The following is a 56,353-nucleotide window of genomic DNA, read 5'->3' on the forward strand; positions in this document are numbered from 1 at the left end:
CGTTCAAGGCCACCACCAACTCCCGCCACTCCCTGCCGGTGGCGGAGAACTTGCTCAAGCAGGATTTCACGGCATCGACCCCAAATCAGAAATGGGTGGGCGACATCACCTACCTGCACACCGAGGAAGGATGGTTGTACCTGGCGGTGGTCATCGACCTCTACTCGCGGATGGTCATTGGCTGGTCCCTGAGCGAGCGCATGACCGCCGATCTAACCTGCGATGCCTTGCGCATGGCCTTATGGCGACGTAAGTACCCCAAGAGCGTGATAGTGCACAGCGATAGAGGCAGCCAGTACTGCTCAGCGGCTTACCAAGAGCTGATCCGCGCCCATTACCTGCGATGCAGCATGAGCGCGAAGGGCAACTGCTACGACAACGCCTGTGCGGAGAGCTTCTTCCACAGTTTGAAGGTCGAATGCATCCACGGTGAGCGCTTCATGAACCGCGCCCAGATGCGAGAAACCGTATTTGAATACATCGAAATCGACTACAACCGCCAGCGGCGTCACAGCACACTGGGGCACATCAGCCCAGAGGGCTTCGAGGCCAGGATGAGGGCTTAAACACGTGTCCACGATTGCTGGGCAAGATCACTTCAACCAGCTGCTGGCCCTGCTGCTGTTCGCCTCGACCTGGCTGGCGGTGTTGCTCTAGGGGACAACCGGTGGAAAGCGCCTCGCCAGGCGCGGCACAATCCCACGCCTCGCCACGCCGCTGCTTGGACTCCCCGCCGCATGAAACCCCTACTGTTCGATGCCGTTCACGAAATCGTCCTGGCCATGGTCAACGCGTCTGCCATGGACGACAAGAAAGCCCAATGGGCTGCCTACCAGGAACTGGTCAACCTGTGCGAAAGCAGCGAAAGCGCCGGCAACCAGCATCCGTTTCAATGGGAAACGCTTGGGGATTTCACTGCCGACAAGGCGATTGCGATGCGCTTCTACGAAAAAGCGCTCGGCTATGCGGAGGCCGCCGGGCTGGATGAGTACATCGCCTCCATCAGCCTGGCGATGGCAGAGGCGTTTCTTGACCTGGGCGATACGGCAAGAGCCAACATCCTGGCCATTCAAGCCAACGAGGCCGCCATGCGGACGGATGATCTGGAGCTCAGAGAAAACGTCAGCGCACTCATCAAAAACCTGCCTGGGCCCTGGCCCGACTGATAGCGAACTGACTGCACGCCATGCGGGTCCAACTTCTTGAAGGGATGGCCGAAACGCGTTGTTTCGGCGAAGTTTCCCGCCCAAAGGAGACCGGAACGATGGTTACTCACTTCAGGGTCGACGGGCACCTTGCCTGCGGCCGGCACGGCGACAACCTCACATCCAGCCCCGAACTCGCCAAGGTGAAATGCCGCAACTGCCGCAATACCGAGGCGTTCAAACAAGCCCGCCAAACCGCGCGCAACGCCGCGCGCAGAGGTAACCGCACCAACCGTCAGCAAGTGGCGAGCGACTGGCGCAGCGCCTGGCGGGAAAAGCTCACCGCCCTGCCCGGTCGGCAGCGCTTGCCGCGCGGTTTTGCCGACCAGGCGTTTGTTTGAAGCGACTGGCACAGTCGGCCAGGGCAGCGTCTGAAGAGCATTGCAGCATGGGAGCGCTATGCGCTCCTTGTTGGGCTTCGCTTCGCTCAACCGCAACCTACGGGTGCAGGCTTCAGCTCGCGCCGTGGCTGCAAGCCTTTGTAGGAGCGGGCCATGCCCGCGAACTGTCGGTGAGGATCGCTCTATCGCGGGCATGGCCCGCTCCTACGGAAAAATGAAGTAGCCGGAAAAGACAAAGGCCGCATCGGCGGCCTTTGTCTTTGCGGCAACGGGTCAGTCCGCCAGGCGCCAGGTGGTGCCGCCCTTGCCATCCTCCAGCACCACGCCCATGGCGGTGAGCTGGTCGCGAATGCGGTCGGATTCGGCCCAGTTCTTCTCGGCTCGAGCCTGCAGGCGGGCGGCGATCAAGGCGTCCACTTCGGCCGCATCGACCTTGCCTTCGGCGCCGGCCTTGAGGAAATCGTCCGGCTCCAGTTGCAGCACGCCGAGCAGCCCGGCCAGTTCCTTCAGGCGCGCGGCCAGGCCGGCAGCGGCTTGCAGGTCGGACTCGCGCAGGCGATTGACTTCGCGGACCAGCTCGAACAGCACGGCGCAGGCTTCCGGGGTGTTGAAGTCGTCGTCCATGGCCGCCTTGAAGCGCTCGACGAAGGCCTCGCCACCGGCAGGCTGAGCCTCCGGCAGGCCCTTGAGGGCGTGGTAGAAGCGCTCCAGGGCGCCCTTGGCTTCCTTGAGGCTGTCTTCGGAGTAGTTGATCGGGCTGCGGTAGTGGCTGGACACCAGCAGGTAACGCACCACTTCCGGGTGGTACTTCTCCAGCACTTCGCGAATGGTGAAGAAGTTGCCCAGGGATTTGGACATCTTCTCGCCATCCACGCGCACCGCGCCGGCGTGCATCCAGGTGTTGGCGTAGTGCTTGCCGGTGGCCGCCTCGCTCTGTGCGATCTCGTTCTCGTGGTGCGGGAATACCAGGTCCGGGCCGCCGCCGTGGATGTCGAAGGTCTCGCCCAGGCAGCAAGTGGACATCACCGAGCATTCGATGTGCCAGCCCGGACGCCCCTTGCCCCAGGGCGAATCCCAGCTCGGCTCGCCCGGCTTGGCGCCTTTCCACAGCACGAAGTCCAGCGGGTCTTCCTTGATCTCGTCGACCTCGATGCGCGCACCGATCTTCAGGTCTTCGATCTTCTTGCGCGAGAGCTTGCCGTAGCCTTCGAACTTGCCGACGCGGTAGTAGACGTCGCCGTTGCCGGGCGCGTAGGCGTAGCCCTTGTCGATCAGCGTCTGGATCATCTGGTGCATGCCGGCGATATGGCCGGTGGCGCGCGGCTCGATATCCGGGCGCTGCACGGCCAAGCGTGTCTCGTCCTCGTGCATGGCGGCGATCATGCGATCCACCAGCGCTTCGAACGGCTCGCCGTTGTCATTGGCGCGCTTGATGATCTTGTCGTCGATGTCGGTGATGTTGCGCACGTAGGTCAGCGCATAGCCGGACTGACGCAGCCAGCGGGCGATCACGTCGAAGGCGACCATCACGCGGGCGTGGCCGATGTGGCAGAAGTCGTAGACGGTCATGCCGCAGACGTACATGCGCACCTGGTTGCCCTCAAGCGGCTGGAACGGCTCTTTGACCTTGCTCAGGGTGTTGTAGATGCTCAGCGCCATCACTGACCCCAGGAGTCACGCAGGGTGACGGTGCGGTTGAATACGGGGGCGCCGGGCTTGCTGTCCTTCAGATCAGCGACGAAGTAGCCCTCGCGCTCGAACTGGAAGCGCTCTTCCGGCGCGGCGTTGGCCAGAGACGGTTCGGCGCGGCAGCCCTTGAGCACCACCAGCGACTCCGGATTGATGTTGTCGAGGAAGCTGCCGCCCTCCTCGCTCTTCTCCGGGTTGGCGGAGCGGAACAGGCGGTCGTACAGGCGTACTTCGCACTCGACGCTCTCGGCGGCCGGCACCCAGTGGATCACGCCCTTGACCTTGCGGCCTTCAGGGTTCTTGCCCAGGGTGTTCTCGTCGTAGGAGCAGCGCAGCTCGACGATATTGCCGTCGGCGTCCTTGATCGCCTCGTCGGCGCGGATCACGTAGCTGCCGCGCAGGCGCACTTCGCCGCCGGGGATCAGGCGCTTGTAGCCGGCCGGCGGGACTTCTTCGAAGTCGCTGGCGTCGATGTAGATCTCGCGGGAGAACGGCAGCACACGCACGCCCATGTCCTGCTTGGGATGGCGCGGCAGTTCGAGGTTCTCGACCTTGCCTTCCGGGTAGTTGGTGATCACTACCTTCAGCGGCTTGAGCACACACATGGCACGGGCGGCGTTGGCGTCCAGGTCTTCGCGGATGGCGAATTCCAGCATGCCGATGTCCACCACGCCGCCGGCGCGGTTGACGCCGATCATCTCGCAGAAGGTGCGGATGGAGGCCGGGGTGTAGCCGCGGCGGCGATAGCCGGAAAGCGTGGACATGCGCGGGTCGTCCCAGCCGCTCACATGCCCCTCGTCCACCAGTTGCTTGAGCTTGCGCTTGCTGGTGATGGTGTAGTTCAGGTTGAGACGGGCGAATTCGTACTGGCGCGGCTGGGCCGGCACCGGCAGGTTGGCCAGGAACCACTCGTACAGCGGGCGATGGTCCTCGAACTCCAGGGTGCAGATGGAGTGGGTGATGCCCTCGAGGGCGTCGGACTGGCCGTGGGTGAAGTCATAGCTCGGGTAGATGCACCACTTGTCGCCGGTCTGGTGGTGATGGGCGTGGCGAATGCGGTAGAGGATCGGGTCGCGCAGGTTGATGTTCGGCGAGGCCATGTCGATCTTGGCGCGCAGCGAGCGGGTGCCATCCGGGAATTCGCCAGCCTTCATGCGGGCGAACAGGTCGAGGTTCTCTTCCACGCTGCGCTCGCGGAACGGGCTGTTCTTGCCCGGCTCGTGCAGGCTGCCGCGATACGCGCGCATTTCCTCGGCATTCAGGTCGCAGACGAAGGCCTTGCCGGCCTTGATCAGGTGGATGGCCCACTCATGCAGCTGATCGAAGTAATCGGAGGCGTAGTGTTCCTCGCCGGCCCACTTGAAGCCCAGCCATTCGACGTCGCTCTTGATCGCGTCGATGTATTCCTGGTCTTCCTTGGCCGGGTTGGTGTCGTCGAAACGCAGGTTGCACTCGCCGCCGAACTCCTCGGCCAGGCCGAAGTTCAGGCAGATCGACTTGGCATGGCCGATGTGCAGGTAGCCGTTGGGCTCCGGGGGGAAGCGGGTGACGATCTTGCTATGCTTGCCGGCATCCAGGTCGGCTTGGACGATCGGCCGGAGGAAGTTGGCGGCGGGCGTGGCGGCGTTTTCGGGCTTGCTCATGGGGTCCTTGGCTATCCGGGTGACCAGCCAGGGTAGGCCGGTCAAATCAAAGCCCGTATCATAGCCGAAGCTGTCAAGCCCCTGACAGGCCTTCTATTTTCCCGAGAGAGCGGAATTCCCATGATCAAGTTGCATACCAACCACGGCGTCATCACCCTCAACCTGTTCGCCGACAAGGCGCCGGAAACCGTGGCCAACTTCGAAGAGTATGTGAAGGCCGGCCACTACGACGGCACCATCTTCCATCGCGTGATCGGCAACTTCATGATCCAGGGCGGCGGTTTCGAACCGGGCATGAAGCAGAAAGCCACCCGTACCCCAATCAAGAACGAAGCCAACAATGGCGTCTCCAACAAGGTCGGCACCGTGGCCATGGCCCGCACCATGGAACCGCACTCGGCTTCCGCGCAGTTCTTCATCAACGTCGCCGACAACACCTTCCTCGACCACAGCGCACCCACCGTGCAGGGCTGGGGTTATGCGGTGTTCGGTGAAGTGGTCGAAGGCATGGAGGTGGTCAACAAGATCAAGGGCGTGGCCACCACCATGAAAGGCGGCCACCAGGACGTTCCGGTGGACGACGTGATCATCGAGAAGGCCGAGATCGTCGAGTAATCACGTGATCCTGCTGATCTCCGATCTGCACCTTGACGAGCAACGCCCGGACCTCAGCCGGGCGTTTCTGCATTTCCTCAAGACTCGCGCGCCCCAGGCCGAGGCGCTGTACATCCTCGGCGACTTCTTCGAAGCCTGGATCGGCGACGACGCCATGAGCCCGTTCCAACGCTCCATCGCCGAGGCCCTGCGCGAGCTGAGCGACAGCGGCACGCGCATCTACCTGATGCACGGCAACCGCGACTTCCTGCTCGGCGAGGGTTTCTGCCGCGCCGCCGGCTGCACGCTGCTGGCCGATCCGTCGCTGGTGCGATTGAACGGCGAGCAGGTGCTGCTGATGCACGGCGACAGCCTGTGCACCCGCGACCTGGCCTACATGCGCCTGCGCCGCATCCTGCGCAATCCGCTGACGTTATGGGTGCTGCGCCACCTGCCACTGGCCACCCGCCACAAACTGGCACGCAAGCTGCGCAAGGAAAGCCGCATGCAGACGCGGCAGAAGGCCATGGAGATCGTCGACGTCACGCCCGAAGAGGTCGTGCGCCTGATGGAGGCCAAAGGCGTTCGCACGCTGATCCATGGACACACCCATCGGCCGGCGGTGCACGACCTGACCGTCGGCGGCCAGCCTGCGCGACGCATCGTGCTTGGCGATTGGGATCGCCAGGGCTGGGCCTTGCAGGTCGATACCGAGGGTTTCCGGCTGGAGGCTTTCGCCATCGAGTGATGGCACGCGAACGCCTTCACGGGATGGCACACTGCCACTTGACGGACACCCTGGCCATCAGCAGCATCGCCGCTCCCCATCAGCCCCCTCAGGAGCGACCATGCCAAGCACGGCCCAGGTGTTCAAGTTTCTCGTAGCGCCGATCCTTTTCCTCGTCATTGCCTTCGGCGTCTTCAATGGCGTGTTCTTCTATAACGAAGCCGGCTTCGCCACCCATGTGCGCACCATCTTCGGCGAGGAAAAAGTGGTCGATGACGTCGGCTACGCCACCAAGTGGTTCGGTCGCGCCACCGCATGGAAAAAGGCCCTGAGCGTGCAATCGGTCCTCACCGAGGCGCTGGCCATCGACGAGAGCAGCGACAACGACTCACTGGGCGCCACCATCGAGGCCTTCCCCATCGTCTTCCTCGGTAACGTCGACGCCAAGGTCGAGTCCTCGGCGCGCTTCCGCCTGCCGGCCGGCGAGCAGTTCCTGCGCATCGCCCAGGAGTACCGCAACCCGGAAAACTTCATCAAGACCGCGCTGGTGCCGGCGATCAAGGAAACCTTGCAGGCCACCGCTTCGCTGATGAGCGCCGATGACTTCTATGCCGGCGCCCGCAGCGAATTCGCCGCCGAGTTCGAGAACCAGCTGAACGACGGCCTCTATCTGATCAAGCGCAAGGAAATCCGCGCGCCACGCGGCCACCAGCCGAGCCAGACCGCCATTCTGCAGGCCGGCAACGAGCAAGGCGTATTCGGCGACAACAACGTCAGCCAGTTCGTCACCGAGAAGGTCACCGACAGCAAGGGCATCCCTGTCCGCAAGCAGCAACAGTTCCGCAAGTACGGCGTGGAAGTGGTGGAGGCGCGCATCACCAACGTCGACCCCAACCCGCAGTACAAGCAGCGCATGATCAAGGTGCAGCAGGCCCTCGCCGAGCTGGCCGTGGCCCGGCAGAACCGCCTGAAGGAAGAGGAAGAGAAGCTGCTGGTCACCGCCCGCGGCGAGAAGGAAGTGGAAGCCCGCCGCCAGGAAACCCTGCGCGACCAGATCGAACGCACCACCCAGGCCGAGACCGAGAAACAACTGGCGGTGATCAACGCCGAGCGCGAGCGGCAACGCGCCGAGATCGAAAAGCAGACCGCCGAACTGCTGCGCGACAAGGCGGGTATCAACGCCGAAGCCACCAAGATCACCGCCGACGCCGAAGCCCATGCCCGCGAGGCCACCATCAAGGCGGACGGTGCCCTACAGGCCAAGCTCGACACACTGGTCGCGATCAACAAGGTGTGGGCCCAGGCGGCCGCTCAGGCGCCGGTCCCCAGCGTGATGATGGGCGCTGGCCAGGGCGGTGCCAGCAGCCGCCAGGACGAAATCGGCCAATTGATGAGCGTGCTCGCCACCAAGGCAGCCCGCGACCTGGCGCTAGACCTAAAGATCCAGGAGTAAGCCTGCAACCAGAGCAAGCGCCCTACGGGGCGCTTTTTCTTTTGCGCCGCTACTCGCCTGGAAGACCACCAGACACATGCGGTGCGCCTGCCGGGCCGACGTCGGCCAGCCGGCAGCGGCACCGGGCAGGCGGGCCACGCCGGCGAAGGCCGGTCTCCGGGGGAAGCAGAAGGGGTTCGCGGGTCAGCCGAGGCCAGGCTCAGGCCGCCGCACCGCTATGGAAGCGGAACTCCTTGTCGGGCGTCAGGATGGCGTCCTGCTCGACCTCGGCAAAATACGCCACGCGCTCGTCGATCGAGCTACCGGCATAGGCTTCGGCCATCTTCAGGTAGTCCTGGTAATGCCGCGCCTCTGACTTGAGCAGCGAGCGGTAGAACTTGCCCAGTTCCTCGTCCAGATACGGCGCCAGGCGAAAGAATCGCTCACAGGAGCGCGCTTCGATGAACGCGCCGACGATAAGCGTGTCCACCAGCTTGTGCGGTTCGTTGGTGCGGATGTGCTTGTGCATGCGCTGGGCATACAGCGATGCGCTGACCGGCCGGTACGCGATTCCGCGCTTTTTCATCAGCGCCGCCACTTGTTCGAAATGACGCAGTTCCTCGCGGGCCAAACGCGACAACTTGTACTGCAGATCGGCCTTCTCGACGTAGCGAAACAACAGGTTGAGCGCGGTGGACGCCGCTTTCTTCTCGCAGTTGGCATGATCGATCAGTAGCAGGTCCTGATGCTGCAGCGCCTGGTCGATCCAGGCCTGGGGGGTCGGGCAACGCAGAAAGGCTTCTATCTCGGGTAACAATTGCATCGGGCTCTACGCTGGCAGACGGGTCAGGGGCGGGCCATTATACGAATGACGACGAGCACGGCCAGTTGTGCGCTTGATATATGTCAAAACCGCCGACTTCTGCCGGCATCTATAGTGATGTCAGGCATAAACAGCTCCAAGGAGACGATGATCATGCAAGCCATTCGCAGCATTCTGGTGGTAATGGACCCCGAGCAGCCGGAAGCTCTCGCGCTGAAAAGGGCCAAACTGATCGCCGGAGTGACTCAGTCCCACCTGCATCTGCTGGTCTGCGACAAGAAGCACGACCATTCCGCCTACCTCAACGACCTGCGTACCAGCCTTGCCCAGGAAGGCTTCAACGTCAGCGGCCAGCAGGCCTGGCACGAGAATCTCTACCAGACCATCATCGTGGTGCAGCAGGCCGAGGGCTGCGGACTGGTGATCAAGCAACACCTGCCGGACAACCCGCTCAAGCGCGCCCTGCTCACGCCTGACGACTGGAAGCTGCTGCGCTACTGCCCCGGCCCGGTGCTGATGGTGAAGACCGACAAGCCTTGGACCGGCGGCACCATTCTTGCCGCAGTGGACGTCGGCAACGCCGACAGCGATCACCGCGTGCTGCACGCCAGCATCGTCAGCCATGGCTACGACATCGCCAATCTGGCCAAGGGCGAGCTGCACGTGATCAGCGCCCACCCGACGCCAATGCTCTCCGCCGCCGACCCGACCTTCCAGCTCAAGGAGACCATCGAGGCGCGCTATCGCGAACAATGCCGTTCGTTCCAGGCCGAGTACGAGATCGCCGATTCGCGGCTGCATATCGCCGAAGGTCCTGCCGACGTGCTGATCCCGCAGATGGCCCATCAACTGCAGGCAGCGGTCACCGTGATCGGCACCGTGGCGCGCACCGGGTTATCCGGAGCATTGATCGGCAATACGGCGGAAGTGGTGCTGGATTCCCTGGAAAGCGACGTATTGGTGCTCAAGCCCGACGAGATCATCGCCCACCTGGAGGAGCTGGTTTCCCAACAACATCAGTGAGAGACACCTCAGCAAACAGAAGCCGCCCTCGGGCGGCTTCTCTTTGTCTGCTGGCAGCGGGCATGTCCAGGCCGGCCAGGCGCCTAGACGCGAATCTCCACGCCCTCGACGAGAAATCGCGGTGCGATATAGCGCTCGTAATGCGCTTCGGAAAGCAGGAAGAATTCGCGATCGATGGCATCGCGCAGCACCGGCAGCTCCCAGTCACGGAACTCGGGCAGCAGCACCACGCCGTAGGCCTCGAGCTGATTGATCAGCCGCGCGCCGCGGGCGATCAACTGATAGGCCCAGCAATACGGCGACTGCTCCGGCACGAAGCGCACCGCCCGCTGCTCCAGCTGGCCGCGCAGCAGGACGGCATCGAACACCTCCACCTTGGCCTGCATCACCTGCGCCAGGAGGATCTCCAGGCGCCGCCAGACGGCACGCTTTTCCTCCTCGCCATAGAGGTTCCAGTTCACCACCTCATGGTGAAAGCGCTTGCAGCCACGGCACACCAGGTCGCCATAGACGGTGGAGCAAAGGCCGACGCAGGGCGTTTTGATACGCTGATTGGACATGGCGGTAGGAGGACAAGCGACGTAAAACAGGCCGGCAAGCTTAGCCTTTTGTCTAGCCAGGGTCATCAGGGCATGTCGCCGCCGGCTTCCCCGGCCACCATGAAATCGTATCGGAATCCATATAAAACAAAGAGATAAAAACCAAACCGAGAACTACCCGCAGCACCGGCCGGCAATTGTCCGGGCGCAGGCGACGCTGGCATTTGGCTTAACTTTGGCGACGCATTCCAGTAGAATCGGCCCGCCATTTTTGGCGCCAATGTCCGTTAGAAGCTGTTTTCAAAGCGTCACGAGCACAGTTCATCCGGCAGGAATTCCGTTGGCGCGAGTCCGCAAGGCCTCGCGCCAGCCCTCATCAAGCCTTCCTCCGGCGTAAAACTTTGAAAGCAGCTTCTGGATGGAGCCACTGAAACCTCGGCTGTGCGGCTCAAAAAGCCGTGAAGCGCGTGTGTTCAGCGGATTCCTGGATGAGCGTCCCGATGAACCCATGGGACCACTGATGAGGGTAAGACTGTGCTTGAAGCCTATCGCAAACACGTAGAAGAGCGTGCCGCCCAGGGCGTTGTGCCCCAGCCGCTGAACGCCGAACAAACCGCAGGCCTGGTCGAGCTGCTGAAGAACCCGCCGGCCGGCGAAGAAGCCTTCCTCGTTGATCTGATCACCAACCGCGTACCGCCGGGCGTCGACGAAGCCGCCTATGTCAAGGCCGGTTTCCTCTCCGCCGTCGCCAAGGGCGAAGCCACTTCCCCGCTGATCAGCAAGCAGCGCGCCGTCGAACTGCTGGGCACCATGCAGGGCGGCTACAACATCGCTACCCTGGTCGAGCTGCTGGACAGCGCCGAGCTGGCCGAAGTTGCCGCCGAACAGCTCAAACACACCCTGCTGATGTTCGACGCCTTCCATGACGTCGCCGAGAAAGCCAAGGCCGGCAATGCCAACGCCAAGGCCGTACTGCAGTCCTGGGCCGATGGCGAGTGGTTCACCAACCGCCCGGCCGTCCCGGAGAAGGTCACCCTGGCCGTTTTCAAGGTCACCGGCGAAACCAACACCGACGACCTGTCGCCGGCTCCGGATGCCTGGTCGCGCCCGGACATCCCGCTGCACGCCCTGGCCATGCTGAAAATGGCCCGCGATGGCATCAACCCCGACGTGCCTGGCTCGGTCGGCCCGCTGAAGCAGATGGAAGAACTGAAGGCCAAGGGCTTCCCGGTTGCCTACGTCGGTGACGTGGTCGGTACCGGCTCTTCCCGCAAGTCCGCCACCAACTCGGTGCTGTGGTTCTTCGGTGACGACATTCCCTTCGTTCCGAACAAGCGCGCTGGCGGTTTCTGCTTCGGCACCAAGATCGCCCCGATCTTCTACAACACCATGGAAGACGCCGGCGCCCTGCCGATCGAATTCGACTGCACCAACCTGGCCATGGGCGACGTGATCGACGTCTACCCGATCAAGGGTGAAGTGCGCCGTCACGGCAGCGACGAGCTGGTCACCACTTTCCAGCTGAAGACCGACGTGCTGCTCGACGAAGTTCGCGCAGGCGGCCGTATTCCGCTGATCGTCGGTCGCGGCCTGACCGACAAGGCGCGCGCCGAGCTCGGTCTGGGCGCCTCCGACCTGTTCAAGAAGCCGGAAGCACCGGCCGACAGCGGCAAGGGCTTCACCCTGGCGCAGAAGATGGTCGGCCGCGCTTGCGGTCTGCCGGAAGGCCAGGGCGTGCGTCCGGGCACCTACTGCGAGCCGAAGATGACCACCGTCGGCTCCCAGGACACCACCGGCCCGATGACCCGCGACGAGCTGAAAGACCTGGCTTGCCTGGGCTTCTCCGCCGACCTGGTGATGCAGTCCTTCTGCCACACCGCGGCCTATCCGAAGCCGATCGACGTCACCACCCACCACACCCTGCCGGATTTCATCCGCACCCGTGGCGGCGTGTCCCTGCGTCCGGGCGACGGCATCATCCACAGCTGGCTGAACCGCATGCTGCTGCCGGATACCGTCGGCACCGGTGGCGACTCGCACACCCGCTTCCCGATCGGGATTTCCTTCCCGGCCGGCTCCGGCCTGGTGGCCTTCGCCGCCGCCACCGGCGTGATGCCGCTGGACATGCCGGAATCCGTCCTGGTGCGCTTCAAGGGCAAGATGCAGCCCGGGATCACCCTGCGTGACCTGGTGCATGCCATCCCCTACTACGCCATCCAGGCCGGCCTGCTGACCGTCGAGAAGAAGGGCAAGAAGAACATCTTCTCCGGCCGCATCCTCGAGATCGAAGGCCTGAACGAGCTGACCGTCGAGCAAGCGTTCGAGCTGTCCGACGCCTCCGCCGAGCGTTCCGCTGCCGGTTGCGCGATCAAGCTGCCGGAAGCGGCCATCGCCGAGTACCTGAACTCCAACATCACCCTGCTGCGCTGGATGATCGGCGAAGGCTACGGCGACGCCCGCACCCTGGAGCGTCGCGCCCAGGCGATGGAAGCCTGGCTGGCCGATCCGAAGCTGCTGGAAGCGGACAAGGACGCCGAATACGCCGCGGTGATCGAGATCGACCTGGCCAACGTGAAAGAGCCGGTCCTCTGCGCGCCGAACGATCCGGACGATGCCCGTCTGCTGTCCACCGTGGCCGGCGAGAAGATCGACGAGGTGTTCATTGGCTCCTGCATGACCAACATCGGCCACTTCCGCGCTGCCGGCAAGTTGCTGGATAAGGTCAAGGGCGGCATTCCGACCCGCCTGTGGCTGGCTCCGCCGACCAAGATGGACGCCCACCAGCTGACCGAGGAAGGCTACTACGGCATCTACGGCAAGGCCGGTGCGCGCATGGAAATGCCCGGCTGCTCGCTGTGCATGGGTAACCAGGCACGCGTCCAGACCGGTTCCACCGTGGTTTCCACCTCCACCCGTAACTTCCCGAACCGCCTGGGCGACGCGACCAACGTGTACCTGGCCTCCGCCGAACTGGCAGCGGTCGCCTCGATCATCGGCAAGCTGCCGACCGTCGAGGAGTACATGCAGTACGCGAAGGACATCGACAGCATGGCTGCCGACGTCTACCGCTACCTGAGCTTCGATCAGATCGCCGAGTACAAGGAAGCCGCTGCGAACGCCCAGATCCCGGTCGTTCAAGCCTAAGCCTTAGCCGGCAACGAATGAGCCCCGCCCCGTGCGGGGCTTTTTCTTTTCGCCTCGCGAGGAAACGCGATCTGCACGCAGGGGCGAATTCATTCGCCCTAGAGATCGCCATCGGACGATGGCATATCGCTTGCTAGCTCCATTGCAAAAGAACCGTCTCCAACGGCGGAGTCGGTTCACAGGCAATGGCGCCGCTTACAGCTCCTGCATCGGGCAGCAGTTGGAGCGGCGCCTTTTTGTTCAACGGTGGAACAAAAGCAAATGACCGACAACCAAGCAACTTCGCGCAAAGATGCCCTGGCCTGGGTCGCTGGCAGCGATGCCCCGGAAAAGAACGCCATCAACCTGGGCTTCATGGCCCTGACCGACTCTGCCTCACTGATCGTCGCCGCCACCCAGGGCTTCGCCCAGCCCTACGGCTTGACGCTGAACCTCAAGCGCCAGGCATCCTGGGCGACGCTGCGCGACAAGCTCATCAGCGGCGAACTGGACGCCGCGCAGGGCCTCTACGGCCTGCTCTACGCCGTGCACCTGGGAATCGGCGGCACGCCGCCGGTGGACATGGCGGTGCTCATGGGCCTGTCCCAGAACGGCCAGAGCATCAACCTCTCGCAACCGCTGAAGGATGCCGGCGTGACCAGTGGCGAAGCGCTATCCCGCTACGCGCACCAAAGTGATGCAAAGCTGACCCTGGCGCAGACTTTCCCCACCGGCACCCATGCCTTGTGGCTCTACTACTGGCTGGCCAGCCAGGGCATTCACCCGTTGGACGACGTCAATACCGTGGTGGTGCCGCCCTCGCAGATGGTCGCCCACATCCAGGCCGGCCGCATCGACGGCTTCTGTGCCGGCGAGCCCTGGGGCGCCCAGGCGATCGAAGAGCGCATGGGCTTCACCCTGGCCACCAGCCAGTCGATCTGGCCCGACCATCCGGAAAAGGTGCTCGGCTGCACCCGCGAATTCGTCGAAACCTACCCGAATACTGCCCGCGCCCTGGTGATGGCCGTGCTGGAAGCCAGCCGCTTCATCGATGCGAGCGAAGAGAACAAGCGCAGCACCGCGCAGTTGCTCAGCAGCAGCGAGTACGTGGACGCCCCGCTGGCGGCGATCCAGCCGCGCTTTCTCGGCCAATACGAGGACGGCATCGGGCACGCCTGGCTGGACCGGCATGCCCTGCGGTTCTTCGGCGACGGCGAGGTGAACATGCCCTACCTGTCCGATGGCCTCTGGTTCATGACCCAGTTCCGCCGCTGGGGCCTGCTGCGCGACGACCCGGACTACCAAGGCGTGGCCGCCCAGGTCCAGCAACTGGCCCTTTACCGCGATGCCGCCAGCGCCCTGGGCATCCCGGTACCCGCCACGCCCATGCGCCGTTCCATACTGCTCGACGGTAAGCTATGGGACGGCTGCGATCCCGCCGGCTACGCGCGCAGTTTCGCCCTGCACGCGCTGGCCAACGACAAACAGACGCTTGCCCTCTAACTCAACGGGACAACCGCCACTATGCTGCGCATCCTCCTGATCAACGACACCGCCAAGAAAGTCGGTCGCCTCAAGGCCGTGCTGATCGAAGCCGGTTTCGACGTGATCGACGAGTCCGGGCTGACCATCGACCTGCCCGAGCGGGTCGAGGCCGTGCGCCCCGACGTAATCCTGATCGACACCGAGTCACCGGGCCGCGACGTGATGGAACAGGTGTGCCTGGTCACCCGCGACCAGCCCCGCCCCATCGTCATGTTCACCGACGAAGACGACCCCGACGTGATGCGCCAGGCGATCAAGTCCGGCGTCAGCGCCTACATCGTCGAGGGCATGCAAGCCAGTCGCCTCAAGCCAATCCTCGAGGTCGCAATGGCCCGCTTCGAAAACGACCAGGCATTGCGCGCGCAGCTGCATGCTCGCGACCAGCAACTGGCCGAGCGCAAGCGCATCGAACTGGCCAAGGGCATGCTGATGAAGATGAAGAACTGCAACGAAGAAGACGCCTATACCCTGATGCGCCGCCAGGCCATGAGCCGCCAGCAGAAGCTGATTCAGGTGGCCGAACAGATCATCGCCATGAACGACTTGCTCGGCGAATGACCCCACCCCCCTGCAGGCCCGTCTTGGCGGGCTTGCATGTATTCCCATCGGGTGTACCGCCCGAACCCGAACTGTTCGGTTGATATCGAGCACGCGGCAGGCACTGTATGGCCTCCCGGCCTGCAGGGTGTAACTGCTATCCCGCGACGGCACCCGCTAAGGTAGCCCTCTCCTTTCCTGCGAGAAGCCCGACATGCTCAGTCCTGCCGATGAACGCCGCCTGCTGGCGGATGCCGATCGCCGTGCCTTGCACTACTTCGAAGGCCTCGCCGAGCGCCGCGCGTTTCCCACCGAGGCAGCCATCACCAACCTTGCCGCATTCGACGGCCCCTTGCCCGAACGCGGCCAGCCAGCCCGCGACGTCCTGCGCCGGGTCGATGAAATCGGTTCTCCCGCGACCGTCGCCTCGAACGGACCTCGCTATTTCGGCTTCGTCATCGGCGCGACCCTGCCCGCGGCCGCTGCAGCGGAGCGCATGGTGCTGGCCTGGGACCAATGTGCCTCTTCGTTCGACAATTCGCCGGCGGCCGATGCCCTCGAACGCGCGGCCGGACGCTGGGTGCTGGAAGCGCTCGGCCTACCCATGGACAGCGCGGTGGGCTTCGGGACCAGCGCCACCGCCTGCACGCTCGCCTGCCTGTCCGCCGCCCGCCGTGCCCTGCTGGCGCGCAAGGGCTGGGATTTCGACAACGACGGCCTGGTCGGCGCCCCGGATGTCCGCGTCCTGGTCTCCGCGACCTGCCACATCACCGTGAAGAAGGCCCTGCGCATTCTCGGTTTCGGCATGCGCCGGCTGATCGTTGCCCCTACCGACGAACACGGGCGGATCGATCCTGCCCGGTTGCCGGAGATCGACGACATGACCATCGTCTGTCTGCAGGCTGGCGAGGTGAACACCGGCGAGTTCGACCCGTTCGCCGAGCTAATGCCGCGCGCCAGGGACGCCGGCGCCTGGGTTCATGTCGACGGCGCGTTCGGGCTGTGGGCGCGGGCGTCCTCGGCGGCGACGCTGGCCGACAGCGTGGAATTGGCCGACAGCTGGACCACCGATGGCCATAAATGGCTGAACACCCCCTACGACAGCGCCATGGCCATCTGTCGGGACGCCGACGCGCTGGCCAGCGCCATGAACAGCGACGCGGTCTATGCCAGCGCCTCCAGGGATGCGCAGAAAAACCTGACCTTGGAGTTTTCCAGGCGCGCCCGCGGCGTGGCGGTCTGGGCCGCCCTGGCCTCGCTCGGGCGCGAGGGGCTGCGCGCCATGATCGACCGCCACCTGCGCCAGGCCAAATACCTCGCCGAACGCTTGCGGGAAGCCGGCTACGAGGTGGCCAACCGGGTGGTGCTGAACCAGGTGCTGGTGCGCGCCGATAGTGACGAACAGACGGTGGCGATCCGCGTTGCAGCGCAGCGCGCCGGGCAGGTCTGGTTCGGTCCGACGGTATGGCAAGGCCGCCCCGCGTTTCGCTTGAGCGTATCTTCCTGGCGCACCGGCGACGCCGACATCGATACCCTGGTCGAGGTGCTGGCGCGCCTCAAACGGGAAATTCCGGCCTGATGCTCATGCGGCGCTCGACAAGCGTCGGCGCCGCCATTATCGTGCCGCCAGGCCACCGCAGTGGCCGACGTCGCTCGGACGGTTCCGGGCGCTTACGTATCCCGAGGAAAGCATGGCTGACCAAGCTTCGCGCCGTTTTGCGCGCATCGATCGACTCCCCCCCTACGTGTTCAACATCACTGCCGAGCTGAAGATGGCCGCCCGCCGCCGTGGCGAGGACATCATCGACTTCAGCATGGGCAACCCGGACGGCGCCACGCCGCCGCATATCGTCGACAAGCTCTGCACCGTCGCCCAGCGCGAAGACACCCACGGCTACTCCACCTCGCGCGGCATCCCGCGCCTGCGCCGCGCCATTTCGCGCTGGTACAAGGATCGCTATGACGTGGAGATCGACCCGGAAAGCGAGGCCATCGTCACCATCGGTTCCAAGGAAGGCCTGGCCCACCTGATGCTGGCCACACTGGACCACGGCGATACCGTGCTGGTGCCCAACCCCAGCTATCCGATCCACATCTACGGCGCAGTGATCGCCGGCGCCCAGGTGCGCTCGGTGCCGCTGGTGCCCGGCGTGGACTTCTTCGCCGAACTGGAGCGGGCGATTCGCGAGTCGATTCCCAAACCGAAGATGATGATCCTCGGCTTTCCCTCCAACCCCACCGCTCAGTGCGTGGAGCTGGACTTCTTCGAACGCGTGGTGGCGTTGGCCAAGCAGTACGACGTACTGGTGGTGCACGACCTGGCCTATGCCGACATCGTCTACGACGGCTGGAAGGCCCCGTCGATCATGCAGGTACCGGGGGCCAAGGACATTGCCGTGGAGTTCTTCACGCTGTCCAAGAGCTACAACATGGCCGGCTGGCGCATCGGCTTCATGGTCGGCAACAAGGAGCTGGTCAATGCCCTGGCACGGATCAAGAGCTACCACGACTACGGCACCTTCACCCCGCTGCAGGTGGCCGCCATCGCGGCCCTGGAAGGCGACCAGCAGTGCGTGCGCGACATTGCCGAGCAGTACCGCCAACGCCGCAACCTACTGGTGAAGGGCCTGCACGAGATCGGCTGGAGGGTGCAGAACCCCAAGGCCTCGATGTACGTCTGGGCGAAGATTCCCGAGGCCTACGCCGCCATGGGCTCGCTGGAGTTCGCCAAGAAGCTGCTGGCCGACGCCAAGGTCTGCGTCTCCCCCGGCCTGGGCTTCGGCGACTATGGCGACGACCATGTGCGCTTCGCCCTGATCGAAAACCAGGATCGCATTCGCCAGGCCCTGCGCGGCATCAAGGCGATGTTCCGGAACGACGGCCTGCTGCCGGCAAGCACAAGGACGCGCAAGACGGCCGACTAGCACGCCGAGGCGAAGACAGGCGCACAGCGGCGTAACCGAGCAGCCTGGTTGAGTGACGCATCGACCAGGCAGATGATTCTCCCAACACCTGCCAACATCGAGCCCCCCGGCCAGCCGCCTGGCCGGGTATTCGTGAAGCCGGGGTGACTGCTGATCGAACCGCACCGCAGTCGGTGGGTCAGAACTCAAGCACCTTGCCCTCCCCAGAACAGCAAGCAGTGACCAGCGTTTTTCCGCCCGTGCAGGATCGCGTTCGGAGCGGCAGGCCCTCCCACCAGAAACAAGGACGATCACATGCTCAGCCATCGATGCCTCAGCCGTACCATCTTGCCTTCCCTCCTGCTCGGCCTGGGTGCCGGGCAAGCCCACGCCGAACTCGATCCGAGCCTGCCACCCGGCGGCAACTTCGCACTGGAGAACTGGAATATCACCATTCCGCTGGACGCTGACGGCGGGGTCAGCGGCCCAGCGACAACCCTGTCACCGGACGAGATCAGCGGCCCCACGGGCTACAGCAGCGAACCGACGTTCTACACCGACGCAGAGGGCGCCATGACCCTGTGGGCACCGCTGAATGGTGCGACCCGAGGCGGCTCCAACCATCCCCGTTCCGAACTGCGAGAGCTACTCGACCCCAGCAGCAACGATGTCAACTGGGACAGCTTCGGCACGGCGATCCTCGATGCCAAGGTGCGCGTCATGCAGGTACCCAGCGACGGCATCGCCATCGTCGGCCAGGCTCACGGGCATGGTTCCGCCCCCTTGGTAATGGTCTATTACCGCTACGACGCCGCTGCGGGAACCGGAAAGATCATGGCCAAGATGCAAGACAAGCCTAAATTGGGGCCGCCCTACGCCCAGATCGTTATTGGCGAAGACGTGAAGCTGGGCCAGGCGTTCACCTACCAGATCAAGGTCGAACGCCAGGAGGGCGGGCCGGCCATTGCGTCGGCCACCAGCAACTTCGGCACGCGCGCCGCGATGGAAATGGACAGCGCCTGGGACAACGAAACCTTCTATTTCAAGGCCGGTTCGTATCTGCACAGCTACGGAACCAGCAGCACCGAGGGAGCCCTGGTCAAGTTCTACCGGCTCGCTACCAGCCACCCGGCGGATGGCTTGCGCATCAACACCGGCACCTACCTGCCGGACGCCCAGGCGGAGGTGCCCTACAGCACTCAGCTCAGTTTTCGCGGCGGTGTCGGTGGCGGCACCTGGTCGCTGGTCAGCGGCTTTCCGCCCAAGGGCCTGACCCTGGACCGCAGCGGCCTGGTCAGCGGCATCCCCGATGCCAGTGCCATATCGCCGAAGAAGAACGACTTCGTCGCACGTGTCACCGATGCCAACGGCAGCACCTACTCGAAGAAGTTCTCCATCGTAGTCACGCCTTGATGGGTAACCTCGCGCAGCAAAGATCGGTTGCCGCGCGAGGCACCCTCCCTTCTCCCGCTACGCCCAAAGTGCCGATTAGCGGCCGAATATGTGCTGCCGTTATCGCAGGTACCGTGCGGACTGCAGCATGGGAGCGAGAAATGCTCGACAAACGAAGAAAATGACACCCTGACAACGAAACGCTGGCCAGGCTTGTATGGTCTGATTGTCTAGCAGCTCAGCCGTCGGCTTCTGCATGCCGACATTGAACCGCAGGCATTGACCAGCGTAGTTAGCGAGTGCGGGTTCGCGATTCAGGACGGCAGATAATTCCAGCCAACCGCAGTCAGGACTACCCCATGAAGCTCACTGATCGTGTCATCGATTCCGCAGGCAAAGCCCTGCTTTCCGCCGCCCTGGCCATGACGATGGCCAACCAGAGTCAGGCCGAACTCAACCCAGACATTTCCCCGGGTGGCAATTTCGCCCTGGACAACTGGCGCGTGGACTTGCCGGTCATGTCGGCAAGTGCAGGCCTGCTGCTGAGCGTGCCGCCCTCCCTGCTCGCCGGTCCGGACGGTTTCAGCTATGCGCCCTGGTTCCATACCGACTCGGACGGCGCCATGACCTTCTGGGCTCCGGTGAACGGGGACACCGTAGGCGGTTCGCGCCACCCCCGCGCGGAGCTGCGCGAGTTGATCGACCCGACCAACCACGAAGTGAACTGGAATAGCTCTGGCACTTCGATCCTGGACGCCAAGCTGCGCATCATGCAGGTACCCAGCGACGGCATCGTGATCGTTGGCCAAGTGCACGGCTATGAATCGGCTCCCCTGGTACTGGTCTATTACCGCTACGACCCCGTCAAGAAAACCGGCCGAGTGATGACCAAGCTTCAGGGAACCCCCGTCCTCGGCCCGCCCTACACCCAGCACATGATCGCCAACGACATCAAGTTGGGGCAGGCATTCACCTACCAGATCAGGGTGGAACGCCAGCCAGGCGGCCCGGCGAAGGCCTCGGTCTCCGCCAACTATGGCGAGCCGGCGGAAATGATCATGGACCCGTCCTGGGACGTGGAAACCATGTACTTCAAGGCAGGCTCCTACCTGCACTCCTATGGCACCAGCAGTACCGAGGGCGGCCTGGTGAAGTTCTACCGTCTGGCCACCAGCCATCCAGCCAATGGCCTGTTCATCACCACCTACACTTATCTGCCGAGCGCCAAGGCCAACACACCCTATAGCACCCAACTGGCCTTCCGTGGCGGAGTCGGCGGCGGCACCTGGTCGCTGGCCAGTGGCTTTCCTCCCAAGGGCCTGACGCTATCCCCGGATGGTTTGATCAGCGGCATTCCCGATCCCAGCGTGGTTTCTCCCAAGGAGAACGATTTCGTCGCGCGGGTACGTGACGCCAACGGCAATACCTATTCGAAGAAATTCTCCATCGTGGTCAACCCCGAGTAAGCGGAGCTGGCGGCGGATCGAAGTGGGCCTGATCCGCCGCCCGCATCAACCGGAATAATCCAGCGCGGTCCACGACCGATTCCCACCCTCGGCAATTACGCAATCGTCCGCTTCCAGCGATGGGCTGCGGTACAGCGTCATGCGCGCGCTACCGCCGTCCTCGCGCTCGGCCAGCCATTGCAGGCGCCCGCAATGGGGCGTATCGATCACATAGCTGGAGGCGACCATGGCGTGCCGACTGGGCAGTTTGATCACATCCAGCACCGTACCGGCCTCCTCCACGCGCCGGCCGTCGGTCACCAGCACGGCCCAGGCCTGACGCCCCTCGATCACCAGGTATGCACCGTTGGCCCTGGGGCGATCGATCTGGGGCTGGGCGCAGGCTGTCAATAGAACCAGGGAAAACAGGGTGATCAATGCGCGGTACATGATGGCGTGCTCCTCTGCGATGGATGCTCGGGGCAGCGATTGCCCTGGCAAGTGAGAGTCCTCGAGACTGACTATGCATCCAGCCTGTTTATTTGTACAGTATTTTTATCTATGCTGTCTCCCCGGTCCGACCAGACCGCCCCCTACAGCGAGAGACAGGAGCACAGCGATGCGGGACGTACTGCAGCTGAAAAACAGTGTCAGGCGAATGCCAGTGGAAAAGGTGCGCATGACCGTCGAGGAACTGCAGATGGAAGGCATCGTCACCGAGGGCCGTACCCCCTTCAGCAAGGCGCACTTCAATACCTGCTTTGCCGAAGTCGAGGCACTGCTGCAGCGGGCGGGCTATCACCGTCAGTTGGATGTGGTCGGCTACCAGGGCCAGGCCTATGCGCTCTTCGACCCGGCGCGCTGGGAGGCGGTAGAGGTACTCCGGTGGCTGCGGGACTTCGTCGAGGAATCGCAAGCCCTGCCGTGAATATGAACCAAAACCGCCCAGCAGCCGTGCACCCGTGCACGGCTATGGCCCAGCGAGCGAGGCATGAACGCGCTTCGACGGCTTGCTCGGACGCGGTATGGCACGGCGCCAGCCCGCTTGGCGCATAGGTTGAACGGCCTTCGAGCGGCTCTTGGCAAGCCCCTTGCAAATACCCCCTCAGCACCCGTCTTCGGATCGCCAACGGCGGTGATCGAGACGAATTGACAAAGGCGTCAACGGCAACCGACTGCTCGCAGTGGGGAGTGCCCGCGACGCCTTTTTTCGTTTCAGACCTGAGGGATCACCATGCTCAAACACCGCCGTACGCTCCTTAAAAAGACCCTGGTCAGCCTCGGCTGCGCCGCTGCCCTGCTGCTTTGCCCGCTGAGTGCGCAGATCGCGCTCGCCGCCGAACCGGAAAAGGAAGAACTGAAGTTCGGCTTCATCAAGCTGACCGACATGGCACCACTGGCGATCGCCTATGAAAAAGGTTTCTTCGAGGACGAAGGCCTCTACGTCACCCTCGAAGCCCAGGCCAACTGGAAGGTGCTGCTCGACCGGGTGATCGACGGCGAACTGGACGGCGCGCACATGCTCGCCGGCCAGCCGCTGGGTGCGACCATCGGCTTTGGCACCAAGGCAGAGGTCATCACCGCGTTTTCCATGGACCTCAATGGCAACGCCATCACCATGTCCAACGCGGTCTGGCAGGAGATGAAAAAGCACGTACCGATGGAAAACGGCAAGCCGGTCCATCCGATCAAGGCCGATGCACTCAAGCCGGTGATCGAGCAGTACAAGGCGCAGGGCAAGCCGTTCAACCTCGGCATGGTCTTCCCGGTTTCCACCCATAACTACGAACTGCGCTACTGGCTGGCCGCCGGCGGCATCCATCCCGGCTACTACGCGCCGCAGAAGGGCGACATCAGCGGCCAGATCGATGCCCAGGCGCTGCTCTCGGTGACTCCGCCGCCACAGATGCCGGCAACCATGGAAGCCGGCACCATCTTCGGCTACTGCGTTGGCGAGCCCTGGAACCAGCAAGCGGTGATCAAGGGTATCGGCGTGCCGGTGATCACCGACTACGAGATCTGGAAGAACAACCCGGAGAAGGTCTTCGGCGTCTCCAAGGCCTGGGCCGACTCCAACCCGGAAACCCACAAGCGTGTGGTGAAGGCGTTGATCCGTGCCGCCATGTGGCTGGACGAGAAAGACAACGCCAACCGTGCCGAAGCCGTGGAAATCCTCTCGCGGCCGGAGTACGTCGGCGCCGATGCCAAGGTGATCGCCAATTCCATGACCGGCACCTTCGAGTACGAAAAGGGCGACAAGCGTGAGGTACCGGACTTCAACGTGTTCTTCCGCCACAACGCGACCTACCCCTACTACTCGGACGCCATCTGGTACCTGACCCAGATGCGCCGCTGGGGCCAGATCGGGGAGGCCAAGCCGGACGGTTGGTACATGGACATTGCCAAGCAGGTCTATCGCCCGGACCTGTACCGCATCGCCGCCGCGGAGCTGATCGCCGAGGGCAAGGCCAAGGCCGAGGACTTCCCCGCTGCGGACGAGCAGGGTTTCCGTGCACCGACCGCCGAGTTCATCGACGGCATCACCTACGACGGTCGCCACCCGAACGCCTATCTCGAGCAATTCCAGATCGGCCTGAAAGGCGACACCCGGCTCTAAGCGCTTCCCGGAGCCGGCGTGCCGGCTCCCACCTACAAAGAGGACAGGTCGATGAGCAATGCGAACGTCGCCACCCCGATAACCGAAACCTTGAAAAAAGCCCGCACCACAGCGCTGCTCAAGCGCTGGGCTCCCCCTCTGATCCTGCCATTGCTGGGTATTCTCGGCTTCCTGCTGTGCTGGCAGCTGATCGCCAACAACATCCAGACCAGCCTCGGCCAGTTTCCCGGCCCGGTGCAGGTTTCCGCACAGTTCTCCGGCCTGGTCGGCGCGCATATGCGCGAACGCCAGAAGGCCGAGGCCTTCTACGCACGCCAGGAGGAACGCAATGCCGAACGACTGGCCAAGGATCCGACCGCGACGGTGAAGATCCGACCGTACACCGGCAAACCGACCTTCCTGCAGCAGATCGTCACCAGCCTCTATACGGTGATGGCCGGCTTCGCCGTCGCCTCGCTGGTCGCCATTCCACTGGGCATCGTCTGCGGCTTGAGCAAGACCATCTACACCGCGATCAACCCCTTGATCCAGGTGTTCAAGCCGGTCTCGCCGCTGGCCTGGCTGCCCCTGGTGACCATGCTGGTCAGCGCCCTCTATGTCAGCGAGGACCCGCTGTTCGCCAAGTCATTCCTCACCTCGGCCCTCACCGTGGCCCTCTGCTGCCTGTGGCCGACGGTGATCAATACCACGGTCGGCGTGGCCAGTATCGACGCCGACCTGAACAACGTCAGCAAGGTATTGCGTCTCTCGCCGCTGTCCCACGTGCGGCGCATCGTGCTGCCGGCGGCGGTGCCGATGATCTTCACCGGCCTGCGCCTATCCCTGGGTACTGGTTGGATGGTACTGATCGCCGCCGAGATGCTCGCGCAGAACCCTGGGCTGGGTAAGTTCATCTGGGATGAATTCCAGAACGGCAGCTCCAACTCCCTCGGCCGCATCATGGTGGCGGTGATCGTCATCGGCCTGATTGGCTTTGCCCTCGACCGTCTCATGCTGTTGCTCCAGCGCCTGTTCAGCTGGGACAAGAACGCCGTGCTGCGCTAAGGAGATCGCCATGAATCACACTCCCCACCTCGAACTGACCGGCGTCGGCATCGACTTCCCCACCGACAAGGGCCTGTTCTGCGCGCTGCAGAACGTCAACCTGCGAATCGCCAAGGGCGAGTTCGTCTCGCTGATCGGTCACTCCGGCTGCGGCAAGTCGACGGTCCTCAACATCGTCGCCGGGCTCTACCGGGCCACCACGGGCGGCGTCATCCTCGACGGCCGCGAAGTCGACGAGCCCGGCCCGGAGCGCGCCGTGGTGTTCCAGAACCACAGCCTGCTGCCCTGGCTGAGCTGCTACCAGAATGTCGAACTGGCCGTGCGCCAGGTATTCCAGGGCAAGAAATCGCGACGGGAAATGCGCGAATGGATCGAACACAACCTGGAGCTGGTGCATATGAACCATGCCAGGGACAAGCGCCCCAGTGAGATTTCCGGGGGCATGAAGCAGCGCATCGGTATCGCCCGCGCGCTGGCCATGCAGCCCAAGGTGTTGCTGATGGACGAGCCCTTCGGTGCCCTGGACGCCCTCACCCGCGCGCATCTGCAGGACTCGCTGATGGAGATCCATGCCGAACTGGGCAATACGGTGATCATGATTACCCACGATGTGGACGAGGCGGTGCTGCTCTCCGACCGCATCGTCATGATGACCAACGGCCCGGCGGCGACGGTCGGCGAAATCCTCGAGGTTCGCTTGCCGCGCCCGCGGGACCGCCTGCAACTCGCCCACGATCCGCGTTACCACGAATATCGCTCGGCGGTGCTGGAGTTCCTTTACCAGCGCCAGCACCGCCCGGCCGCCTGAGTACCTCCCGGAAGCTTGCCCGGCCTCGCGCCGGGCTTTTTTTGCCTGGCGGCTCGACCCAGGGCACCAGACTGCCTGTAACCCCATCCGTTGGGCTTCGTCGCTGCGCTCCTCAACCACAACCTACTTGCCCAGCCGTGCGGGCAACTACCGTAGGTGGGCATTGAGCGAAGCGAAGCCCAACAAGGAACGACTCAGGACTTGTCGACTTTGAAGTGCGCTCGGGCGGTAGCGATGGGTTCGGCCTGGTTGGTCTGCCAGGCGGTGATCGCGACGTTGGCTACCCGTCGCCCCTGGCGCCAGACCTGGCACTGGGCGAAGGTGTCGCGGTAGTGCCCGGCACGCAGATAGTCGATGGAGAAGTCGATGATCTTCGGCAGGTGCGGAATGCCCATGAACATCAGCAGGTGCAGCATGGCCGCATGCTCCATGAAGCCGGCGATGACGCCACCATGGATCGCCGGCAGGATCGGATTGCCGATCAGGTCCTTGTTCGCCGGCAGGCGGAACACCATGTCGTCACCCAGGCGCAGGCACTCGATGCCGAGCAACCGGGCATAGGGCACCAGGCTCAGCAACGCGTCATAGTCGTTCTTCTCATGGGCTTCGCGCACCAGCGTGTCGAGGTTCATGCTCATTGCGCACCGCCCTGGATCTTGCGCTTGAGGGGAGCATCGCCCGGCACGCCCTTGCCCATGCGCATGAAAGTACCGACCACATGGGCGATGGGCTGCTGCGGGTCGTCCTGATAGGCGAAGCCACGGGTGAAGATGATGTTCGACGTGACGCGATAGCATTCGGCGAACCCGAACACATCCTTGTTCGGCTCGGCGGGGTGCATATAGTCGATGCGCAGGTCGAGGGTCGGGCAGACCTCGAACTCGGGCAGCACGCAGACGGTGGAGATTCCGCAGGTGGTGTCCATCAGGCTGGTGATGGCGCCACCGTGGATACCGCCGGTTTCCGGATTGCCGATGATCTGCGTGCTGTAGGGCAGGCGTATGGTCAGGCCCTGCGGGCTGGCTTCATGGACCTCCATACCCAGTACCTGACAGTGGCGCAACGCGGAAAGGAAGCGCCTGGCCTTTTCCATAATGAGGTTGTCACTCATCTCACTACTACCTCTGGCAGATGGCCGAAGGCGCGCATCATACCTGCGGTGTCTCGACTACAGGCAGGGCGGAATTGCCGCGAAACAGGGCGTATCGGCCAACAGCATCATGCCTGCGGACGGGCGGCGATCAAAGCGCCGGGCTGAGCATCAGCAGCAGGCTGCACAGCAGGCCGACACTCCATACCAGGCTGCGCTGCCAGTGGTAGTCACCCCAGTAGAGCAACAGGTAGAGCACCCGCGCGACGACGAAGGTGACCGCCAGCACATCGACCACCACACCATGGGTCTGCGTCACATGGGCCATCAGCACGCCGGCGGCGAACAGTGGAAAGGCCTCGAAGCTGTTCTGGTGTGCCGCCAGCGCGCGTGCACCAAAGCCGGTCAGGCGCGCCTGCTGGGCGCGCGGATTGCGGTTGTCGTAACCGCCGCCTTCATCGTTCATGGCCTTGGCCAGCGGAGCCTTGGCGATAAAAATCAGCAAGGCACTGATGAACACACACCAGAACGGCAGGGTCATTCGCTTTTCTCCTTGGCCGGCTCGATGGCCGGGGTTTGGGTATAGACCATTACTTCCAGCACATCGGAGTGGAATTCGCGGCGGTACAGCACGATCACCACCCCGGCGGTCAGCAGCATGAAGAACCACGGGTTGATGAACCAGGCGAGGATGGACATGCCGAAATAGTAGGCCCGCAGGCCGAAGTTGAACTGGTTGGCCGCCATCGAGATGACGCGCGCAGTGCGTTCCGCGAACGCCTTGCGCTCCTGCTCGGTGACGTTGCGCTCGCCGACCATCGGCGCCGAGCCCACCAGCACCGCGGCGAAATTGTACTGGCGCATGCACCAGCTGAAGGTGAAGAAGGCGTAGACGAACACCGTCGACAGGGCCAGCAGCTTCAACTCCGAAAGACTGCGGCTGGCTTCCTGTACGAATGGCAGGTCGGCCAATAGCGAAACGGCCCGGTCGGACGCACCGAGCACGGTGAGAATGCCGGCAAGAATGATCAGCGTGCTGGACGCGAAGAACGAGGCGTTGCGTTCCAGGTTGCCGATCACATTGGCATCGGCGATGCGGTTGTCGCGCAGCATCATGCGGCGCATCCAGTCTTCGCGGTACAGGTGTAGGACGCTGGCCAGGCAAGGGGTGTCGCGCCCTTTCCAGTTGGCATAGCGGGTGTAGCCGACCCAACAGGCGATGAACCAGCCCACTGCCAACAGGTGCGCCCACAGCCCGGAATATACGCTGCCCATAACTCCCCCCTAAAAGGCCGCATTATAGCGGGCAAGCCCTTCAACAGACTTTCACCACGCCGAAGCAGTATAAGCCGGTTGCAGGAAACATCTGTGCGCAACGCGACACGCCCCAGCAGACCGGGGCGCGTCCAGAGGTGGGATGTCGCGGAACGGCGCAGCGGCGCCGCGCCAAGCCGCCGCTGGTGCCAATAGGGCTGGCCCTACTCGAAACCGAGAATGCTGTTGTAGCGCCCCTGGGCCTTGAGTTCGGCCAGGCCCTTGTTGAAGGTGTCGAGAATCTTCGCCTGGTTCGGATTGCTCTTGCTGACGATCAGGTGGTACGGCTTGGTCTTGACCGGCTTCGGCGAATAGGCAATCTGGTCCTCCACTCCCGCCTGGCGAGCCAACTGGATGCCTACCAGTTTCTCCTCGGCCACCCCATCGAGTCGACCTGCGGCAAGCTTCATGTAGTTGCTTTCAGGCGCGGTGACCAGATCCAGGGTGTAGCCGCCGTCCGTGGTGATGAAGCCGTAGTCGTAGCCCACCACGCCGCCCAGGCTCTTGCCCTTGAGATCCTCGGGCGCTTGCCAGTCCAGGGGTTTGTTCTTGTTGTAGAACACCACCGTATCCAGGTCGAGCACCGGGTCGCTGAAGGCGAAATCGGCGGTGCGCTCGTCGTTTTGGCTCCAGACGATGGAGCCGTCCAACTCGTTGCCCTTGGCCATCTCGTAGCCGCGTTTCCACGGGTAGTACTCGTACTTGACGGTCCAGCCCTGGGTGGCGAACGCCTCGCTGACCAGTTGCGCCACCGGCCCGCCGCCGGGCAAGTCCTTGCCCAGGTAGGGGGCCCAGTCGCCGTTGGCCAGGGTCACGGTGTCCGCCTGGGCCGCCGCGCCGAGGGAGAAACTGCCTGCCAGAACTGCACATGAAAGGAGAAAGTGTCTCATTCGAATATCGCTCCGATACGGATGGAAAGCACTCTCACAATAGACCACCCCAAGAGAGGGCAAACTGCCGATCGCCTTGCCGGGCCGGGCATATCTGCTAAAACTCAAGGCAACCGGGCGGCATTCAAGATTGCCCTCGACAGGCCGACACCCTCTTCAGAGTCTGCCGTAGTGGCTATGAATTATTCCAACAACAGGCCTAGAAATATGAAAGACGCAAGCCTGAAGCTCAGAATGGGCCTCTATATCGTTGCCCTCATTACGCTCATCCTTACCGCTTTTTCATATTTCAACTATCAGAACATCAAGAACCACAGGACCACGCAGATAAACGAGTCCACGCTTCGCGTCAGCGAACGCCTGAAACTCTCCCTGCCCGGCCCTCTCTGGAACTACGAAAAGAGCTTCGCCGAGGCGGCGATAAAGTCTGAACTCAGCGACCCCAGTATTTCGACCATCATCGTCGTCAACGGTCCCAAGATCATCGCCGGCTTCGCCAAGGACGATAGTGGCGAAGTCGTGCCCGTCACAGCCATGCCGACCGAGACCGAAGGCTTTCTCGAAGAAGAAATCTTCTACGAGGATGGCAGCAGCAAGAACCTGGTGGGCAAGTTGCTCATTCAGTCCAGCGATGCCGGGCTGCAGGAAGAGCTCGACGGCCTGCTGCTGCGCTCCGTCCTGCAAACCGTACTGTTGGATATCGCGATCATCGTGATCCTGATGCTGCTGTTGCATTCGAATATCCTCCGTCCGTTGCACCACATGAATGTCGCCCTCTCCGATCTATCCAAGGGCGAAGGCGACCTCACCCAGCGCCTGGCCATCAAGCGGATGGACGAAGTGGGCAGCCTGGCCGACAACACCAACCAGTTCGTCGAGAAACTGCAAAACATCATTCGCGAAATAAAGGCCCTGTCCGAACGGGTCCTGCGCTCCAGCAATATCTGCCAGGAGCACGCCGAGCAGAACTCGCAGAGCATCAATGCCCAGCAACTGGAACTGGATCAGGTCGCCACCGCGATCACCCAGATGACCAGCGCAGTGGAAGAAGTCGCGCAAAACGCCAACAGCACGTCCCAGGTCACCGACGAGGCCAGCGAGCACGTCAACAAGGCGGTCGAGCTGTCCGGCCACGCCAACCAGGCCATCGCCGGGCTGGTCGCCGAAGTGGAGAAAGTCGCCAACCTGACCCAGTCGCTGGCCGAGGAAAGCAGCGCCATCGACAAAGTCATCGAGGTGATCAACGCCATCGCCGAACAGACCAACCTGCTGGCGCTCAACGCCGCCATCGAGGCTGCCCGGGCGGGCGAACAGGGCCGGGGCTTCGCCGTGGTGGCTGACGAGGTGCGGGTCCTGGCCGGGCGCACGCGCAATTCGACGGAGGAGATTCGCACCATCATTTCCCGGCTGCAGGGCTCGACGCGCAACGTGGTGGAAGCCATGGAGCACAGCCGCAACATGGCCAGCGAGGCGGGACGCGAATCGGAGGTGGTGCAGGAGTCGGTGCAGCGCTTCCATGAAACCATGCAGAAGATCCGCGAGATGAACACCTACATCGCCCAGGCAGCCGAAGAGCAGCACAGCGTGGCCGAAGGCATCAGCCAGAGCCTGGTGCGCATCTCCGGGCTGAATACCGAGAACACCCGGAGCATCGAACTCACCAAGACCGAGAACTCCACCCTGCAAGAACTTTCCGCGCACCTGGACAGCCTTATCCACCGATTCAAGGCATAGCCGGCAGAACGGGCAACCGCGGATCCGGACGGACAAAGAACACGGCGGCGTGACCGCCTTCTACCGTTGAGGAAACTGCAATGAAGAAACTGCTCGCGCTCTCCGCTCTCCTGCTTGCCTCCACCACCCTCAGTGCCCAGACCATCACGGCGGCAGGCGACCCCTGGCCCCCCTTCCTGGACCCCGACCATCCCCAGCAAGGGGTTGCCACGGAGCTCGTCAAAGCCGCTTTCGCCTCCCAGGGGCACGAGCTCAAGCTCACTTTCGTGCCCTGGCAGCGGGCATTGGATGGCGTCAAGGAAGGCGAATACGACGTCCTGATCGGTGCCTGGAAGACACAGGAACGGGAGGGTTTTCTGCAGTACAGCGAGCCCTACCTCTCCAACGACGTGAAGTTCATCAAGAAGAAAGGCAGCGATTTCGAGTATTCCGGCATGGGCAGCCTGACCGGCAAGACCGTCGGCACCGTGCGCGGCTATGGCTATGGCGATGAGTTCGAGAAGGCGACCAACTTCAAGAAGGAGGAAGCCGCCACACTGATGCCCAGCGTGCTCAAGGTGATCGGCGGGCGCATCGACCTTACCCTGGAAGACGAGGTGGTCGCCAAGAGCCTGATCAGCAAGGAAAATCCGGAGGCGCTGGATCAGATCGAATTCGTCGCCACGCCGATGTCCAGCAATGGCCTGCATGTCGCCAGCGGATTGAAGAACCCGAAGCATGACGAGATCATCGCGGCATTCGACAAGGGGATGGCAGCCATCAAGGCAGACGGCACCTTCGACGCCATCCTGCAACGCAACGGCATCAAGTAGGAAAGCAACGCGCCCCAGGCCCGCAATTGCTGGCTTGGGGCGGTCCGCGAGATTACTGGGCGAACGCCTGCCGGGGCCTGCCCAGCAGGCGATCCACCAGCGCGGCCAGCGCCAGCATGGCCAACACCGGCACCAGCCAGCCCAGGCTCTGCTCGGCCAGCGGCAGACGGCTGAAGAAGGTCATGATGCCGCCGTCATAACCGGCCGCAGCCGAGCCGTCGGCGATGCCGAACACCAGCGCCACGGCCATCACCGGCACGAATACCCGTGGCGGCGACTGCCACAGCGGCGACAGCAGGCTGAGCCCCACCAGCACGATTGCCAACGGATACAGACCGACCAGGATCGGTATCGAGACGCTGATCAGTTGCGCCAGCCCCTGGTTGGCCACCACCAGGCTGAACAAGGCCAGCACGATGACCACGGTGCGATAGGACAGCGGTAGTAGACCGCTGAAGTACTCGCCACACGCCGTCAGCAGGCCGACCGCCGTGGTCAGGCACGCCAAGGTGATGACCACCGCCAGCAGCAGGCTGCCGTCCTTGCCGAAGGTATGGTCCACGTAGAGAGCCAGGATTTCTCCGCCACTATGCGCTCCGCCGGCAATGCCCTGGCTGGTGGCCCCGAGATAGAAGAACGCCAGGTAGACCAGCGACAGGCCGACGGCAGCAATCGCGCCCGCCACCACCGAGTAGTGGGTAACCAACCGCGGATCAGTCACCCCGCGGTCGCGAATGGCGGTCGCGATCACGATACCGAACACCAGTGCGCCCAAGGCATCCATGGTCAGGTAGCCCTGCAGGAAACCCTGCACGAACGGTTGGGCACGGTAGTTTTCGGCGGTGCTGCCGACCTCCCCGGCCGGTGCGAACAACGCAGCACCGCCCAGCACCAGGAGCGCCGCCAGCAGCAACGGGGTGATGAACTTGCCAATGCTGTTGACCAGCTGTCCCGGATACAAGGCCAGAAACAGCGCCGCGGCGAAGTACGCCACGCTGTAGATCATCAGGGCGGACTCATTGTTGCCGGTGAACGGCACCACACCCATCTCGAAAGAAACCATGGCGGTACGGGGCGTCGCGAACAGCGGACCGATCGCCAGGTAGACGGCGACCGCAAACAGGGTGCCGGCATGCTTGCCCAGCGGTGCGGTCAACCTACGCATGCCGCCGCCGACCTGGGCCAGGGCGACCACGGTGAGCAGCGGCAAACCGACGCCGGTAAGCAGGAAACCCAGCGCTGCGCGCCAGAAGTTCTCACCGGCAGCCATGCCGGCGCTGGGCGGGAAGATGATGTTGCCGGCGCCGAGGAACAGCGCAAAGGTCATGAAGCCAAGGGCCAGCAGGTCCGAACTTTTCAGACGAATCATGGAGGGAATTACCGAAAGCAGGAGGTCGTATGTGCGGAGGGTTTCCCTGGAGGTTGCGGGAAACGTCGCCCATCCGGTTGGGACGGACCACTGCGGCGGCACCTGACCCTTGTGGGGATAGGCGCCGCGAAAGGCGGGCACCTTAAAGGAATGACAGCGGCACGGCGACCGACCGTGGTCGCGCCGTCGACTGGGGAAAAGCGGATGTCGCAAATTCGAAAACTGACTGACCGATCAACCCGGAGCTACGCCGTACGCGCCGGCACGATGACTCCAGGCAGGCAAGCCGCTCCTGGCGGCCAGCCCACTCAGGTCTGGAACTGCTCGATCAGGCGACTCAGCCGGCTCTCCAGCTGACGAATGCTCTGGGCGGCCGCGCGGGTTTGCTCGACGGTGGCGAAGGTGTGCTCGCTGATGCTGTTGGCACGCACCACCCCTACCCCGACCTCCTCGGCGACCTTGGCCTGCTCGCCGGCGGCAGAGGCCATCTGCTGAATGTTCTGGTCGATGGCATCCACGGCGGCGGTGATCGACTGCAGCGCCTCGCTGGTCTGCTCGGCGCTACCACTGGCATGGCTCAGGGCCTGCTGGCTCTCGCTCATCATTTCCATCGACGCCTGGCTGCGCCGCTGCAGGGTCTGGACGATTTCCTGGATTTCCTCGGTCGACTGCTGGGTACGCTGGGCCAGGGAACGCACTTCATCGGCGACCACGGCGAAGCCGCGTCCCTGGTCCCCTGCCCGCGCGGCCTCGATGGCAGCGTTGAGCGCCAGCAGGTTGGTCTGCTCAGCAATCGAACGGATCACCTCCATCACCGAACCGATGCGGCCACTGTCGCTACGCAGGGATTCGATCACCTCGGCCAGCTTATCCACCTTCTCCGCCAGGCTGTTCATGGCAGAGCGGTTGGATTGCACCCGCGCCAGGCCATCGCTGGCAGCCTGCCGGGCGTCCTGGGACAGCTGCTGGCCCAGTTGCGCGCTATGGGCTGTCTCGTGGGCGCTGGCGGACATCTCCGTCATCGCCGAGGCGATCTGGCTGCTCTCGTCGCGCTGCTGCTCGACATCGCGGTGCGCGGTTTCGGCGGAGCCCTGCAGGTCGCCAGCCGCCTGCTCCAGGGTACGCGACGCCTGCGCCACCTCGGCGACGGTCCGGCGGATCTTTTCGACAAAGGTATTGAAGCTCTGCGCGAGACGTCCAAGGTCGTCCTGCCCCTGCACCGGCAGGCGCTTGGTCAGGTCCCCCTCGCCTTCGGCCATGTCTTGCAGCATCTGGTTGATCTGCCCCAGCGCCCGCACCAGGGCGGCGCCGACGCCGTAGGCCACCAGCCCGCCGAACAGCAGGGCCGCCAGCACCAGCCCCCAGAACAGCTGGTTGACCTTGGCCACGGTGTCGTCGGCCGTGCTCGACGCCTCGGCCATGGAATCCATGATGCTGCCCTGCAACTGGCTGGCCAGGTCGGCGATCTGCGGGTCGATGCGATCCATCTCCAGCAGCGCGGCGTTGCGCGCCTCGACCAGTTGCACCGCCTTGGCCGCCGCAGCCTTGTACTGCTCGAGGCTGGCCAACGCGCTGTTGAGCTTTTCCCGAGTGCTGTCGCTGCTGGTGCGGTCACGCAGGACGCTGATGGTGCTCTGGGCATTGTCCAGTTCTCGGGCAAACGCCTTGGCCTGCTCGGGCTGGTTCTCCTGCAGGTACTGGTAGAGATACTGGCTGCCCAGTAGCAGATTGCGCATGCCGGCGCTGGAATAGAAGACGGCATCGAGATCGAAGTCCTGCTGCGCGTTGCCGAGAATCGAAGAAAGGATTTTCTCGATCGCCGGGCCGTGCTGGCCCAGTTCGCTGCCGACCAGTTGCTGGCGCTGCTGGCTGAGGGGCACCAGTTGCTCGCGGAACAGACGGCTGTATTGCTGATGTAGCTTCTCGATGGCTGCCAGCAAGCGTTGCCGCTCGGCATCGTGCAATTGCTCACCGGTGCGCTGCAACGCCTCGCTCACGCGCCTGTCGAGCTGGGAGAACTGCTGCTCGGCAGCCGCCTCGCCACTGCGGGCATATTGCCGCACGGAGAGCTGCAAACGGGCCATGCCGTCGGCCACCTGGGCAATGTGGCCCATGTTCGGCCCCAGTTCCCGGGTAACCACATGCACGCGGCTGGCAATGCTGCTCAGGGACAGCGACGACACGACCCCCAGCACGATCAGCAAGGTGCAGAGCACCACCGGGACAATGGCCGTCTTGTAGGCAATCCGCAGATCGGCGAACCAACGCATAGGCAACAATCCTCTGATACGACCGGCAACTGTCCATCGGTGTTATCGGCCGCGACTCGATCGACAAGAGGCTCGCTGCGGCAACGGAACACGAGCGGCAGTGGTTACACGCGGAATTGCCCCAGGAGCTGGCTCATCCGCTCGGCCAGTTGATTGAGATTCTGGCTGGCGGAGCTGGATTGCTCGGCCGCCAGGGTATTGTCATGAGCCAGGCCGGCAGCGGTGGTCACGGTCTGGTTGATGTCTTCCACCACCTTGGCCTGCTGCAGCGTGGCACTGGCGATCGAGGCGTTGAGCGCCGTCAGGTTGCGCAGCGACTGGGTGATCTGCGCCAGGCTTTCGCTGGCCTGGCTGGCCTGCTCGACGGTCGCCTGGGAGGCTTTGCTGCTGTCGTTGATCACCTTCACCGCCGCCTCCGAATTGCTCTGCAAGCGCTCGATCATCGCGTGGATTTCCGCCGTGGACTGCTGGGTCCGCTGGGCCAGCAGGCGTACCTCATCCGCCACCACCGCGAATCCCCGGCCCTGCTCGCCGGCACGCGCCGCCTCGATGGCCGCGTTCAAGGCCAGCAGGTTGGTCTGCTCGGCAATCGAGCGAATCACTTCCAGCACGCTGCCGATCTGGGTGCTCTCCTCGGCCAGCGTCTGGATCACCTGCACGGACTGGTCGATGGTCGCGGAGAGCTGGTCGATCTGCCGCAGGCTGGTGTCGATGTTCTGCTGGCCCTGCTGGGCTTGCGCTTCGGCCGTCTGCACCTCGCTGGCGGCCTGCTCCGCATTCTTCGCCACGTCCTGCACGCCATAGGTGACCTCGTTGATCGCCGTCGCCACCTGCTCCATCTGCTGCGCCTGCTGCTGGCTGTGCTGCAGGGTATTGCCGGCTACCCCGCCCAGGGATCGAGCCGCCTCGTCCAAGGTACCGGCGGCCTGCAGCGTCTGGCCGATGACCTGCCGCAGCTTCTGGGTGAAGGCGTTGAAGTGGCTGGCCAACGCGCTCAGTTCGTCGTGCCCCTGGGGGTCGAGGCTCCGGGTCAAATCGCCCTCGCCGCTGGCGATATCGGCCATGGCTCCGACCACCTCCTGCAGCGGCCGGGTGATACTGCGCACGATCAGTCCCAAGAGCATCCCCATCAGCACCACGATCACCAGGCCGATGCCGGAGGCGCGCCAGGCCTGCTCGCGGAACTGCTGCTGCACGTCGTCGACATAGACGCCGGAGCCGAGAATCCAGCCCCAGGGCTGGAACAGTTCGATATAGGACGTCTTCGGCACCGGGTCGCTGCTGCCGGGCTTGGGCCAGCGGTACTCGACCATGCCCGCGCCCTGGCTCCTGGCCACCCGCACCATGTCATTGAACAGCGCCTTGCCATCCGGGTCCTTGATCCCTGAGAGGTCCTGCCCTTCCAGCTTGGGGTTGGTCGGATGCATGACCATGCGCGGCCCAAGATCGTTGATCCAGAAATAGTCGTCGCGGCCATAGCGCAGCCCCCGGATCAGCTCCTTCGCCTGCATCTGCGCGTCCTCGCGACTGAGGCTGCCAGCCTGTTCCAGGCCGTGGTAATGCTTGAGAATGCCCACCGCGCTCTGCACCACGTGCTGGGTTTTCTCCGCCTTGTGCTGATACAGGTCGCTGCTGATCTGCCGCAGCATCAACACCCCCAGCACGAACAGCATCAGCACAGCCACGGCGAGAATCAGCCAAAGGCGACGGTTGATCGGCAGATTGCGAAGACTGCTCATGCTATGGCTCCTGTTCTTCTTATTGGCGCATTCCAGCCATGCAGCAAGACCCCGCAGCCCTGCTGTGCTCGCCTGGATATCGGCGGCGGCAGGCCAAACTGAATGACCATGACTATAAAGTCACAAACAGAATGACCGGCGCTGTTTAGCAGAAGGATAGCCGTGATAGCTATAAGACATCTAGCGAATGGATGTTCGCTTGAGAGACTCAGGAGGCAATAACGCCCGCTCAAGGGCGGGCGCGGTCGGCAGGGTCGGTGGATTCAAGGGCAGCTGGGCGGCGGTGCACATTGCCCGGGCCGTTCGACTGACTGGGCCGGCGCTGCCTGGAAGCGAGCCTCGCCAGGCGCGAGCCGCTGGGCGCACAGGCGCGCCGTCCTCGCCCCCTCCTGGCAACCGCGCTCGGCGAGCACCTCGGAAAGATTGAACCAGCCGGCGGCAAAATCCGGCGAGCGCAACAGGCTCCGCCGCAGCGCACCCTCGGCCCCGATGCGGTCACCGTCACCGTACAAACCATTGGCCAGCGCGAACCAGGCAATCGACGCCTCGGGCCAGTGCTCGGTCGCTGTCCGATAAGCCTCAAGGGCCGTGGATTTGCGACCGGTTTCCTCGAGATCGCTGGCCGCCTGCAACCATGGCCGCAGCCGGGCAGTGGCTGGCAGGCGATCAGGCGGCAAGGTGAGCACCGCCCAGTGCCCGGCGCGCTGCCAGGTGGCGACGAAACTTTGGAAATCAGTGACCCAGCGCCGCGTCGTACCGGAGCGCAGCGTTACCGTCTGTTCGCGACGGTCATAGCCCACCAATACTGCGTAGTGCCAGCGCGGCCACCAGTCGAACGCAAGATTCTGGAACACCAGTACCGGGTTGCCGGCCGCCACCTCGGCCAACAGTTCCTCCAGCCGCGGCTGCAGCGGGTAGACCAACAGATCGTGCGCGCGCGCAGCAGCCACCAGTTCGACCTGCAGGCTACCTTCCCGCCCGGGCAGGTATACCCGTTCCTTGAGCAAGCCCGGCGTGGTGAGCACGCCCCGCTGGTTGAGCATGGCGGCGAGGGCCGCAGGCCCGCACTGGTAGGCCTGCTGGGCGAAAAAAGGCACTTCGTTCAGCTCGACCCGCTCAGGCAAACGCCCGATATCCGGCGATACCGGCAACCGGGCGCAGCCTCCCAGACACAACAGCAAGACCAGGATGACATAACAACTGCGACTCACCGATTGATGCACTTGACGAAGCTGAAGAGATCGGTCGCACACAGCATGTCGGTAATGATGAAGATCACCAGGAACAACACGATGATGCCCACCGCGTTGGCCCCCGCCGGCGCCTCGCTAAGCTGCTGGTTGAACTGCGCCAGCTCGGCAGCGGTGAGGCTGTCGATGCGCTGTTCGACCTGGGCCCGGTCGACGCCCAATGCTTCCAGCTTCTGCTGGACCTGGCGGTCATCGAGCATGCCTGACAACTGCTGGCGGTCGACCTTTTGCTGATGCTGCGAAAGGATTTCCGGGGTGCCGATCATGGCCGCCTGGGCCAGCGGAATCTGAGCGAAGACAAAGAGTTGCAACGCACAAAGAGCGACGGCCAAGCGCCGCCCCCATGAGGAAGAGAACATGACGGTCTCCTTACTTCATCTGTTTTGCGCACGCCCCCGAATGCCCTGGGGCTCCAACCGGTAGACGATGGGCTGCGCCGCTAAGTTCCTGTTCGGCCCCTGCCTTGGGGTACACTACGCCTCTTTTGCTTTCCCTTGCCCCATGCCTCGCACCGACATTTCCCGCCGCTTTTCCGTTGCCCCGATGATGGATTGGACTGACCGTCATTGCCGGTACTTCCTGCGCATCCTGTCGCGCCACGCCCTGCTCTATACCGAGATGGTCACCACCGGCGCCCTGCTGCGCGGCGATCATGAGCGATTCCTGCGCCACGCCGAGGCCGAGTACCCGCTCGCCCTGCAGTTGGGTGGCAGCGTGCCGGAGGAGCTGGCAGAGTGCGCGCGCATGGCGCAGCAGGCCGGCTACGACGAGGTCAACCTGAATGTCGGCTGCCCCAGCGACCGGGTCCAGAACAACATGATCGGCGCCTGCCTGATGGGCCACCCGGGCCTGGTGGCCGACTGCGTAAAGGCCATGCGCGACGCGGTATCCATCCCGGTCACGGTCAAGCACCGCATCGGCATCGACGGTCGCGACAGCTATGCCGAGCTCTGCGACTTCGTCGGCCAGGTACGCGATGCCGGTTGCCGCAGCTTCACCGTGCATGCCCGCATCGCCATCCTCGCTGGCCTGTCACCGAAGGAAAACCGGGAAATTCCGCCGCTGCGCTATGACGTGGCGGAGCAACTCAAGCGCGATTTCCCCGACTTGGAAATTATCCTCAACGGCGGCATCAAGTCCCTGGATCAATGCCAGGAGCACCTGGCGATCTTCGACGGCGTGATGCTCGGACGCGAGGCCTATCACAACCCCTACCTGCTGGCGAACGTGGACCAGCGGCTATTCGACAGTCGCGATCCCGTCATCGGCCGCGCGGACGCCTTGCGCCGGCTGCGCCCCTACGTCGAACAACACCTGGCCGATGGCGGCGCCATGCACCACATCACGCGCCACGTGCTGGGCCTGGGCCAAGGGTTTCCGGGTGCCCGACGCTTCCGCCAGCTGCTCTCGGTCGACGTGCACAAAGCCGGCGATCCGCTGGCGCTGTTCGACCAGGCCACAGAATTGCTCGAAGGACATTGACCCTTCAGTCAAACAAAGCCTCGCGGTGAGAAGTCGGCCGTTGAGCCTTCGCGAGGGCTCGGGTAAGGTCAGGGGATCGCAAAGGACAGAGCATGCCCATGACCTCGAAACTGGAACGCCTCAAGCAATTCACCACCGTGGTCGCCGATACCGGCGATCTCGACGCCATTTCCCGCCTGCATCCGGTGGATGCCACCACCAACCCTTCCCTGCTGCTAAAGGCCGCTGCCCTGCCGCGCTACGCCAGGCTGCTGGATGATGCGGTCGCCGGTGCCGGTGGCGACTCCGGCATGGCCTGTGACCGCTTTGCCGTGGCGGTCGGGCAGGAAATCCTCAAGGTTATCCCCGGACGCATTTCCACCGAGGTAGACGCACGCCTGTCGTTCGACAAACAGGCGACGCTGAACCGCGCCGAGCGCCTGATCGGCTTGTATGAAGACGCCGGCATCGGCCGCGACCGGGTGCTGATCAAGATCGCCTCCACCTGGGAAGGCATCCGCGCCGCCGAACAGCTGGAAAAGAGCGGCATCCAGACCAACCTGACGCTGCTGTTCTCCTTCGCCCAGGCTGCCGCCTGCGCCGACGCCGGCGTCTTTCTGATCTCTCCGTTTGTCGGGCGCATCTACGACTGGTACAAGAAGGCCGAGGGCCGCGACTTCGTCGGCGAGGAAGACCCGGGGGTACGTTCGGTCACCCGCATCTATGACTACTACAAGGCCAATGGCTATGCGACGGTGGTGATGGGCGCGAGCTTCCGCAATCTGGGCCAGATCGAACAACTCGCCGGATGCGACCGCCTGACCATCAGCCCCGAACTGCTGCAGAAACTTGCCGATGATCCGGGCGAGTTGCCGCGCAAACTCAGCCCTGGCAAAGCAGGCGAGCCACGGCAGGTCATGGATGAAGCAGCGTTCCGCTGGGCCCACAACGAGGATGCCATGGCCACCGAAAAGCTGGCGGAAGGCATTCGCCTGTTCGCCCGCGACCAGGAGAAACTCGAAGCCCTGCTGGCCGCCAAGGCCTGAACGAACAGGTTGTACACACCGGGCGCGAGGCGCCCGGATAGGGGAAGCGAACGTCAATTGCGCTCGAGGGCGCTCACCAGGTCATGGAAGGCTTCGCGATTGGACTCGTTGAGCCCCATGAGGATTCGATGCGCTTCGAGCACCTTGGCCTTGACCACCTCTTCCGACTGATCCTGGGAAGGCAGGTCGGACAGCGCCTCCGGGCAAGGAATGGGGCGATCGACGATGTTGAACACCTGATCGAAGCCCATCGATTGCAGCAAGCGGGTGATGTCCGGGTGGGTGGTCACCACGGTGGGCAGCAGCCCGACCTTTTGCCGGGACAGGATGGACAACTTGGCCAGCAGGCCCAACGTGGTGCTGTCGATGCTGCTGGTTTCCGTCAGATCGATGACGATCGCCGAGAAATTCAGGGCCGAGAAGATTCTCTCGATGGTGGAATCCAAGGCGGAACAGAGCGTCAGGCGAATCTCGCCGACGAACTTCAGAACGAAGGTCCCGCTCTGCTCGGCAAACTGGATTTTACCGGTACTCATGCAAGGTTCCTGCTCAATACCAGCAAGGCGATATCATCCGGCATCTCGCCCAGCTCCGCCAGCCCGAAAACCTGACGCAGACCGTCTAGAGTGCCGCCCGCCGAACTCACCAGTTGCGGCAGCACGGCTTCTTTGTCTTTGAGTGTATCGCCTGGCAAAAGGTCCATGATGCCATCCGACAGCAGGGTCAGGCTGAAGGCTTCCGGCAACTGCAATTCGTAGTCCTGGTACACCGCATCGTTGAACAGCCCCACCGGCAAGCCGCGCCCTTGCAGGTAGCGCGCCTCGCCTTCGCTGTAGAGCACCGGCAGCGGCAGGTGCCCGCCGATGCTGTAGGTCAGCTTGCCGCTCTGCTCGTCGATCACGCCACCGAGCATGGTGACGTGCTTGCCCAGCTTGCAGTTGATCAGGCCCCGGTTGATATGGTCGAGCACTTCGGAGGGCTTGAACTCGCGCAGGACACCGCCACGCCGTGATTCGTAAAGCAAACGGGTGGTCATGAACTTGAGCAGCACGGTGACGAACGCGGAGGACGCGCCGTGCCCGGAGACATCGGCCAGGTAGAAAGCGATACGGCGCTCGTCCACTCGGAAGTAGTCGACGAAATCACCGGAGAGATACAGGGACGGAATGATCTGGTGGGCGAACTTCAGGCCATCGACCAGCCAGGGCGTCACGGGCAGCATGTTCATCTGCACCTGGCGACCGGCATTCTGGTCCTCTTCCAACAGGTGCAGGCTGGCCTGCAACTCGCGATTGGTGGCCTCCAGCTTTTCACGGTAACGATGGTTTTCCAGCCGCAAGCGCGAGCGATCCAGCGCCCGACGCACGGAATGCTCGAGCACCGCCAGGTCTTCCAGCGGCTTGATCAGGTAATCGGCGGCCCCCAGGCGCAAGGCCTCCACGGCATCGCTCATCACGCCAGCGCCGGAGACCACGATCACCGGGACCTCGACGTGCAGCTCGCCGATACGACGAATCAGCTCCAGGCCATCCACCTGTGGCATGCGCAGATCGCATATCACCAGATCGGGCGTCTCGCGCTCGAACACCTGCAGCCCTTGCAGACCGTTGCTCGCCTGCAAGACCGTAAACCCGCTGTCTTCCAGGTAGGCCGCGAGGCTCGCGCGTACGACCTCGTCATCATCGATTATCAGCAGCGTGGCGCTGGGATTCTGCATGGGGAGTCAAAACGACGCCGGGGAAAGGTTGGCATAAGCGCCAGGCCGGAAGCCGATGGCGCGCGCGTACTGGGTTCGCTTCACGGCGCAGACGGTACTCCCATCCGCCCGTCGATTCAAGCGCAGGCCACTCGTCCGCCGGACTTCGCTACGCTTCTTTACACCTGAAATCGGTGGGGGTTATAAGAAGCTCCGGGAGTGCCCACAGAACAAGAGGACCGAGTCCATGAGCCAGCACGATCAAGCCTACAGCGAGAAACGCGATTACATCCGCATGCGCCTTGAAGCACCGGTGGTGCTGCGGCATGCCGGGCGAGAAATTCCCGCGCTGTGCCTGGACCTGTCCAGCACCGGCATGCAACTGGAAGTCGAATGCAGTCTCAGCCTGGGTGAGAAGGTCAACGTGCACATTGCCTCGGAGCACAACGAACTCAAGGGTCTGGATGCCGAGGCCGAGGTGGTGCGCGTCATCGACCTGGGCAACGGCCGGCAGTCCCTGGGGTTGGCCATCCTGTCGATGACCTGATCCCTGCATATATAAGAAAGGCGGCCTAGGCCGCCTTGTTTATATCCCGCTCATTAGAAGTCGTCTTCGACTTCGCCGTCCTTGACCTTGAACTCACGGTTCTGCAGGTAGGCGTTGCGGATGAAGACGTATTTGTCTCCGGTAATCAGGCGTTCCGCCGACAGCAGCTCGGCACGTGTGTCGACCACGTCCACCGCACGAATGACGTTACGGGTCGGCACGTGGTCGATATGGGGGTATGGCCCGAGATAGCTGTCCGGCAGTTTGCCGAAGGCGTCGCGAGGCGTGCTCGGTCCGAGCAACGGCAGGACCAGGTAGGGACCGCTGCCCAGCCCCCAGGCGCCGAGGGTCTGGCCGAAATCTTCGTCGTTGCGCTGCAACCCCATCTTGGTCGCTACATCGAAGAAGCCCAGCAGACCAAAGGTGGTGTTGAAGATCAGCCGTCCGGTATCCACCCCGGCGTCGTGGAATTTTGCCTGCAGCAGGTCGTTGCTCAAGTTGACCACCTCGCCGAGGTTGCCGAAGACGTTGTGCACGCCCTCCTCGAGGAAGTCCGGGGTGACCTTCCGGTAACCCTGTGCCAGCGGCTTCAAGGCATAGGTATCGAGGGTGTCGTTGAAACGAAAGACCGGTCGGTTGAAGGCCTCCCAAGGGTCCTCTTCGGACGCCTGGGCAGCAGCCGGCAGCAGCACCAGGCAGACACAGGCGACCAGCCGCCCAATTCCTTCGATCCAGCTCGCGCCGGGCTCACGCATCGCAGACACTCCTCGTAGAATGATGCTGGCCTGCAGCCAGCGTTCAGGGCGCGCAGTATAAAACGTGCCACTGGCTTTGGGCAGCATAGCGGAACACAGAAATGGCCAGCCCCCTCGGCCGCACGCCGTCACGATACGGTCATCTGCTCGTCATCGCCGCGCCCTAGGCTGAATGCCCACCCATCAGAATCCATCGACGATGCACGACGCTACCCGCCTTCCCGTCTTCACCGCCGTGCTGTTCGGCCTCTCCGGCTGCCTGGTGGATTTTGGCGCCCGTACCCTGCCGGTCGCGCTGTCGCGCCTGTATCCGCAAGCACGCCACCTGGTGCCGGTGGATCTGCCACCGCCCATGGCAATGGCCCGGGTGCTGGGCCGGGAGGGGCAAGCGCAGGAGCTGGAGGCCCTGGAGCAGGCGATGGCGAAGGTCGCGGATGAGCATGCCGAGGCGACTGCCGGGGCGCTGGAACAACTGGCCGAACTGCACCGGCTGGGCGTGCCCTGCGCCTGGCTGGACGAGCTACCGGACGGCGTCAGCCGACGCCTCGCCGCACCGTTGCCCCAATGGCTACCGGGCATGAACCTGGACGAGACTCCGCCGGCACCGGGCGCCTGCTGGCAGGCGCTAATGGCGCTGGGCGTCCCCCAGCTACACGGCTGCGTGCTCGTCGGCGGTTCGCCGCGACTGCTACAGGCCGGCCTCAACGCCGGCCTCTGGACCATCGGCCTGGCTGCTTGCGGCAACCCGTTCGGCATGGCACCGGCCGACTGGCAGGCCCTCGGCCATCTCGAACGGGATCGATTGCGCGCCCAAGCCACCCTGGAACTCTATCGCCTAGGCGTGCATTCGGTAATCGATCACCTCGGCGAGCTGGGGCCCTGCCTGCAGGATCTGGCCGTGCGCCAGCAAAAGGGTGAAAAACCCTGAAACGATGCAAGCGCTCGGTTTGATCGCGATCAGCGCAAGAGTGTCCGGCTTGCAGTAACCTCTATGACAATACCGGCTCGTCCTGTAGCCGAATCGTTGTCATCAGGAGGAAAGATCGCCATGTCCGAACGCTTGCAGCAACAACTGCAGAAACTGCGCGAACAGCTGGCCCAGGACCCACCGCTGGATAGCGAGGAGCGCGCCGCGCTGCTCGAACTGATGCATGAGATCGACCTGCGCCTGGCCCAGGAAGTCGCCAGCGAACCCGACGCGTCGCTGGTGGATGGCGTCAACCTGGCGGTGGAGCGCTTCGAAGCCAGTCACCCCACCCTCGCCGGAACCCTGCGCAACATCATGCAAAGCCTGGCCAACATGGGCATCTGAAGGGGCTTCCGCGCCCCGCCCCCTACTGCCTGGCCAGGCGCCGGTTGTCCGGCCGGAACTGCGCCGTGCTGCGGTAGGGATTGATATCCAGCCCGCCACGGCGCACGTAGCGCGCATAGACGGTCAAGTGCTCAGGCTGCAGCAGGCGCAACAGGTCGAGAAAAATGCGCTCGACGCATTGCTCATGGAAGTCCGCGTGCTGACGGAAGCTCACCAGGTAAGCCAGGAAACTGGCATGGTCCAGCGCCGCGCCCCGGTACTCCACCGCCAGGCTGCCCCAGTCCGGCTGGCCGGTGACCGGGCAGTTGGACTTCAGCAGATGGCTGTGCAAGCTTTCCTCGACCCGCTTGTCGCTATCGCAACGCAGCAGCTGCGCCTGCGGTTGCTCGTAGTTGCCGATCGCCACGTCCAGCCCGTCGATGCAATCGCCCGGTAGCACGGCGATACCTTCGGCCGCCACCTCGTCCAGCGAGCGAACGCGCACCGTGACCGGCGCACCGGCGACCGCGGAGAGATCCTTTTCCAGCACAGCCGCCAGGGCCGCGCGGTCGGCGAATACGCTCTGGTTCAGCGAGTTGAGGTAGAGCTTGAACGATTTCGACTCGATGATGTTCGGCGAGTCGGCGGGTATGGCGAACTCGCCGATGGCCACGACCGGTTTGCCGGAGGGCAACAGCCAGGAGAGCTCATAGCAGTTCCACACATCCACGCCCCGATACGGCAGGGTTTGCGCGGTCAGCCCCAACTCCGCCCATTTGGCCGTGCGGGGAATCGGGAACAACAGGGACGGGGTGTAGGTGGCGATGTAGGCGCTGGACTTGCCCAGCGGCGAATGTTCGGCAGGATGCTGCATGGAAAGGACCCGGGCTTGGCAAAACGCGGCAAGTGTATACAGTTTCCCTCGCGCTTTCAGCGCCCACTTGATTGGCGGCGCCTACACTCGACATATGCACAAGGGACAACGCTGGGGATGAAACTGCTGATCGTCGAAGACGAGCCGGGGATCGGCCAGGCACTGCAACAGGGACTCACCGAGGCTGGCTTCGACGTCGACTGGCAGCGCGATGGCGAACGGGGCGAAGCGCTGGCACTGCGTGGAGAGTACGCCCTGCTGCTGCTCGACGTCATGCTGCCAGGTCGCGATGGCTGGCAGCTCCTGCGCGCCATTCGCACCGCCGGCGTGACGACACCGGTGCTGTTCCTGACCGCGCGCGACGCAGTGGAAGACCGCGTTCGCGGTCTGGAGAGCGGAGCGGATGATTACTTGGTCAAACCCTTCGCCTTTCCGGAATTGCTGGCACGGGTGCGCAGCCTGTTGCGCCGCGGTGCGGCATCAGGAAGCAGCCTGGCGATCGCTGACTTGCGGCTTGATCTGCTCAGCCGCCAGGCACGTCGTGGCGATCGACGTATCGACCTGACCGCCAAGGAGTTCGCCTTGCTGGAGTTGCTGCTGCGCCGTCGCGGCGAAGTGCTGCCCAAGTCGCTGATCGCTGCCGAGGTATGGGGCATGCATTTCGACAGCCAGACCAATGTCATCGAAGTCGCCATTCGCCGATTGCGGGCGAAGCTCGATGATGACCACCCGGCCAAGCTGATCCACACGGTACGCGGCATGGGCTATGTGCTGGAGGAGCGCGAGGAATGATCGCCCGCCTTTCCCTCACCGCCCGCCTCGCCTTGCTGTTCGCCGCCTGCACCGCCGGCGTTTCGCTGATTGCCGGGGGGCTGTTCCACCGGGCCAGCGAGGCACACTTCCTCGAACTGGACCAGGCACTGCTCGAAGGCCAACTGCAGCAGTTCCGCCACCTGCTCAGGGGCGTGGACAGCCCGCTGGCGCTGGAGGCACGGCAGGCCGAACTGGAACGCGAGCTGGCCAGCCATCCCGACCTCGGCCTGCGCCTGCAGGGCGAGGATGGCCGTCTGTGGTTCGCCTATCCACCGGAGCTGTCCGAGACACCCATGCCCACGCCGAGCCGCCTCTACGACTGGCAAGACGGCACCACCCGTTACCGCGTGCTCTACGCGCCACTGCAGAGCCGCTACTACCTGGGGCCTAAGCTGACGCTGCTCATGGACATCACCCACCACCAACACTTCCTGGCCGACATGCAGCGGCTGATCTGGCTGACCATGGGCCTGGCCGCCATCGCCACCGCCCTGCTCGGCGCCTGGGTCGCGCGCCGCGGGCTCAAACCGCTGCGCGACATGACCGCGATGGCCGGCAACGTATCGGCGCATTCGCTGGCGGTGCGCCTGGATGACGACTCGGTACCGGCCGAACTGCGCGGCCTGATCCAGGCATTGAATGCGATGCTGGCGCGACTCGACCAATCCTTCAGCCGGCTCTCGGCGTTCTCCGCGGAAATCGCCCATGAGTTGCGCACGCCGCTGGCCAGCCTGTTGGCTCGCACCCAGGTGGCGCTGGCGCGCCCCCGCAGCCTGGAAGACTATCGAGAAGCCCTGCATGGCAATCTCGAAGGCCTCGAACACCTCTCGCAGATGGTCAACGACATGCTGTTGCTGGCCAAGGCTGATCATGGCCTGCTGCTCGCCAGACGTGAGTCGCTGTCGCTCAGCGAGGAGGTCGAGGGCCTGCTCGATTTCTACCGGCCGGTTGCCGATGAAACCCGCGTTGCGCTGGAACGGGAGGGCGATGGCGTGCTGCTCGGCGACCGCAGCCTGTTACGGCGCCTGCTTAGCAACCTGCTGGAAAACGCCCTGCGCCATACCCCGCCCGGAGGACGAATCCTCGTCCAGATCCAGGCCCATGCCGGGGGCCTGCGGCTTACGGTGGAAAACCAGGGCGAGGACATCCCGGCCGACGCGTTGCCGCATCTTTTCGAACGCTTCTACCGCGCCCCCGGCAACAGTGACGGGCCACGCCAGCATGCCGGCCTGGGCCTGACCATCACCCGCTCGCTGGTGGAAGCCCATGGCGGCACCATCAGTTGCGAGTCGGCCGAAGGCCTGACCCGCTTCGTGCTCGACTTTCCTCCGGACGCCGCCGGTTAGGCCGACGCTGCATCCTGCGCCACCTCGTCGCCCATTTCCCGCAGCGGTCGCCAGCGACGCAGCAGCAGGTACAGCGTGGGAATGACGAACAGAGTAAAGAAGGTACCGACCAGCAACCCGCCGACGATCACCAGGCCGACCTGCTGGCGGCTCTCCGCACCGGCGCCGCTGGCGATCGCCAGCGGCAGCGAGCCGAGCACCATGGCCCCGGTGGTCATCAGGATCGGCCGCAGGCGTTGCAGGGCAGCGGTAAGCACCGCAGCGCGCGGCGCGATGCCCTGGCGCAGCAGCTGGTTGGCGAACTCGACGATCAGGATGCCGTGCTTGGTGATCAACCCGATGAGAGTCACCAGCCCCACCTGCGAGTAAATGTTCAAGGTGCCGCCGAACAGCGTCAGCGCCAGCAAGGCACCGGCCATCGACAGCGGTACGCTGAGCAGGATCAGCAAGGGATCGAAGAAACTCTCGAACTGCGCCGCCAGCACCAGGTAGATGAATGCCAGGGCAAGCAGGAAGATCAGCGCCACCCCGCTGCGGGACTCCTTGAAATCCCGCGAGGTACCGGTGTAATCGAACTGGGTCTGGGCGGGGAACACCTCGCGCGCCTCTGTTTCCAGGCGGTCCAGCGCTTCGCCGAGGGTATGCCCTGCGCCGACGTTGGCGCTCAGGGTCACCGCACGCAACTGGTTGAAATGATTGAGCTCGCGAGGCGCCACGGTTTCATGCACTTCGATCAGATTCGACAGCTGCACCATGCGCCCATCGCGCCCACGGACATAGACCCGGCCGAGATCGTCGGGATTGCTGCGGTCGAGATCGGCCAGTTGCACCAGCACGTCGTATTGCTCGCCATGGCGCTTGAAGCGCGTCACCTGACGGCTGCCGAACAGGCTTTCCAGTGTCCGCCCGATGGTCGCCACGTCGCTGCCCACTGCCGTGGCCTGCTCGCGGTTGACCTCGACCTTCAGTTGCGGCGTGTTCAACCGCAGATCGCTGTCCAGGCTTTCCAGCCCCGGATAGTCGCGCATGCGGGCCAGCAGCGTCTCGACGTATTGCTCCAGCTCGGCATACGCCAGCGACGAGCGGACCACCAGGTTCACCGGCTGGTTGCGCGCGCTCTGCCCAAGCGGCGGGCGGTTAACCGGAAAGGCCCGGATGCCTGGGATGTCCTGCAGCCTGGGCAACAGCTCCTGGCGGATCTCGAACTGGCTGCGCGTGCGCTCGCCCCAGTCTTCCAGCTTCATGAAGGAAATGCCCTGGACAACGGTGGGAAACCCGGCCACCACCAGGTAGCGATTGGCTTCCGGAATATCGGCATAGGCCGCTTCGATCTGCCGCGCGTAGCGGCTGGTGTAGTCGATGGTGGCGCCGTCCGGCCCGCTGAACACGGTGATCAGGGTGCCGGTATCCTCGGTGGGCGCCAGTTCGGATTTCAGCCCGCCGAACAACCAGAGGCAGGCCAGCAAAACCGCGAGCAGTACGGCCAGGACCAGCCACCAGCGAACCAGCGAGCGCTCCAACAGGCGCCGATAGCCATGGTTGAGCGCGCCGAGGCCCGTCTCGATCAGGTTGTAGCCCCGGTTGTGGCGCTGGCTGGTGGAATGCGTCTTGAGCAACAGCGCGCACATCATCGGCGTCAGCGTCAGGGCGACGAAGCCGGATACCAGCACGGCACCCGCCAGGGTCCAGGCGAACTCGGTGAACAGCCTGCCGGTGCTGCCCTGCATGAAGCCGATCGGCGCATACACGGCGGCGAGGGTCAGGGTCATGGCGATCACCGCGAAGGCAATCTCGCGGCTGCCGACCAGGGCCGCCCGCAGGGGCGGCGTGCCGCCCTCGATGTGCCGATGGATGTTCTCCAGCATGACGATGGCATCGTCCACCACCAGGCCGATGGCCAGGACCATGGCCAGCAATGTCAGCGTATTGATGGAGAAGCCCATCAGGCTCATGAGGGCGAAGGCGCCGATCAGCGACACCGGAATGGTCACCAGGGGAATCAACGTGGCGCGCAGGGAGCGCAGGAACAGGAAGATAATCAGGATGACCAGTGCCACCGCCTCCCAGATGGCGGTGTAGACGTTGTCGATGGACGCCCGGATGAACAGCGAGTTGTCATGGGCCACCGCCATTTCTATGCCTTCCGGCAGCAACGCGCGCACATCGTCCATGGCCTCGGCCAGGCCGTCGGAAATATCCAGCGGATTGGCCGTGGCCTGCTTGATCAGCCCCATCACCACCGCCGGGCGGCCCTTGTAGCGCACGACGCTGCGCACGCTCTGCGGACCGATCTCGCCATGCCCGACATCGGCCAGGCGCAGCAGGTAACCGCGGGAATCGTCGAGGATCAGCTCGTTGAACTGCTCGGCGGTCCGCAGATCGGTTTCCGCCAGCACATTGAATTCGCGGGCCTGCGACTCGATGCGGCCCGCCGGGATTTCCACGTTCTGCCGGCGCAAGGCGTCTTCGACGTCCTGTACGGTCAGGCCGTGGGCGGCGAGCTTTTCCGGGTCCAGCCAGAGCCGCATGGCCAAGCTGCGGGAACCGCGTATCTGCACCTCGGAGACGCCAGGAATGGTCTGCAGGCGGTCCTGCACCACCCGCTCCAGCAGGTCGGTGATTTCCATCGCCGAATGCCGCTCGCTGAAGAACGCCAGGTACACCACCGGCTGCGCATCGGCCTCGACCTTCTGCACGATGGGCTCGTCGATCTCGTCCGGCAGCAGGCCGCGTACCCGGCCCAGGCGATCGCGCACATCGTTGGCCACCTCGTCGGCCTGGCTGCCGAGGCGGAACTGCGCGGTGATCTGGGTATTTTCCGTGCGGCTGATGGAGCTGACGAAGTCCAGCCCCTCGATGCCCGAGAGCACGTCCTCGATGGGCTGTGCCACCTGGGACTCCATGATTTCCGGGCTGGCGCCGGGGTAGATGACGTTGACCGTGACAATGGGCACGTCGATGTTCGGGTACTCGCGCACCGACAGGCGCTGGTAGGCCATCAGCCCGAGCAGCACGATGACCAGCGACAGCACGCTGGCAAACACCGGTCGCCGAATGCAGATGTCCGACAGGGTCATGCGCCGTCATCCGCCGACTGGGTGCGCACCGCCATGCCCGGCCGGACCTTCTGCCAGCCGGCACTGATCAGCACCTCGTCGCCACGCAGCCCTTCGCGCACCTCGGCGCGGCCGCGCTCACGACGCCCCAGCTTGATCTCCCGCTGCTCCACCTTGCCGTCGACCACCAGGTTGACCATCAACCTGTTGCCTAGCGGCATCACCGCCTCCTCGGGAATCACCAGAGCCTGCGGGCGCTCGGCAAGGATCACCACGACCTTGACGAACTGCCCCGGGCGCAGGCGCCGTTCGCCGTTGTCCAGCCGGGCACGCACCGCCTGGCTGCGACCGACCTCGTCGAGCCGCGGGTTGAGCGCCTGGATCTCGCCCCGGAAAACCTCATCCGGGTAGCTGTCCAGGCGGATCTCCACCGGCTGCCCCAGGCGGATCTGCCCGATGGCCTTCTGCGGCACGCGAAAATCCACCTTGAGCGGGTCGAGCACCTCCAGGTTGACGATGTCCTGGCCGGCGGACAGGTAGTCACCAGGGCTGACTTCGCGCAGCCCCAGCACGCCGTCGTACGGGGCGCGGATTTGCGTCTTGTCCAAACGCGCCTGGGCCAGGGACAGGCTGGCACGCGCCGCTTGCTGCTGCGCCTGGGCCTCGTCCAGCGCCTGGGCGTTGCTGGCGCCGCGCTTGAACAGCATCTGCGCCCGCTGGTAGTTCTTTTCCGCCAGGTTGAGGTTGGCCCGCGCCTGGGCCAACTCGGCACGGGCAATGGCATCGTCGAGACTGACCAGCAGCTCGCCCTCCTTTACCGCCTGCCCCTCGCGAAAATGTAGGCCGGCGAGGCGCCCGTCGATCTCGGGGCGAATCGTCACCGACTCGTCCGAGCGCAGCGAACCGAAGGTGACCAGCTCATCGCGCACCAAGGCACGCTGGGGGCTGACCACCTCCACCAGCGGCCCGGGTGCCGTCTGTGCCCGGGCGCCCAGTGCCCACAGCGACAACGCGATCACGCCGCAGAAACGCGCAAGGCAGGACATGCAAGAACCTCGTGGCAATCGGATAGTCCAGTCTAGCGAGGCCGCGGCAAGCGCGGGGCGCTTATTGACGCATGCCCCGGCCGCTGATGAGCAGGCGAATGCATACCAGGTAGAGCACCACGCAAGCGACCAGCATGAAACCGATGGCGACGCCGATATTGATGTCGGAAACGCCCAGGATGCCGTAGCGGAAGGCGTTGACCATGTGCAGGATCGGATTGGCCAGGGACAGGGTCTGCCAGAACGGCGGTAGCAGATTGATCGAATAGAAGACCCCGCCGAGGTAGGTCAGAGGCGTCAGCACGAAGGTCGGAATGATCGAGATGTCGTCGAAGTTGCGCGCGAACACCGCATTGATGAAGCCGCCGAAGGCGAAGATAGTGGCGGTCAGCATCACTACCAGCACCGTCACCCCCAGGTGATGCACCGACAGCTGGGTGAAGAACAGCGACAACAGGGTCACGATCAGCCCCACCGCCAACCCGCGCAGGATGCCGCCGATGGCATAGCCGACCAGGATCACGTGGGGAGACACCGGCGACACCAGCAACTCCTCGATGGAGCGCTGGAACTTGCTGCTGAAGAAGCTCGACACGACGTTGCTGTAGGCGTTGGTGATCACCGCCATCATGATCAGCCCCGGCACGATGTAGTCCATGTAGCTGAAGCCGCCCATGTCACCAATCTGCCGGCCGATCAGGCTGCCGAAGATGACGAAGTAGAGCACCATGGTGATGCCCGGCGGCAGCAGGGTCTGCGGCCAGATGCGGGTGAAGCGGCGCACTTCGCGGTGGACGATGGTCTGTAGGGCAATCAGGTTGGGGCGCAGTTCGACGTTCATTGGGCCACCTTCTTCAGGTTCTTTTCCACCAGGGAGACGAACAGCTCCTCCAAGCGATTGGTCTTGTTGCGCAAGCTGAGCACTTCCACCTTCTGCCCGGCCAACTGGCGGAACAGCTCGGTGACGCCCTGGCTCTTCTCCACCTGCACCTCGAGGGTGTGATCGTCCACCAGCCGCGCCGGATAGCCATCCAGTTGCGGGGCGATCAGCTGCGACTCCTTTAGATCGAGCAGGAAGGTTTCCACATGCAACTGCTTGAGCAGCTCGCGCATGCTGGTGTTCTGCACGATGGTGCCGTGATCGATGATGCCGATGTTGCGGCAGAGCTGCTCGGCCTCCTCCAGATAGTGGGTGGTCAGGATGATGGTGATGCCTTGCTGGTTCAGCTCGGTGAGAAAATTCCACATCGAGCGGCGCAGCTCGATGTCCACCCCGGCGGTCGGCTCATCGAGGATCAGCAGGCGCGGCTGGTGGACCAGCGCCCGGGCGATCATCAGGCGGCGCTTCATGCCGCCGGAGAGCATGCGCGAGGGCTGGTCGCGCTTGTCCCACAGGCCGAGCTGGGTCAGGTACTGCTCGGCGCGCTCCTTGGCCACGCGCAGCGGGATGCCGTAGTAGCCGGCCTGGGTCACGACGATGTCGAAGGCTTTCTCGAACTGGTTGAAGTTGAACTCCTGCGGCACCACGCCGAGGCAACGCTTGAGCCCGGAGGGGTCCTGGTCCAGGTCGTGGCCGAACACATTCACTGTGCCGCCGGACTTGTTCACCAGCGTGGAAAGGATGCCGATGGTGGTGGATTTTCCCGCCCCGTTGGGGCCGAGCAAAGCGAAGAAATCACCTTCGGCCACGTCCAGATCGATGCCCTTGAGGGCCTGGAAGCCGTTGCCGTAGGTCTTGGTCAGTTGCCGGATGGTCAGGGCAGAACGCATAGAGAGTCAGGCACCAGAATGAGAAGGAAATGGGCACGCAAGCGGCCGCGCAAAACGGCCGAGTCTACCGTCAGCGTGCATCGGATTGCAGTTCGGGGAACGGTGATCGGCACCGAATATCGTCCCGCAGCCTAGCAGGGTCGCCGGAAGAATAAAGACGCCTGGACTGATGTTACTTATCGAGCCTGTGCATGACCGTTCGCCTCGGCCTGCAGGTCGCCTTGCAGAAAGGCCGCGCCGTCGGCGAACAGATGGGGATAGCAGCGTGCCAGGTGGCCGAAGAACAGCGCCTCCGGCACGTCGGCGAACTGGCCGTGGTCGTGCAGGTATTCCATGTAGCGCTCGCCCTGGCGATTGAACGGATGGAACACGCTGTCCTCGAGGCCATCGAACTCCAGCGGCGCCACATCGAATACTTGGCATAGCGCCAGGTTGAAGGCCGGCGTCGCCTTGACCCAGCGCTCGCCAAGGTACAGCTCGGTGTAGCCGTGCATGGCGAATACCTCGCTGCGCAGCAGTTCCAGCAGCCGCGGCGTGGAGAGGTGATTGCGCACGTCGGCCAGGCCTATGCGCGCGGGAATCCCGCAATGCCGGGCACCGGCGGCGAGCAGCGCCGCCTTGGGCACGCAATAGCTCTCGCCGGCCAGCAGCGCATGGCTGGCCTTCAGCGTCTGCGGATCACGGCTGAACACGTAAGGGTTGTAGCGAATTTCGTCACGTACCGCGTAGTAGAGGCTCACCGCCTGCTGCAAGGGGTTCCGGCTGGCCCCGCGCACGCGCTCGGCGAACTCGACTACCACTGGGTGGTCACTATCGATGAAGCGGCCGGGCTGCAGGTATTCGCGCATCGAAGCTCTCCTTTTCGCGTTCGCCCAGTCTAACCAGCGCTATCGCCCCGGACTAACGACGATCCGGCCAAGCTTCCCGCCCTTGCTGCCAGCCGGCGCCAAGAGGCCGGTGCCTATACTGAGACGGCCTTACCGCCATCGCCCACGGAGATGTCCATGCTGTTGCTCTGGCTACTCGTTCTGATTGTCGGCGTACTCTTTCTCGCCCATCTGCGCATCGCTCCCGGCCCTGCCCTGGCGCTGGTCGCTGGCTACCTGATTCTCATGGGGCTGTCGGATTGCGCGCCCGCCTGGCTGATGCTGCTTCTCTGGCTACCCTGGCTGGCGGTGGCACTGCCCCTGGTCCTGCCCGAGCAACGTCGGCGGCATCTCACCGGCCCCCTGCTCCGCTGGTTTCGCAAGGTGCTGCCGCCCCTCTCGGAGACCGAGCAAGACGCCATCGAAGCCGGCACCGTCTGGTGGGATGGCGAGCTGTTCAGCGGCCGCCCGGACTGGGACACGCTGCTCGCCTACCCGCCGGCCCGCCTGACCGAGGAAGAACGCGCCTTCGTCGACGGGCCGACCGAGGAACTCTGCGCCATGGTCAGCGACTGGCAGATCGGCCAGCGCCTGGACCTGCCGACCGAGGCCTGGGACTTCATCAAGCGCAACGGCTTTTTCGCCCTGATCATTCCCAAACGATACGGTGGCAAGGGCTTCTCCGCCTTCGCCCATTCCGAAGTGGTGATGAAACTGGCCACCCGCAGCGGCGACCTGGCGACCACTGTGATGGTGCCCAACTCGCTCGGTCCCGCCGAGCTGCTGCTGCACTACGGCACCGAGGCCCAGCGCGACCATTACCTGCCACGCCTGGCCAGCGGCGAGGAGATTCCCTGCTTCGCCCTCACCGGCCCCTACGCTGGCTCCGACGCCACCGCCATGCCCGACAGCGGCGTTATCTGCAAGGGGCTCTGGCAAGGCGAGGAAGTGCTCGGCCTGCGCCTGAACTGGGAAAAGCGCTACATCACCCTGGGCCCGGTAGCCACCCTGCTCGGCCTGGCTTTCAAGACCTACGACCCCGACCACCTGCTCGGCGAGCAGGAGGACCTCGGCATCAGCCTTGCGCTGATCCCCACCGACCTGCCGGGCATCGAGATCGGCAATCGCCACCAGCCCCTCGGCGCCGCCTTCATGAACGGGCCGAATGCCGGCAAGGATGTGTTCGTGCCGCTGGACAGCATCATCGGCGGCCAGGAAATGCTCGGCCAAGGCTGGATGATGCTGATGAACTGCCTATCCGTCGGTCGCTCGATTTCCCTGCCAGCGGTCGGCACCAGCGCGGCCAAGTACTGCAGCTACGCCAGTGGTCGCTATGCGGAGATTCGCGAACAGTTCAACGTGCCGCTAGCCGCCTTCGAGGGTATCCAGGAACCCCTGGCACGGATCGCCGGCAACGCCTGGCTGATGGACGGCGCGCGCATACTGACGGCCCATGCCGTCGACCTCGGCGAGAAGCCCTCGGTGCTCTCGGCTATCCTCAAGTACCACCTGACCGAGCGTGGCCGCGAATGCATCGCCCATGCGATGGATATCCACGGCGGCAAGGGCATCATCATGGGGCCGAAGAACTACCTGGCGCGGCTCTGGCAGTCGGCGCCGATCTTCATCACCGTGGAAGGTGCCAACATCCTCTCGCGCAACCTGATGATCTTCGGCCAGGGCGCGATTCGCTGCCATCCGTTCCTGCTCGATGAAATGGCCCTGGCCCGCGAACCGGACCAGGATGCCGCGCTGGACAAATTCGATCCGCTGCTGCTGCGCCATGTCGGCTTCGCCGTCGGCAATGCCGCCAGCACCCTGCTGCTCGGCCTCACCCTGGGTCGGCTCGGCCGCGCCCCGGGCAACGCCCTCAGCCGCCCGTACTTCC

Annotated in this window: 52 protein-coding genes (1 of these 52 cut by a window edge); 28 read left to right on the plus strand and 24 right to left on the minus strand. The window is 63.9% G+C overall.

Features of this window, described 5'->3' with window-relative positions; genetic code table 11:
* The 3 genes from ACWKV7_RS14715 to ACWKV7_RS14725 all read left to right on the plus strand — a co-directional run.
* On the plus strand, positions 1–566 hold a 566-nt coding region (locus tag ACWKV7_RS14715; RefSeq protein ID WP_483858437.1), incomplete at its 5' end, for an IS3 family transposase.
* Between the two features lie 171 nt (positions 567–737).
* Positions 738–1,166 carry a hypothetical protein gene (locus tag ACWKV7_RS14720; RefSeq protein WP_483858438.1) on the plus strand — a complete coding sequence of 143 codons (429 nt, stop codon included), beginning with the start codon at positions 738–740 and terminating at the stop codon, positions 1,164–1,166.
* Positions 1,167–1,264: 98 nt separating this feature from the next.
* The gene (locus ACWKV7_RS14725) at positions 1,265–1,546 is read left to right on the plus strand and encodes a hypothetical protein (protein WP_483858572.1); all 282 of its coding nucleotides are present in this window, start codon (positions 1,265–1,267) and stop codon (positions 1,544–1,546) included.
* A gap of 273 nt (positions 1,547–1,819) precedes the next feature.
* Here ACWKV7_RS14725 and cysS read toward each other — a convergent pair whose 3' ends face one another.
* Positions 1,820–3,205 carry a cysteine--tRNA ligase gene (gene cysS / locus ACWKV7_RS14730; protein WP_483858439.1) on the minus strand — a complete coding sequence of 462 codons (1,386 nt, stop codon included), beginning with the start codon at positions 3,203–3,205 and terminating at the stop codon, positions 1,820–1,822.
* A complete protein-coding gene (locus ACWKV7_RS14735) occupies positions 3,205–4,878 on the minus strand; it encodes a glutamine--tRNA ligase/YqeY domain fusion protein (RefSeq protein ID WP_483858440.1) in 1,674 nt (557 codons plus the stop codon). The genes cysS and ACWKV7_RS14735 overlap by 1 nt, the downstream gene beginning before the upstream one ends.
* Positions 4,879–4,998: 120 nt before the next feature.
* Here ACWKV7_RS14735 and ACWKV7_RS14740 point away from each other — a divergent pair, with 120 nt between their 5' ends.
* The 3 genes from ACWKV7_RS14740 to ACWKV7_RS14750 all read left to right on the plus strand — a co-directional run bounded on the left by ACWKV7_RS14740 (position 4,999) and on the right by ACWKV7_RS14750 (position 7,652).
* The gene (locus ACWKV7_RS14740) at positions 4,999–5,493 is read left to right on the plus strand and encodes a peptidylprolyl isomerase (RefSeq protein WP_483858441.1); all 495 of its coding nucleotides are present in this window, start codon (positions 4,999–5,001) and stop codon (positions 5,491–5,493) included.
* A gap of 4 nt (positions 5,494–5,497) precedes the next feature.
* Complete coding sequence (lpxH, locus tag ACWKV7_RS14745) at positions 5,498–6,220, plus strand: UDP-2,3-diacylglucosamine diphosphatase (protein WP_483858442.1); 723 nt, start codon at positions 5,498–5,500, stop codon at positions 6,218–6,220.
* 100 nt (positions 6,221–6,320) lie between these two features.
* Positions 6,321–7,652, plus strand: coding sequence for an SPFH domain-containing protein (locus ACWKV7_RS14750; RefSeq protein ID WP_483858443.1), 1,332 nt, complete (start codon positions 6,321–6,323; stop codon positions 7,650–7,652).
* Positions 7,653–7,851: 199 nt separating this feature from the next.
* On the opposite strand, the gene ACWKV7_RS14755 is transcribed toward ACWKV7_RS14750, so the two are convergent.
* The gene (locus ACWKV7_RS14755) at positions 7,852–8,454 is read right to left on the minus strand and encodes a MiaE family protein (protein WP_483858444.1); all 603 of its coding nucleotides are present in this window, start codon (positions 8,452–8,454) and stop codon (positions 7,852–7,854) included.
* A gap of 153 nt (positions 8,455–8,607) precedes the next feature.
* Between ACWKV7_RS14755 and ACWKV7_RS14760 the strand changes: the two genes are divergently transcribed.
* Entirely contained in the window at positions 8,608–9,477 is an 870-nt protein-coding gene (locus tag ACWKV7_RS14760) for a universal stress protein (RefSeq protein ID WP_483858445.1), read from the plus strand.
* Between the two features lie 83 nt (positions 9,478–9,560).
* Here ACWKV7_RS14760 and ACWKV7_RS14765 read toward each other — a convergent pair whose 3' ends face one another.
* Positions 9,561–10,037 (minus strand): DUF1289 domain-containing protein, encoded by a 477-nt coding sequence (locus tag ACWKV7_RS14765; protein ID WP_483858446.1) that lies wholly within the window; start codon positions 10,035–10,037, stop codon positions 9,561–9,563.
* 513 nt (positions 10,038–10,550) lie between these two features.
* Here ACWKV7_RS14765 and acnB point away from each other — a divergent pair.
* The 7 genes from acnB to ACWKV7_RS14800 all read left to right on the plus strand — a co-directional run bounded on the left by acnB (position 10,551) and on the right by ACWKV7_RS14800 (position 20,982).
* Complete coding sequence (acnB, locus tag ACWKV7_RS14770; protein ID WP_483858447.1) at positions 10,551–13,160, plus strand: bifunctional aconitate hydratase 2/2-methylisocitrate dehydratase; 2,610 nt, start codon at positions 10,551–10,553, stop codon at positions 13,158–13,160.
* 261 nt (positions 13,161–13,421) lie between these two features.
* Positions 13,422–14,642, plus strand: a complete 1,221-nt coding sequence (locus tag ACWKV7_RS14775) for a CmpA/NrtA family ABC transporter substrate-binding protein (protein ID WP_483858448.1) — start codon at positions 13,422–13,424, stop codon at positions 14,640–14,642.
* Positions 14,643–14,663: 21 nt separating this feature from the next.
* The gene (locus ACWKV7_RS14780) at positions 14,664–15,242 is read left to right on the plus strand and encodes an ANTAR domain-containing response regulator (RefSeq protein WP_483858449.1); all 579 of its coding nucleotides are present in this window, start codon (positions 14,664–14,666) and stop codon (positions 15,240–15,242) included.
* Between the two features lie 193 nt (positions 15,243–15,435).
* Positions 15,436–16,800, plus strand: a complete 1,365-nt coding sequence (locus tag ACWKV7_RS14785; RefSeq protein WP_483858450.1) for a pyridoxal phosphate-dependent decarboxylase family protein — start codon at positions 15,436–15,438, stop codon at positions 16,798–16,800.
* A gap of 112 nt (positions 16,801–16,912) precedes the next feature.
* A complete protein-coding gene (alaC, locus tag ACWKV7_RS14790; RefSeq protein ID WP_483858451.1) occupies positions 16,913–18,145 on the plus strand; it encodes an alanine transaminase in 1,233 nt (410 codons plus the stop codon).
* A gap of 294 nt (positions 18,146–18,439) precedes the next feature.
* The gene (locus tag ACWKV7_RS14795) at positions 18,440–19,537 is read left to right on the plus strand and encodes a polysaccharide lyase family 7 protein (protein ID WP_483858452.1); all 1,098 of its coding nucleotides are present in this window, start codon (positions 18,440–18,442) and stop codon (positions 19,535–19,537) included.
* A 338-nt stretch (positions 19,538–19,875) separates the two neighbouring features.
* Entirely contained in the window at positions 19,876–20,982 is a 1,107-nt protein-coding gene (locus ACWKV7_RS14800; RefSeq protein ID WP_483858453.1) for a polysaccharide lyase family 7 protein, read from the plus strand.
* A gap of 45 nt (positions 20,983–21,027) precedes the next feature.
* On the opposite strand, the gene ACWKV7_RS14805 is transcribed toward ACWKV7_RS14800, so the two are convergent.
* Positions 21,028–21,411 (minus strand): hypothetical protein, encoded by a 384-nt coding sequence (locus tag ACWKV7_RS14805; protein WP_483858454.1) that lies wholly within the window; start codon positions 21,409–21,411, stop codon positions 21,028–21,030.
* Between the two features lie 169 nt (positions 21,412–21,580).
* On the opposite strand from ACWKV7_RS14805, the gene ACWKV7_RS14810 reads away from it, so the two are divergent.
* The 4 genes from ACWKV7_RS14810 to ACWKV7_RS14825 all read left to right on the plus strand — a co-directional run bounded on the left by ACWKV7_RS14810 (position 21,581) and on the right by ACWKV7_RS14825 (position 25,430).
* Positions 21,581–21,889 carry a transcriptional regulator gene (locus ACWKV7_RS14810; RefSeq protein ID WP_483858455.1) on the plus strand — a complete coding sequence of 103 codons (309 nt, stop codon included), beginning with the start codon at positions 21,581–21,583 and terminating at the stop codon, positions 21,887–21,889.
* A gap of 306 nt (positions 21,890–22,195) precedes the next feature.
* Positions 22,196–23,578 (plus strand): CmpA/NrtA family ABC transporter substrate-binding protein, encoded by a 1,383-nt coding sequence (locus ACWKV7_RS14815; RefSeq protein WP_483858456.1) that lies wholly within the window; start codon positions 22,196–22,198, stop codon positions 23,576–23,578.
* Between the two features lie 51 nt (positions 23,579–23,629).
* Positions 23,630–24,622 (plus strand): ABC transporter permease, encoded by a 993-nt coding sequence (locus tag ACWKV7_RS14820; protein ID WP_483858457.1) that lies wholly within the window; start codon positions 23,630–23,632, stop codon positions 24,620–24,622.
* A gap of 10 nt (positions 24,623–24,632) precedes the next feature.
* Positions 24,633–25,430, plus strand: coding sequence for an ABC transporter ATP-binding protein (locus ACWKV7_RS14825; protein WP_483858458.1), 798 nt, complete (start codon positions 24,633–24,635; stop codon positions 25,428–25,430).
* Positions 25,431–25,624: 194 nt separating this feature from the next.
* Here ACWKV7_RS14825 and ACWKV7_RS14830 read toward each other — a convergent pair whose 3' ends face one another.
* The 5 genes from ACWKV7_RS14830 to ACWKV7_RS14850 all read right to left on the minus strand — a co-directional run bounded on the left by ACWKV7_RS14830 (position 25,625) and on the right by ACWKV7_RS14850 (position 28,724).
* Positions 25,625–26,068 carry a PaaI family thioesterase gene (locus ACWKV7_RS14830; protein WP_483858459.1) on the minus strand — a complete coding sequence of 148 codons (444 nt, stop codon included), beginning with the start codon at positions 26,066–26,068 and terminating at the stop codon, positions 25,625–25,627.
* The gene (locus tag ACWKV7_RS14835; protein ID WP_483858460.1) at positions 26,065–26,541 is read right to left on the minus strand and encodes a PaaI family thioesterase; all 477 of its coding nucleotides are present in this window, start codon (positions 26,539–26,541) and stop codon (positions 26,065–26,067) included. The genes ACWKV7_RS14830 and ACWKV7_RS14835 overlap by 4 nt, the downstream gene beginning before the upstream one ends.
* Positions 26,542–26,671: 130 nt before the next feature.
* Positions 26,672–27,061, minus strand: coding sequence for an MAPEG family protein (locus ACWKV7_RS14840; RefSeq protein WP_483858461.1), 390 nt, complete (start codon positions 27,059–27,061; stop codon positions 26,672–26,674).
* Positions 27,058–27,795, minus strand: a complete 738-nt coding sequence (locus ACWKV7_RS14845; RefSeq protein ID WP_483858462.1) for a DUF599 domain-containing protein — start codon at positions 27,793–27,795, stop codon at positions 27,058–27,060. The genes ACWKV7_RS14840 and ACWKV7_RS14845 overlap by 4 nt, the downstream gene beginning before the upstream one ends.
* Positions 27,796–27,998: 203 nt before the next feature.
* Positions 27,999–28,724, minus strand: a complete 726-nt coding sequence (locus tag ACWKV7_RS14850) for a substrate-binding periplasmic protein (RefSeq protein ID WP_483858463.1) — start codon at positions 28,722–28,724, stop codon at positions 27,999–28,001.
* A gap of 207 nt (positions 28,725–28,931) precedes the next feature.
* Between ACWKV7_RS14850 and ACWKV7_RS23745 the strand changes: the two genes are divergently transcribed.
* Both ACWKV7_RS23745 and ACWKV7_RS14865 read left to right on the plus strand, forming a co-directional pair.
* Positions 28,932–30,458 (plus strand): methyl-accepting chemotaxis protein, encoded by a 1,527-nt coding sequence (locus ACWKV7_RS23745; protein ID WP_487249217.1) that lies wholly within the window; start codon positions 28,932–28,934, stop codon positions 30,456–30,458.
* Positions 30,459–30,538: 80 nt separating this feature from the next.
* Positions 30,539–31,270, plus strand: coding sequence for a substrate-binding periplasmic protein (locus ACWKV7_RS14865; RefSeq protein WP_483858464.1), 732 nt, complete (start codon positions 30,539–30,541; stop codon positions 31,268–31,270).
* Positions 31,271–31,322: 52 nt separating this feature from the next.
* On the opposite strand, the gene brnQ is transcribed toward ACWKV7_RS14865, so the two are convergent.
* The 5 genes from brnQ to ACWKV7_RS14900 form a co-directional block, all read right to left on the minus strand.
* The gene (gene brnQ / locus ACWKV7_RS14870) at positions 31,323–32,639 is read right to left on the minus strand and encodes a branched-chain amino acid transport system II carrier protein (RefSeq protein WP_483858465.1); all 1,317 of its coding nucleotides are present in this window, start codon (positions 32,637–32,639) and stop codon (positions 31,323–31,325) included.
* Positions 32,640–32,947: 308 nt separating this feature from the next.
* A complete protein-coding gene (locus ACWKV7_RS23750) occupies positions 32,948–34,909 on the minus strand; it encodes a methyl-accepting chemotaxis protein (RefSeq protein WP_487249218.1) in 1,962 nt (653 codons plus the stop codon).
* A 104-nt stretch (positions 34,910–35,013) separates the two neighbouring features.
* Positions 35,014–36,648 carry a methyl-accepting chemotaxis protein gene (locus tag ACWKV7_RS23755; RefSeq protein WP_487249219.1) on the minus strand — a complete coding sequence of 545 codons (1,635 nt, stop codon included), beginning with the start codon at positions 36,646–36,648 and terminating at the stop codon, positions 35,014–35,016.
* 263 nt (positions 36,649–36,911) lie between these two features.
* Positions 36,912–37,871 carry a PA2778 family cysteine peptidase gene (locus ACWKV7_RS14895; protein ID WP_487249220.1) on the minus strand — a complete coding sequence of 320 codons (960 nt, stop codon included), beginning with the start codon at positions 37,869–37,871 and terminating at the stop codon, positions 36,912–36,914.
* Positions 37,856–38,257 (minus strand): PA2779 family protein, encoded by a 402-nt coding sequence (locus ACWKV7_RS14900; protein WP_483858466.1) that lies wholly within the window; start codon positions 38,255–38,257, stop codon positions 37,856–37,858. Before ACWKV7_RS14900 ends, ACWKV7_RS14895 begins: the two co-directional genes overlap by 16 nt.
* A 142-nt stretch (positions 38,258–38,399) precedes the next feature.
* On the opposite strand from ACWKV7_RS14900, the gene dusA reads away from it, so the two are divergent.
* Together dusA and tal are read left to right on the plus strand one after the other, a co-directional pair.
* Positions 38,400–39,380 carry a tRNA dihydrouridine(20/20a) synthase DusA gene (gene dusA / locus ACWKV7_RS14905; RefSeq protein WP_483858467.1) on the plus strand — a complete coding sequence of 327 codons (981 nt, stop codon included), beginning with the start codon at positions 38,400–38,402 and terminating at the stop codon, positions 39,378–39,380.
* A 98-nt stretch (positions 39,381–39,478) separates the two neighbouring features.
* Entirely contained in the window at positions 39,479–40,405 is a 927-nt protein-coding gene (gene tal / locus ACWKV7_RS14910) for a transaldolase (RefSeq protein ID WP_483858468.1), read from the plus strand.
* Between the two features lie 53 nt (positions 40,406–40,458).
* Here the strand turns inward: tal and rssC are convergent, their stop codons facing one another.
* Both rssC and rssB read right to left on the minus strand, forming a co-directional pair.
* Positions 40,459–40,941, minus strand: a complete 483-nt coding sequence (gene rssC / locus ACWKV7_RS14915) for an anti-sigma factor antagonist RssC (RefSeq protein WP_483858469.1) — start codon at positions 40,939–40,941, stop codon at positions 40,459–40,461.
* The gene (gene rssB, locus ACWKV7_RS14920) at positions 40,938–42,122 is read right to left on the minus strand and encodes a two-component system response regulator RssB (RefSeq protein WP_483858470.1); all 1,185 of its coding nucleotides are present in this window, start codon (positions 42,120–42,122) and stop codon (positions 40,938–40,940) included. The genes rssC and rssB overlap by 4 nt, the downstream gene beginning before the upstream one ends.
* Positions 42,123–42,348: 226 nt before the next feature.
* Between rssB and ACWKV7_RS14925 the strand changes: the two genes are divergently transcribed.
* A complete protein-coding gene (locus ACWKV7_RS14925; protein WP_483858471.1) occupies positions 42,349–42,648 on the plus strand; it encodes a PilZ domain-containing protein in 300 nt (99 codons plus the stop codon).
* 53 nt (positions 42,649–42,701) lie between these two features.
* Here the strand turns inward: ACWKV7_RS14925 and ACWKV7_RS14930 are convergent, their stop codons facing one another.
* A complete protein-coding gene (locus ACWKV7_RS14930) occupies positions 42,702–43,403 on the minus strand; it encodes an MlaA family lipoprotein (protein ID WP_483858472.1) in 702 nt (233 codons plus the stop codon).
* A 199-nt stretch (positions 43,404–43,602) separates the two neighbouring features.
* Here ACWKV7_RS14930 and pcrP point away from each other — a divergent pair, with 199 nt between their 5' ends.
* Both pcrP and ACWKV7_RS14940 read left to right on the plus strand, forming a co-directional pair.
* On the plus strand, positions 43,603–44,331 hold the full coding sequence (gene pcrP / locus ACWKV7_RS14935) for an HAD superfamily inactivated hydrolase PcrP (protein WP_483858473.1): 729 nt from the start codon (positions 43,603–43,605) through the stop codon (positions 44,329–44,331).
* Positions 44,332–44,451: 120 nt separating this feature from the next.
* On the plus strand, positions 44,452–44,715 hold the full coding sequence (locus tag ACWKV7_RS14940; RefSeq protein WP_483858474.1) for a DUF4404 family protein: 264 nt from the start codon (positions 44,452–44,454) through the stop codon (positions 44,713–44,715).
* A 22-nt stretch (positions 44,716–44,737) separates the two neighbouring features.
* On the opposite strand, the gene queF is transcribed toward ACWKV7_RS14940, so the two are convergent.
* Positions 44,738–45,568, minus strand: a complete 831-nt coding sequence (gene queF, locus ACWKV7_RS14945) for an NADPH-dependent 7-cyano-7-deazaguanine reductase QueF (RefSeq protein ID WP_483858475.1) — start codon at positions 45,566–45,568, stop codon at positions 44,738–44,740.
* A gap of 117 nt (positions 45,569–45,685) precedes the next feature.
* Here queF and ACWKV7_RS14950 point away from each other — a divergent pair, with 117 nt between their 5' ends.
* Both ACWKV7_RS14950 and ACWKV7_RS14955 read left to right on the plus strand, forming a co-directional pair.
* Complete coding sequence (locus tag ACWKV7_RS14950) at positions 45,686–46,360, plus strand: heavy metal response regulator transcription factor (protein ID WP_483858476.1); 675 nt, start codon at positions 45,686–45,688, stop codon at positions 46,358–46,360.
* Entirely contained in the window at positions 46,357–47,727 is a 1,371-nt protein-coding gene (locus ACWKV7_RS14955; protein ID WP_483858477.1) for a heavy metal sensor histidine kinase, read from the plus strand. Before ACWKV7_RS14950 ends, ACWKV7_RS14955 begins: the two co-directional genes overlap by 4 nt.
* Here the strand turns inward: ACWKV7_RS14955 and ACWKV7_RS14960 are convergent.
* The 5 genes from ACWKV7_RS14960 to ACWKV7_RS14980 all read right to left on the minus strand — a co-directional run bounded on the left by ACWKV7_RS14960 (position 47,724) and on the right by ACWKV7_RS14980 (position 54,447).
* Entirely contained in the window at positions 47,724–50,804 is a 3,081-nt protein-coding gene (locus tag ACWKV7_RS14960; protein ID WP_483858478.1) for an efflux RND transporter permease subunit, read from the minus strand. The two genes, ACWKV7_RS14955 and ACWKV7_RS14960, sit on opposite strands and share 4 nt — an antisense overlap.
* Entirely contained in the window at positions 50,801–51,829 is a 1,029-nt protein-coding gene (locus ACWKV7_RS14965) for an efflux RND transporter periplasmic adaptor subunit (protein WP_483858479.1), read from the minus strand. The genes ACWKV7_RS14960 and ACWKV7_RS14965 overlap by 4 nt, the downstream gene beginning before the upstream one ends.
* A gap of 61 nt (positions 51,830–51,890) precedes the next feature.
* A complete protein-coding gene (locus ACWKV7_RS14970; RefSeq protein ID WP_483858480.1) occupies positions 51,891–52,670 on the minus strand; it encodes an ABC transporter permease in 780 nt (259 codons plus the stop codon).
* Positions 52,667–53,599, minus strand: coding sequence for an ABC transporter ATP-binding protein (locus ACWKV7_RS14975; RefSeq protein ID WP_483858481.1), 933 nt, complete (start codon positions 53,597–53,599; stop codon positions 52,667–52,669). Before ACWKV7_RS14975 ends, ACWKV7_RS14970 begins: the two co-directional genes overlap by 4 nt.
* A gap of 176 nt (positions 53,600–53,775) precedes the next feature.
* Positions 53,776–54,447 (minus strand): transglutaminase-like domain-containing protein, encoded by a 672-nt coding sequence (locus ACWKV7_RS14980; protein WP_483858482.1) that lies wholly within the window; start codon positions 54,445–54,447, stop codon positions 53,776–53,778.
* A 156-nt stretch (positions 54,448–54,603) separates the two neighbouring features.
* Between ACWKV7_RS14980 and ACWKV7_RS14985 the strand changes: the two genes are divergently transcribed.
* Positions 54,604–56,353, plus strand: the 5' portion of a protein-coding gene (locus ACWKV7_RS14985) for an acyl-CoA dehydrogenase (RefSeq protein ID WP_483858483.1). Its footprint extends 698 nt past the window's final position; only the first 1,750 of its 2,448 coding nucleotides appear in the window; its start codon is at positions 54,604–54,606; its stop codon lies beyond the right edge, outside the window.

This window comes from Zestomonas ipomoeae, assembly GCF_057128665.1.

Excerpts from the sequence above, each read along its gene's own strand:
- ACWKV7_RS14720 (WP_483858438.1), top strand. The coding sequence starts at position 738 with ATGAAACCCCTACTGTTCGATGCCGTTCACGAAATCGTCCTGGCCATG.
- ACWKV7_RS14725 (WP_483858572.1), top strand. The coding sequence starts at position 1,265 with ATGGTTACTCACTTCAGGGTCGACGGGCACCTTGCCTGCGGCCGGCAC.
- cysS (WP_483858439.1), bottom strand. The coding sequence starts at position 3,205 with ATGGCGCTGAGCATCTACAACACCCTGAGCAAGGTCAAAGAGCCGTTC.
- ACWKV7_RS14735 (WP_483858440.1), bottom strand. The coding sequence starts at position 4,878 with ATGAGCAAGCCCGAAAACGCCGCCACGCCCGCCGCCAACTTCCTCCGG.
- ACWKV7_RS14740 (WP_483858441.1), top strand. The coding sequence starts at position 4,999 with ATGATCAAGTTGCATACCAACCACGGCGTCATCACCCTCAACCTGTTC.
- ACWKV7_RS14750 (WP_483858443.1), top strand. The coding sequence starts at position 6,321 with ATGCCAAGCACGGCCCAGGTGTTCAAGTTTCTCGTAGCGCCGATCCTT.
- ACWKV7_RS14755 (WP_483858444.1), bottom strand. The coding sequence starts at position 8,454 with ATGCAATTGTTACCCGAGATAGAAGCCTTTCTGCGTTGCCCGACCCCC.
- ACWKV7_RS14760 (WP_483858445.1), top strand. The coding sequence starts at position 8,608 with ATGCAAGCCATTCGCAGCATTCTGGTGGTAATGGACCCCGAGCAGCCG.
- ACWKV7_RS14765 (WP_483858446.1), bottom strand. The coding sequence starts at position 10,037 with ATGTCCAATCAGCGTATCAAAACGCCCTGCGTCGGCCTTTGCTCCACC.
- ACWKV7_RS14775 (WP_483858448.1), top strand. The coding sequence starts at position 13,422 with ATGACCGACAACCAAGCAACTTCGCGCAAAGATGCCCTGGCCTGGGTC.
- ACWKV7_RS14780 (WP_483858449.1), top strand. The coding sequence starts at position 14,664 with ATGCTGCGCATCCTCCTGATCAACGACACCGCCAAGAAAGTCGGTCGC.
- ACWKV7_RS14785 (WP_483858450.1), top strand. The coding sequence starts at position 15,436 with ATGCTCAGTCCTGCCGATGAACGCCGCCTGCTGGCGGATGCCGATCGC.
- alaC (WP_483858451.1), top strand. The coding sequence starts at position 16,913 with ATGGCTGACCAAGCTTCGCGCCGTTTTGCGCGCATCGATCGACTCCCC.
- ACWKV7_RS14795 (WP_483858452.1), top strand. The coding sequence starts at position 18,440 with ATGCTCAGCCATCGATGCCTCAGCCGTACCATCTTGCCTTCCCTCCTG.
- ACWKV7_RS14800 (WP_483858453.1), top strand. The coding sequence starts at position 19,876 with ATGAAGCTCACTGATCGTGTCATCGATTCCGCAGGCAAAGCCCTGCTT.
- ACWKV7_RS14805 (WP_483858454.1), bottom strand. The coding sequence starts at position 21,411 with ATGTACCGCGCATTGATCACCCTGTTTTCCCTGGTTCTATTGACAGCC.
- ACWKV7_RS14810 (WP_483858455.1), top strand. The coding sequence starts at position 21,581 with ATGCGGGACGTACTGCAGCTGAAAAACAGTGTCAGGCGAATGCCAGTG.
- ACWKV7_RS14815 (WP_483858456.1), top strand. The coding sequence starts at position 22,196 with ATGCTCAAACACCGCCGTACGCTCCTTAAAAAGACCCTGGTCAGCCTC.
- ACWKV7_RS14820 (WP_483858457.1), top strand. The coding sequence starts at position 23,630 with ATGAGCAATGCGAACGTCGCCACCCCGATAACCGAAACCTTGAAAAAA.
- ACWKV7_RS14825 (WP_483858458.1), top strand. The coding sequence starts at position 24,633 with ATGAATCACACTCCCCACCTCGAACTGACCGGCGTCGGCATCGACTTC.
- ACWKV7_RS14830 (WP_483858459.1), bottom strand. The coding sequence starts at position 26,068 with ATGAGCATGAACCTCGACACGCTGGTGCGCGAAGCCCATGAGAAGAAC.
- ACWKV7_RS14835 (WP_483858460.1), bottom strand. The coding sequence starts at position 26,541 with ATGAGTGACAACCTCATTATGGAAAAGGCCAGGCGCTTCCTTTCCGCG.
- ACWKV7_RS14840 (WP_483858461.1), bottom strand. The coding sequence starts at position 27,061 with ATGACCCTGCCGTTCTGGTGTGTGTTCATCAGTGCCTTGCTGATTTTT.
- ACWKV7_RS14845 (WP_483858462.1), bottom strand. The coding sequence starts at position 27,795 with ATGGGCAGCGTATATTCCGGGCTGTGGGCGCACCTGTTGGCAGTGGGC.
- ACWKV7_RS14850 (WP_483858463.1), bottom strand. The coding sequence starts at position 28,724 with ATGAGACACTTTCTCCTTTCATGTGCAGTTCTGGCAGGCAGTTTCTCC.
- ACWKV7_RS23745 (WP_487249217.1), top strand. The coding sequence starts at position 28,932 with ATGAAAGACGCAAGCCTGAAGCTCAGAATGGGCCTCTATATCGTTGCC.
- ACWKV7_RS14865 (WP_483858464.1), top strand. The coding sequence starts at position 30,539 with ATGAAGAAACTGCTCGCGCTCTCCGCTCTCCTGCTTGCCTCCACCACC.
- brnQ (WP_483858465.1), bottom strand. The coding sequence starts at position 32,639 with ATGATTCGTCTGAAAAGTTCGGACCTGCTGGCCCTTGGCTTCATGACC.
- ACWKV7_RS23750 (WP_487249218.1), bottom strand. The coding sequence starts at position 34,909 with ATGCGTTGGTTCGCCGATCTGCGGATTGCCTACAAGACGGCCATTGTC.
- ACWKV7_RS23755 (WP_487249219.1), bottom strand. The coding sequence starts at position 36,648 with ATGAGCAGTCTTCGCAATCTGCCGATCAACCGTCGCCTTTGGCTGATT.
- ACWKV7_RS14900 (WP_483858466.1), bottom strand. The coding sequence starts at position 38,257 with ATGTTCTCTTCCTCATGGGGGCGGCGCTTGGCCGTCGCTCTTTGTGCG.
- dusA (WP_483858467.1), top strand. The coding sequence starts at position 38,400 with ATGCCTCGCACCGACATTTCCCGCCGCTTTTCCGTTGCCCCGATGATG.
- tal (WP_483858468.1), top strand. The coding sequence starts at position 39,479 with ATGACCTCGAAACTGGAACGCCTCAAGCAATTCACCACCGTGGTCGCC.
- rssC (WP_483858469.1), bottom strand. The coding sequence starts at position 40,941 with ATGAGTACCGGTAAAATCCAGTTTGCCGAGCAGAGCGGGACCTTCGTT.
- rssB (WP_483858470.1), bottom strand. The coding sequence starts at position 42,122 with ATGCAGAATCCCAGCGCCACGCTGCTGATAATCGATGATGACGAGGTC.
- ACWKV7_RS14925 (WP_483858471.1), top strand. The coding sequence starts at position 42,349 with ATGAGCCAGCACGATCAAGCCTACAGCGAGAAACGCGATTACATCCGC.
- ACWKV7_RS14930 (WP_483858472.1), bottom strand. The coding sequence starts at position 43,403 with ATGCGTGAGCCCGGCGCGAGCTGGATCGAAGGAATTGGGCGGCTGGTC.
- pcrP (WP_483858473.1), top strand. The coding sequence starts at position 43,603 with ATGCACGACGCTACCCGCCTTCCCGTCTTCACCGCCGTGCTGTTCGGC.
- ACWKV7_RS14940 (WP_483858474.1), top strand. The coding sequence starts at position 44,452 with ATGTCCGAACGCTTGCAGCAACAACTGCAGAAACTGCGCGAACAGCTG.
- queF (WP_483858475.1), bottom strand. The coding sequence starts at position 45,568 with ATGCAGCATCCTGCCGAACATTCGCCGCTGGGCAAGTCCAGCGCCTAC.
- ACWKV7_RS14950 (WP_483858476.1), top strand. The coding sequence starts at position 45,686 with ATGAAACTGCTGATCGTCGAAGACGAGCCGGGGATCGGCCAGGCACTG.
- ACWKV7_RS14955 (WP_483858477.1), top strand. The coding sequence starts at position 46,357 with ATGATCGCCCGCCTTTCCCTCACCGCCCGCCTCGCCTTGCTGTTCGCC.
- ACWKV7_RS14960 (WP_483858478.1), bottom strand. The coding sequence starts at position 50,804 with ATGACCCTGTCGGACATCTGCATTCGGCGACCGGTGTTTGCCAGCGTG.
- ACWKV7_RS14965 (WP_483858479.1), bottom strand. The coding sequence starts at position 51,829 with ATGTCCTGCCTTGCGCGTTTCTGCGGCGTGATCGCGTTGTCGCTGTGG.
- ACWKV7_RS14970 (WP_483858480.1), bottom strand. The coding sequence starts at position 52,670 with ATGAACGTCGAACTGCGCCCCAACCTGATTGCCCTACAGACCATCGTC.
- ACWKV7_RS14975 (WP_483858481.1), bottom strand. The coding sequence starts at position 53,599 with ATGCGTTCTGCCCTGACCATCCGGCAACTGACCAAGACCTACGGCAAC.
- ACWKV7_RS14980 (WP_483858482.1), bottom strand. The coding sequence starts at position 54,447 with ATGCGCGAATACCTGCAGCCCGGCCGCTTCATCGATAGTGACCACCCA.